The following is a 57,671-nucleotide window of genomic DNA, read 5'->3' on the forward strand; positions in this document are numbered from 1 at the left end:
CTGGAAAGCGGTCCCCAGATAGCGGCCATAATTCTGCAATGCCAACTCCTGCTCTTCACTGGCATTCGCTAGGACAGCGGCTGATTGGGATGCAGCTTCGAACAAACGGGCTGTTTTGCTGTAAATGACCTGCATGTAATTTTCTTCAGTGATATCAGGATTATTGCAGTTCATTAGCTGTAATACTTCACCTTCAGCAATGACATTTGTTGCTTCTGACATCAATGTAAGCACTCGCAGCGACTCCAGGCCTGTCATCATCTGGAATGAGCGGGTATAGATATAGTCGCCCACCAACACGCTGGCAGCATTACCAAATGCCGCATTTGCCGTCGCCTTACCACGGCGCATATCGGATTCATCAACCACATCATCATGCAGCAGTGTTGCGGTGTGGATAAATTCAATCAATGCCGCGACGGTGATATGCTTAGTACCTTGATAGTGCAGTGCTCGAGCGACCAAAACGGCGATCATGGGGCGAATTCGTTTCCCACCACCACTGATAATGTAATGGCCCAATTGATTGATAAGGACAACATCAGAGTTCAATTGCTCGAGGATTGTTGTGTTTACTGCCGCCATATCTGGCGCGGTTAACTCGATAATCTTTTCTAGGTTCATTGTTATATTCAGCTGTTTTTCTCTTTAACTGCGATGAGATTACCGCCCACATTATTACATGACGCTCCCTGAGACTATGATTGTACTTGAAAAAACCATCAAATAAACGAGATGTAAGAAACTGTGCTTTTTTTCTTCTCTTGTGCTGATTATATACTTGTCATTCACTACGTTTTTGCGTAGAATTCGCGCCCTATTGTGAATATTTATAGTGCGCTCTGGACTACAAAAGTGGAGTGTGCGGAAAGCGGAGTTTTATATGTACGCGGTTTTCCAAAGTGGTGGTAAACAACACCGAGTAAGCGAAGGTCAAACCATTCGCCTGGAAAAGCTGGACATCGCAACTGGTGAAACTGTTGAGTTTGACCAAGTTCTGATGATTGCTAACGGTGAAGAAATCAATATCGGCGCTCCTTTAGTCGATGGTGGCAAGATCAAAGCTGAAGTGGTAGCTCACGGTCGTGGCGAGAAGATTAAGATTGTTAAATTCCGTCGTCGTAAGCATTACCGTAAGCAGCAAGGTCATCGTCAGTGGTTCACTGATGTTAAAATCACCGGCATCAGCGCTTAAGATTTAGGAGAGCGGATAAATGGCACATAAAAAGGCTGGTGGCTCGACTCGTAACGGTCGTGACTCCGAAAGTAAACGTCTTGGCGTAAAACGTTTTGGCGGCGAAGCAGTATTGGCAGGCAGCATCATCGTTCGTCAGCGTGGAACTAAATTCCACCCAGGCACCAACGTAGGTTGCGGCAAAGACCATACTCTGTTTGCTTTATCTGACGGTAAAGTCAAGTTCGAAGTTAAAGGCCCGAAAAACCGTAAGTTTATCAGCATCGAAGCTGAATAAGTCTTTCGCGTCTTGTAATAGATATAAGCCCTGCAATTTTTTTGCGGGGCTTTTTACATTTCAGGTTCCCCACCCGGTAAAAAATGGATACGAAACAGCAGGCTGGTTTAGGTATTTTTTTGGCACTAACCACTGCCGTATTCTGGGGTGCGCTGCCAATAGCCATGAAGCAAGTACTCGAGGTAATGGAGCCTTTCACCATTGTCTGGTATCGCTTTACGATGGCGGCAATCGGCTTGGGGATTATTCTGGCTTCGCGTCGCCAATTGCCCTCCCTTAAACTTTTCCGCCAACGTCGCTGGCTGCTATTACTGATCGTCGCGACCTGTGGTCTGTTGGGGAACTTCATCTTTTTCAGCTCATCATTACAATACCTAAGTCCGACGACATCTCAGGTTATTGGGCAACTCTCACCGGTAGGGATGATGATTGCCAGCGTGCTAATTTTAAAAGAGCGGATGCGCGTCACTCAGGTTATTGGCGCGGGTATGCTGATTTGCGGTCTGTTGTTGTTTTTTAATACCAGTCTGCACGAAATTTTTACCCGCCTGACTGATTATACTCTTGGCGTGGTATTGGGCGTCTGTGCCGCTGTTGTCTGGGTCAGTTATGGCGTTGCCCAAAAGGTGTTGTTAAGGCGTATGGCGTCGCAACAAATATTACTGTTACTGTACGCGTTATGTGCACTTGCATTGTTCCCAATGGCGAAGCCAGCTGTTATTTTCCAGCTAAATGGGTGGCAGTTTGCCTGCTTGCTTTTTTGTGGGGTTAATACTCTGGTGGGTTATGGCGCTTTAGCGGAAGCTATGGCGCGCTGGCAGGCCGCGCAGGTGAGCGCGCTAGTTACATTAACACCGCTGTTTACCCTGTTTTTTTCAATTTTATTGGCGCTGATTTGGCCCGATAATTTTGTCGCCCCGTCTCTCAACCTCGTGGGATATGTCGGCGCATTTGTCGTGGTGGCAGGTGCCATGTTCTCTGCCATTGGGCACCGTTGGTGGCCACGTCGGGCAGAAATAAGTCTGGTTACGCCGCAAAAGTAGCCGCGAAACGTTCACCGGTTTGCCCTATCTGTTGATGTATCAATAGGTTGAGATCCGCCATCCAGCGAGAAAATGCTTTTTTCGGGTTTATTGTCTATTTTTAATACAGATGAAATTTCCTATAGAAGCGAGTATAATACGCGCCCTTGTTCGTGCCGGTTCTGGTGCGTTCGTGTTTTTTCGATATGCTGTGTACGCTTGGTGTATCACGAGAGCTAGAAAATACGCCGAAAAGAACCGATAAAGTTAATGTAAAACAAGTAGATAAAATCTATTGGTTTTTTACGGAGAGAGTCAATGAAGTTTGTAGATGAAGCTACAATTTTGGTTGTAGCCGGTGACGGTGGTAACGGTTGTGTTAGCTTCCGTCGTGAAAAATATATCCCAAATGGTGGCCCTGATGGTGGCGACGGTGGCGACGGTGGCGATATTTATCTGCTGGCCGATGAAAACCTCAATACACTGATCGATTACCATTTTGTGAAATCTTTCCGTGCTGAACGTGGGCAGAATGGCCAAAGCCGTGACTGTACCGGTAAACGAGGTAAAGATATCACCATTAAAGTCCCTGTCGGTACACGCATACTGGATCAGGGAACCGGTGAGATTGTGGGTGATATGACCCGCCATGGTCAGCGTCTGATGGTCGCAAAAGGGGGGTTCCACGGATTAGGTAATGCTCGTTTCAAATCCTCAGTTAACCGCGCCCCGCGCCAGAAAACGATGGGTACTGAAGGTGAGACCCGTGATCTGACGTTAGAGCTGTTGCTGCTGGCTGATGTCGGGATGTTGGGGCTACCTAATGCCGGTAAATCTACCTTTATCCGCGCTGTTTCTGCCGCTAAACCTAAAGTTGCTGACTATCCATTTACTACCCTGATTCCAAGTTTGGGTGTCGTTCGTATGGATTACGAGCAGAGCTTCGTGGTTGCCGATATTCCTGGTTTGATTGAAGGCGCTTCAGAGGGTGCTGGTCTGGGTATTCGCTTCCTGAAGCATTTGGAACGTTGCCGCGTACTGTTGCATTTAGTGGATTTGGCACCGATTGATGAATCTGATCCGGTCAAAAATGCCCAAGTCATTATCAATGAGTTGCAGCAATACAGTGAAAACCTCGCTAAGAAGCCACGCTGGCTCGTTTTCAATAAGATTGACCTGATAGACCCAGAAGAAGCTGAAACTCGCGCCAAAGCCATTGTAGAAGCACTGGGATGGGAAGATAAGTATTATATGATCTCTGCCGCGAATCGCGAAAATGTGAATGCGCTGTGCTGGGATGTAATGAACTTCATTAATTCGCAACCAAAAGAGATGGCGATTGCTGAAAGCGCGCCAGAAAAAGTTGAATTCATGTGGGATGATTATCACCGTGAACAACTTGCTGAAGTGGAAGCAGAAGCGAAAGCAGAAGAGGACGATGATGATTGGGATGAAGAAGATGATGACGGCGTAGAGTTCATCTACGAGCGTTAATTATGTTCCCCAGTATTATTCGGTAATACCACATGATTCGTACAAGGGCTGCCATTTGATGGTGGCCCTTTTGTTTGGCTGGTACTAACTGAACTGAGGCAACACGGTGTTATGCGTGGTTGCAGGTATCCAACATTGCGCTTTTAACCCGGAACGGTCGGTGCGGTTCTCCAGTGTCAGCCTGCCTTGGTGCAACTGAACCGTGCGGATCACGATATTTAGCCCTAAGCCGCTGCCTCCGTAGCGCTGATCCATGCGACGGAACGCTTGAGTCAACTCGCCAGCTTGTTCTTGCTTTATTCCTGGCCCTTCATCAATGACTTGTAACACAGCGCCTTGAGTTTCAGCTGCGAGTTTGACCAAAATTTGGCTGCCTACCGGACTATAACGATGCGCATTTTCCACCAAATTGCGCAACATCAAACGCAGCAAGGTGGCATCACCCTGTGTTTTGGCACTGGGAGGGAGCTCCCACACGATGGTTTGTTGGCGAAGCGCACACATCTCCTCCAGCTCCTCTTGCAGTGGTTGCACCACATTTTCAATCCAATCCAGAGTCTGGTACAGGCCGCTGGCAAAATTCTGCCCCGCTCTGGACAGCATCAGTAGTTGTTCAATGGTATGCATTAACAAGTCGATGCGGTTAATGAGCGACTGACTTTCTGTGATTCCCTGTTGTTCCATCAACTCAAGATGCAGGCGGATGCCCGCAAGCGGCGTACGTAGTTCATGTGCCGCATCTGCGGTGAACAGGCGCTCCTGCTGAATGGTATTGGCGAGGCGGGATAACAACTGATTCAGTGTCGATGTTACCGCGACAATTTCTTGCATATCACTGTTAACCACCACGGGGGTGAGATTATCAGCCGAACGTTCCGCCAATTTCTGCTGCAACTGATCGAGCGGGCGGATAATCCAACTGATTGCCCAAAAAGAGAGCAACAAAGTGATGGTCATCATGATAAGCGAGGGGGCAAGGAGTGAAGCAATGGCTTCCGCTATCTCGGTATCAACCCGCTCATTACGCACTTTGGCACTCAGGGTTTCATCTACCAGAAAACTTATTTGTTCCTGACTTTCATGCCATAGCCAGAATGCGCTGATCAACTGAGTCACCAGTAATATTAATGCCAGCATTAAGATCAACCGACGGCGCATACTGATCATGATTGCGCTTCCAAGCGATAGCCGATGCCACGGACTGTGCGGATACGATCTTTACCCAATTTACGGCGTAGATTATGGATATGCACTTCCAACGTATTGGAGCCGAGATCATCATTCCAAGTGTAGAGATCCTGCTGCAACAATTCACGATTGACAGTTTGACCGGCCCGCATGATTAAGCGTGAGAGGATCGCAAACTCTTTGGGTGTGATTTCGAGTGGCTGGTCCTGCAAACAGACTTGCTGGGTAGACAAGTTGAGGCTCAGGTCATCTTGTTGTACCAGATTGTCGCTCTGCCCTTGATAGCGGCGAATCAGTGCACGGACTCGGGCGAGTAACTCAGCGAGCGCGAATGGTTTGATCAGATAATCGTCCGCTCCGGCATCCAGCCCGTCAACTCTGTCTTCGAGAGCATCACGAGCGGTGAGTATCAGCACTGGCAGGGTGACATGCTGGCGACGCCATTGGCGTAGCAATACGGCACCATCTTGATCTGGCAAGCCGAGATCGAGGATGACCATACTGTACTGACTGCTTTGTAACAAACTCTGCGCTTCTGCTGCCGTGCCAGTACAGTCACAAGCGTAGCCCTCGTTGGTCAGTGCCATCGCGATGCCTCGTTGCAGCAGTTCATCATCTTCAACAATCAGTAGTTTCATGGTTCTCAGTTATTCTGATAAATGTCTTTATACAGGCGACTTTCGAAGCGAACCAATGGCGCCCGACGATTTTTTTGATCTTCTGGTGGGACCGCATAACCAGACAAGAATTGTACAAATGCCATGCGTTGCCCACTGGCAGTGGTGATAAATCCGGCTAGATTATACACGCCTTGTAGTGCACCTGTTTTTGCCGACACTTTGCCGTCAACGCCTGCTTCATGCAGTCCGCCACGATAGCGTAGTGTGCCGTCATAGCCAGACAGCGGCAGCATTGAAATAAAATTAAGCTCTTGATCATGCTGAGCAATATACTGTAACGCCTGCATCATGGTTGCCGGTGAAATCAGATTGTGGCGTGATAAGCCTGATCCATCCACGACAATACTGTTTCCCAGATCTACCCCCGCTTTCTGGCGTAAAACCTGCCGCACTGCATCGGCACCCGCACGCCATGTGCCTGGCACCCCAAAACGTTGATGACCAATTGTCCTGAAAACAGTATCGGCAATCATATTGTCTGATTTTTTTAGCATGATTTTTAGTAAATCATGCAGTGGCGCTGATTGCGTTTGTGCTAACACACTTCCAGCCGGACTCGGTGTTGTTTGACGGCGTAGACTGCCATCAATCTGGATATCGGCCTTCTTCAACTCGTCTTTCAAAATAGCACCGGCATAGCTGGCCCCATTTTGTACTGCGAAGGCCAGTGGCAGCGGTTCACTGCGCTGGGTTAGGCAGCCGGTCAGTGTGAAGCGGTTTAATTCGCCAGGAACGACGTCTAATTCGCAATATTGTGCATCAGGCGAGCCTTTGGCTAAGGTGCGGACTTCACTGAACATCTGTACCGGATAATAGGAGGCAACTCGAATAAATGCCATGTCGCCTGGAGTTGGCGCACTGTAAAGCGAAACTGAAAAGCAGTTACGATCGACGATAGCTGCGGCAGGTGGCGCACTAAAGCATTGCGTCATATCGTTCCAAGGCCAGCCCGGCGCTTTATCATGACTCGCAAAAACGGAGGTATCGATAATCAAATCACCAGCAACTTGCTTAATACCCGCTTTTCTTAGGGTAGCAACCATATTTCGCAACTGTTGGCGTGTTAATGTCGGATCGCCATCAAAACGGGCAATTAAATTACCCCGCAAGACACCATCAGTTATCGTGCCATGACTTTCCAACGTAGTAACAAAGCGAAAGTCTGGGCCGAGTTGTAATAACGCGGCCAAGGCCGTCAGTACTTTTTGTGTACTGGCAGGCAATGCCATCTGCTGGGCGTGATAGTCTATTGCCGGGCTGGTAGCCCCGATTTTTTGTACAATTAGTGCAAGATTTGCCCCATCAGGCAGGTACTGTGTGTAATTTTCGACCTGAGCCGCATTGGCGTTAGATATGCTGATATTGAGCGCAATAGCACAGGCCAATCCACTGACAATTCGTGAAAAATGCATGATTTCGGTATAACTGATGGATAATGTGTTGCCATACTACGGTGCAACGAGGGCGAAAGTAAACGATGACCCTAAAGGAACTCTACGTTAAAATGCATATCAAAATGCAAAATTGATCCTAACCTGGTTTTTTTGCTTCAGGGGTGATTGTTTTTGTTTGTCACCTAGAGGCGGGTAGGATATCAAGCTAACCGTATTTTCATTCGATGACGTTAGGATGACGGTTTTTGAACAGGATAGATTTAGAGGTATTTAAAAGATGAAACAGATTCCGATGACGGTACGTGGCGCAGATAAACTGCGCGAAGAACTGGATTTTTTAAAAGGCGTTCGTCGCCCTAAAATTATTTCTGATATTGCTACTGCCCGTGAGCATGGCGACTTGAAAGAAAATGCGGAATATCACGCAGCCCGCGAACAACAAGGGTTCTGTGAAGGTCGTATTCAAGAAATTGAAGCAAAGCTCTCTAATGCGCAGGTGATTGATATCACCAAAATGCCAAATAATGGCCGTGTTATTTTTGGTGCCACTGTACGTGTACTCAATGTGGATATCGAAGAAGAGCAGCAATACCGGATTGTGGGTGATGACGAAGCTGATTTTAAACAAAATCTTATTTCAGTTAATTCACCTATCGCTCGTGGCCTGATTGGTAAAGAAGTCGATGACGTCGTTGTTATTCGAACTCCAGGCGGCGAAGTGGAATATGAAATTCTTAGCGTGGATTATGTGTAATACTTGTTCATCTGAGCAGACATTACGCATTATTTCTCAAAAATGAAGTTGTAAAGAAAAGTAAAAGGCCGCATGCGGCCTTTTATCAGAACAAAGTGCATGGCACCTTTTCTCTAAAACAAGCGTCATTAACGCGGTAAAATAATTTTGCGCTCTTTCGCTGGGCGATAAAGCACTAAAATATTACCGATGATTTGGACGTTAACGGCACCGGTTTCACGCACGATGGCATCAGCAATTAGGGCTTTGGTTTCACGCTCTTCAGCAGTGATCTTCACCTTAATAAGTTCATGATGTTCCAGCGTTTGTTCGATTTCAGCCAGCACACCTTCGGTTAATCCGTTATTGCCCAGCATCACTACTGGTTTTAACGGATGGGCCAAGCTTTTCAGGTGCTGTTTTTGTTTGTTATTCAGATTCATCGTCTTTTTTGCTTAAGTTGGGATTGAAAACGGTTCATTCTACCGCCATCTCATGTGTATCACCAAATCGGTCTACGTCGATGGGGAGTTTACGCGAGCTAAGCAATAGATGCGCGGGCTCTTAATTAAGATAGTTGGAAAAATAGATGTCTAATAAAAAGCGTTCGGGTAGCTCCAGTCGCTGGTTGCAAGAACACTTTAGCGATAAATACGTCATTCAGGCACAGAAAAAGGGGCTACGCTCCCGCGCCTGGTTTAAACTTGATGAAATACAACAGAACGATAAACTTTTTAAGCCCGGTATGACAGTTGTCGATTTAGGCGCTGCACCCGGTGGTTGGTCCCAATATGCTGTAACTCAGATTGGTGCTAAAGGGCGGGTCATCGCATGTGATCTTCTACCAATGGATCCTATCGTTGGTGTCGATTTCCTTCAGGGCGACTTTCGTGATGAACTGGTCCTGAAAGCTTTACTTGAGCGTGTTGGGGATAAAAAAGTTCAGGTGGTCATGTGTGATATGGCCCCGAATATGAGTGGTACTCCGGCAGTCGATATACCTAAATCAATGTATCTGGTTGAATTAGCTTTAGAAATGTGTCGTGATGTACTTGCACCAGGTGGAAGTTTCCTGGTGAAGGTGTTCCAGGGAGATGGCTTTGATGAATACCTACGGGAAATTCGCTCCCTATTTACGAAAGTTAAGATTCGTAAGCCAGACGCTTCTCGTGCGCGATCGCGTGAAGTGTACATTGTAGCGACAGGGCGGAAACTGTAGTACCCTAACGCTGTTTGTTAACACAGTTGTAATATGAGGTTAATCCCTTGAGTGACATGGCGAAAAACCTAATTCTCTGGTTAGTTATTGCAGTCGTACTGATGTCTGTATTCCAGAGCTTTGGACCCAGCGAATCGAATGGCCGTAAAGTGGATTACTCTACTTTCATGTCCGACGTAACCCAAGAGCAGGTTCGTGAAGCACGTATCAACGGACGAGAAATCAACGTCAGTAAAAAAGATAACAGCAAATATACGACTTTCATTCCAGTCAACGATCCAAAGCTGTTAGATACCTTATTGACTAAAAATGTGAAAGTTGTTGGTGAGCCACCGGAAGAGCCGAGCTTGCTGGCCTCTATCTTTATTTCTTGGTTCCCAATGCTGTTGTTGATTGGGGTCTGGATCTTCTTTATGCGTCAAATGCAGGGCGGCGGTGGCAAAGGGGCAATGTCCTTTGGCAAGAGCAAAGCCCGAATGCTGACCGAAGATCAGATAAAAACGTCTTTTGCTGACGTGGCTGGTTGTGACGAAGCAAAAGAAGAAGTCAGTGAACTGGTTGAATATCTGCGTGAACCAAGCCGTTTCCAGAAATTGGGCGGTAAGATTCCGAAAGGCGTGTTGATGGTCGGTCCTCCAGGGACAGGTAAAACCTTGCTGGCGAAAGCTATTGCGGGCGAAGCTAAAGTGCCATTCTTCACCATTTCCGGTTCTGACTTTGTAGAGATGTTTGTTGGTGTGGGCGCATCCCGTGTCCGTGACATGTTTGAGCAGGCTAAGAAAGCCGCGCCTTGTATCATCTTTATCGATGAAATCGATGCGGTAGGCCGTCAACGTGGTGCGGGTCTGGGTGGTGGTCATGACGAACGTGAACAAACCCTGAACCAAATGCTGGTTGAGATGGATGGCTTTGAAGGTAACGAGGGCATCATCGTCATCGCGGCAACTAACCGTCCAGACGTTCTTGACCCAGCTTTGCTGCGTCCAGGCCGTTTCGACCGTCAGGTTGTGGTTGGTTTACCGGATGTCCGTGGTCGTGAACAGATTCTGAAAGTCCACATGCGCCGAGTGCCATTAGATACCGATATTGATGCTTCCGTTATCGCTCGTGGTACACCTGGTTTCTCTGGTGCTGATCTGGCGAACTTGGTCAACGAAGCTGCATTGTTTGCCGCTCGAGGGAACAAGCGCGTTGTTTCAATGGTTGAGTTTGAGAAAGCGAAAGACAAAATTATGATGGGTGCGGAACGTCGCTCCATGGTAATGACAGAAGCACAGAAAGAATCTACGGCATACCATGAAGCAGGACACGCGATCATTGGTCGTCTGGTTCCTGAACATGACCCAGTGCATAAAGTGACCATTATTCCGCGTGGTCGTGCGCTGGGTGTGACCTTCTTCTTACCAGAAGGTGATGCGATTAGTGCTAGCCGTCAGAAATTGGAAAGCCAGATTTCTACCTTGTATGGTGGCCGACTTGCTGAAGAGATCATTTATGGCCCGGAAAAAGTATCTACCGGTGCATCGAATGATATCAAGGTTGCGACGTCTATCGCGCGTAACATGGTGACACAGTGGGGCTTCTCCGAGAAGCTGGGGCCATTGCTGTATGCTGAAGAAGAGGGCGAAATATTCCTTGGCCGTTCTGTGGCAAAAGCCAAGCATATGTCCGATGAAACAGCGCGTATTATCGATCAGGAAGTTAAATTGCTCATCGAGCGTAACTACCAGCGCGCACGTAAGCTGCTGTTAGAAAACATGGATGTTCTGCATTCCATGAAAGATGCGCTGATGAAGTATGAAACGATTGATGCACCACAGATTGATGACTTGATGAATCGCAAAGACGTTCGCCCGCCAGCGGGTTGGGACGATGCAGCCAAAACTAAATCATCTGACAACGACACTACGCCAAAGGCACCTACGGCGGTTGAAGAACCTCGTACGCCAACGTCGGGCAATACGACGTCAGGCAATACAAATAGTATGCCAGAGCAGTTGGGCGATAAATAAGTCAACAGTTGGCATCTAAAAGCGTTGTGATTAATATAAACCTCGGGCTTGCCCGGGGTTTTTCTTTTTCTATCGGTTATTCTTTATTTTATCGATATACCACCAAAGTGAATTGCCACTTTTAAGGCGTGAACGCATGCATTTAACTGCCAGAGATCGAGTTTTGGATCTCTCTCACCCACAAGTTATGGGTATCTTGAATGTCACTCCAGATTCGTTTTCGGATGGCGGATATCACAACAATCTCGATAAAGCATTACAACATGCTCAACTGATGTTATCAGCAGGTGCTACGCTGATTGATATTGGTGGTGAGTCCACGCGCCCTGGTGCTGTGGAAGTCAGTGAGCAAGAAGAGCTTGAGCGAGTTGTGCCTGTAGTCGAAGCACTGGCGAACCGCTTTGATGTTTGGCTATCTGTCGATACATCGAAAGCTGCGGTAATAACAGAATCAGCTCGTGCTGGTGCTCACTTGATCAATGATATTCGTTCATTACAAGAACCCGGTGCACTTGAAGCGGCGGCCCAGAGTGGGTTACCGATATGCCTAATGCATATGCAAGGGCAACCGCAAAGTATGCAACAATCACCCTATTACGACGACTTACTGGCCGATATAAATCAGTTCTTTGAGCACCATATTGAACGTTGTGTTGCGGCCGGTATCGCAAAAAACAAATTGTTACTCGACCCAGGCTTCGGTTTCGGTAAAAATCTGGCGCATAATTACCAACTCTTGGCACGTTTAGCAGAACTTCATCATTTTGAATTGCCATTGTTGGTGGGAATGTCGCGAAAATCGATGGTGGGCCAACTACTCAATGTTCCGCCACAACAGCGGGTTATCGGGAGTGTCGCTTGCGCTGTCATTGCAGCAATGCAGGGCGCGCAAATTGTCAGAGTGCATGATGTCAAAGAAACCGTCGAGGCGATGCGTATCGTCGAGGCAACACTTTCAGCGAAGGGATAGAGATATATTATGAGCGACCGTAAATACTTTGGCACAGATGGCATTCGCGGCAAAGTGGGTGAGAGTCCAATTACGCCTGATTTTGTATTAAAGCTTGGCTGGGCTGCCGGCAAGGTTCTGGCTCGACATGGTTCTCGTAAGATTATTATCGGTAAAGATACGCGTATTTCAGGCTATATGCTGGAGTCAGCGCTTGAGGCTGGCTTGGCAGCAGCCGGGTTATCAGCATCATTCACCGGCCCGATGCCAACGCCTGCGGTTGCTTATCTAACCCGAACCTTCCGTGCTGAAGCGGGGATCGTCATTTCAGCTTCCCATAACCCTTTCTATGACAACGGCATCAAATTCTTTTCAATTGATGGCACTAAGCTGCCTGATGATGTTGAAGAGGCGATTGAAGCAGAAATGGAGAAACCATTAACCTGCGTAGAATCCGCTGAATTAGGTAAAGCAAACCGTATCGTTGATGCCGCTGGCCGTTACATCGAATTCTGTAAGGGAACATTCCCAAGCGAACTCAGTTTGAATGAGTTGAAGATCGTGGTCGATTGCGCTAATGGGGCAACTTATCACATCGCACCAAGTGTACTACGTGAACTCGGTGCGACAGTGATCACTATTGGTTGTGAGCCGGATGGCATGAACATCAATGAAGAGTGTGGTGCCACTGATGTCCGCTTGCTACAACAGCGTGTTCTTGCCGAAAGCGCGCATGTTGGTCTGGCATTTGACGGTGATGGTGATCGGCTGATGATGGTCGATCACTTAGGTAACAAAGTCGATGGCGACCAAATTCTCTATATTATTGCCCGTGAAGGTTTACGCCAAGGGCAGCTTAAAGGTGGTGCAGTTGGCACACTGATGAGCAATATGGGCCTGCAACTGGCGCTGAAAGAGCTAGGCATTCCATTTGTTCGTGCCAAAGTGGGCGACCGCTATGTACTTGAAGCGATGCAGGAAAAAGGCTGGCGCATTGGCGCTGAAAACTCAGGTCATGTGATCCTGTTGGATAAAACGACTACTGGCGACGGTATTGTTGCTGGTTTGCAAGTGCTTACCGCGATGGTACGCAACCATATGAGCCTGCATGATTTGTGCAGCGGCATGAAGTTATTGCCACAAATCTTGGTGAATGTGCGTTTCTCTGGTGAGCATAACCCACTAAAATCAGATAGCGTTGAAGAAGTTACTCGCCAAGTTGAAAAAGAACTGGGTGATCGTGGCCGAGTGTTACTGCGCAAATCAGGGACCGAGCCATTAATCCGAGTTATGGTTGAAGGCGATGCCGAAGAGTCACTGATTGCCGAAATGGCTAACCGAATTGCTGATGCTGTGAAAGCGGCAGGTTAATCAATTTTTTGGGGGAGGGGTTATTCTTCCCCCTGAAAAATAGGTCGAGGTTGAATAACTTGACGCTTTTTTCTGCAAATAGAACGGTGTAATGAAATTGCCCTTGCGTGTACTAGACGCTTTGGTTAGTATTCACACCCGCTTAAGTGGGTGAATAAGTCCCCCGCTGATGGGTGAGAAGCATTTAGCATGCGGTGAACCCGCAAGGATACAGGTACAACTATGTACGAAGCTCTTCTGGTATTTTTCTTGCTGATTTCGATTGGGCTAGTCGCTCTGATCATGTTGCAGCAAGGTAAAGGCGCGGATATGGGAGCCTCATTCGGAGCGGGTGCATCTGCAACTCTGTTCGGTTCGAATGGTTCCGGTAACTTTATGACCCGTATGACGGCTGTATTGGCGGCGTTATTCTTCGTCATTAGCTTGATTTTGGGCAATATGAGCACCAACCAGGGCCAAAAAGGCAGCGAGTGGGAAAACCTGGGTCAGCCAGCAAAAACTGAGCAGACTACAGCTCCGGCAGCACCAATCACGCCGAGTAGCGATATCCCGAAATAGTTTTTTAAAAGCAGTCAGTAGTAAAAGACAAAAAGAAAGTTTTAAGATGGTTGCAACGACTTAAATTGTAAAAACAACCATTTAAATCAGTGCCGGGGTGGTGGAATTGGTAGACACGCTACCTTGAGGTGGTAGTGCCCGATTGGGCTTACGGGTTCAAGTCCCGTCCTCGGTACCAAATAAGTCAGATAACTTGCTTTTTAGTCTTGATCAACGTAATATTTGCCACGTTTTCGGACGCGGGGTGGAGCAGCCTGGTAGCTCGTCGGGCTCATAACCCGAAGGTCGTCGGTTCAAATCCGGCCCCCGCAACCACTTTCCTAAAGTGTTTTTTTTCAAATGTTGTATTCGGTAGACCTCAGATACTTTCGATTTCAATTTGAAAAAAATACTTGTCAGAAAGTTGCACCGAAGCCGCTTTGCGGCAAACAGGGTCCAGTTGCATAAAGCCCCGAATTTCGGGGTTTTTTGTTATTTGACAGCAAAATCACTGGGCTATTAGGCCCTTTTTTTATGTCTTGGGGGTGGGCTTGTCCACATTAGAACAAAAGTTAACAGAGATAATTTCAGCACCGGTTGAGGCCTTAGGCTACGAATTAGTCGGCATCGAGTTCATCCGGGGGCGCCAATCGACGCTACGAATCTATATTGATAGTGACGACGGAATCACTGTTGATGCTTGTGCTGATGTCAGCCACCAGGTCAGCGCTGTCTTGGACGTAGAAGATCCCATTACAGTAGCTTACAACTTAGAAGTTTCCTCTCCGGGCCTTGATCGCCCCATGTTCACTGCTGAACACTATACTCGTTACCTCGGTGAAGAAGTCACTCTGGTTTTGCGTATGGCAATGCAGAACCGCCGTAAATGGCAGGGCATTATCAAAGCCGTTGATGGTGAAATGATCACGGTTACTGTGGATGGAAAAGATGAAGTGTTCGCGCTGAGCAACATCCAGAAAGCGAATCTGGTACCCCACTTTTAAAGTTTGGATGAGGCAACTAGGATGAACAAAGAGATTCTGGCTGTTGTAGAAGCAGTTTCCAATGAGAAATCCCTTCCGCGCGAGAAGATTTTTGAGGCGTTGGAAACCGCTCTAGCGACAGCGACCAAGAAAAAATACGAACAAGAAATTGAAGTTCGCGTCAGCATTGACCGTAAAACCGGTGATTTCGACACTTTCCGTCGTTGGGTCGCTGTTAACGAAGTCACGATGCCAACACGTGAAATTACGTTAGAAGCGGCTCAGTACGAAGACCCATCGCTCCAGTTGGGCGATTATGTCGAAGACCAGATTGAATCTGTGACTTTTGACCGCATTACCACTCAAACCGCCAAACAAGTTATCGTACAAAAAGTACGTGAAGCTGAACGGGCCATGGTTGTTGAGCAGTTCCGTCAGTACTTGGGCGAGATTGTCACGGGTATAGTGAAAAAAGTTAACCGTGACAGTATTGCGCTGGATCTGGGTAACAACGCTGAAGCCGTTATTGGCCGTGAAGACATGCTGCCGCGTGAAAACTTCCGTCCAGGTGACCGTATCCGTGGCGTTCTGTATGATGTACGTCCAGAAGCTCGCGGTGCTCAGTTATTTGTCAGCCGTTCACGTCCTGAAATGCTGATCGAACTGTTCCGTATTGAAGTGCCGGAAATCGGCGAAGAATTGATCGAAATTAAAGCGGCTGCCCGTGATCCGGGTTCGCGTGCTAAAATTGCGGTCAAAACCAACGACAAACGTATCGACCCTGTCGGTGCTTGCGTCGGGATGCGTGGTGCCCGTGTTCAGGCTGTTTCTAGCGAACTTGGCGGCGAGCGCATTGATATTGTATTGTGGGATGATAATCCAGCCCAGTTTGTTATTAACGCCATGGCGCCAGCTGATGTTGCGTCTATTGTTGTTGATGAAGACAGACACACGATGGATGTTGCCGTTGAAGCCAGTAACCTGGCACAGGCAATTGGCCGTAACGGCCAGAACGTACGTTTAGCAGCACAATTGAGTGGCTGGGAACTGAACGTAATGACGGCGGACGATCTTCAGGCGAAACATCAGGCCGAGGCTCATGCCGCTATTGATACCTTCACCAAATATCTTGATATCGATGAGGACTTTGCCACTGTGTTGGTAGAGGAAGGTTTCTCTTCTCTGGAAGAGTTGGCTTACGTGCCAATGAAAGAACTTCTGGAAATCGATGGTCTTGACGAAGATACGGTTGAAGCGCTGCGTGATCGCGCCAAAGCTGCATTGACCACGCTGGCCCTGGCACAAGAAGAAAGTCTTGGCGACCAAAAACCCGCTGATGATCTGCTGAACTTGGCGGGTCTGGAACGTAGCATGGCATTCAAATTGGCTGCGCGCGGTGTGTGTACGCTGGAAGATCTTGCCGAGCAGGGTATCGACGATCTAGCAGATATTGAAGGGCTTAGCGATGAGCAAGCCGGCGAGCTGATTATGGCCGCACGTAATATCTGTTGGTTTGGCGATAACGCGTAATAAACTGTAGCAGGAAGGAACAGCATGACAGATGTAACCGTAAAATCACTGGCCGCTGAGATTCAGACACCAGTTGATCGCCTGGTACAGCAATTTGCTGATGCAGGGATCAACAAATCTGAAGTAGACTCAGTTACCCAGCAAGAAAAAGAAACATTGCTGGCGCACTTAAACCGTGAACACGGCAGTGCGCCTAATAAACTCACGTTGCAACGCAAAACGCGTAGCACCTTGAATATTCCGAGCACCGGCGGAAAAAGTAAATCGGTGCAAATCGAGGTCCGCAAGAAACGCACTTATGTAAATACGCCGGAAGCTGAACAAGCGAAAGCGGAAGAGCAGGCACAGCGTGAAGCGGAAGAGCAGGCACAACGTGAAGCGGAAGCAGCAGCGCAGAAAATCGCTGAAGAAAAAGCTAAACGTGCGGCCGAAGAACAAGCCAAACGTGAGGCCGCTGAAAAAGCTAAACGCCAAGCAGCGGAAAAAGAAAAAGTGACGAATCAACAAACCGACGAAAAAACCAAGCCAGCTCAGACTGATAAAGCACGCCGTGAAGCTGAAGCTGCCGAGCTGAAACGCTCAGTAGAAGAAGAGACACGCCGTAAGGTCGAGGAAGACGCTAAACGCGTTGCTGAGGAAGCCCGTAAGATGGCAGCCGAAAACGAAGGTAAATGGCCAGAACCTGTGGCAGAACAAACCGAATCTGCTGACTACCATGTCACCACCTCACAACATGCACGCGCCGCAGAAGATGAAAACGACGCCAAAGTTGAAGGTGATCGCCGTAGCCGTACTCGTGGTGGAAAGGCAACCAAGCAGAAAAAAGGCAATAAACTCTCAGAGTCTAAAGCAGACCGCGAAGAAGCTCGTGCTGTTGGCCGTAAAGGCAAACGTAAACCAAGCACATTGCAGCAGAGCTTCAACAAGCCTGTTGTTGCGGTTAACCGCGATGTAGTCATTGGCGAGACTGTAACTGTCGCTGAATTGGCGAATAAAATGGCTGTAAAAGGCTCTCAGGTCATCAAAGCGATGATGAAACTGGGCGCAATGGCAACCATTAATCAGGTTATCGACCAAGAAACAGCACAGATGGTTGCTGAAGAAATGGGCCACAAAGTCATCCTGCGTCGTGAAAACGAGCTGGAAGAAGCACTGATGAGTGACCGTGATACTGGCATTGAAGCTACTGCCGAGCACCGCGCACCCGTCGTAACCATCATGGGCCACGTTGACCACGGTAAAACCTCTCTGCTGGACTACATCCGCTCCACGAAAGTGGCGTCAGGTGAAGCTGGCGGTATTACTCAGCACATCGGTGCTTATCACGTTGAAACTGAAAACGGCATGATCACCTTCCTGGATACCCCAGGACACGCCGCGTTTACTTCAATGCGTGCCCGTGGTGCCCAGGCAACGGACATCGTGGTACTGGTTGTTGCAGCTGACGATGGCGTGATGCCACAAACTATCGAAGCTATTCAGCATGCCAAAGCGGCGAAAGTGCCGGTTGTGGTTGCAGTGAACAAGATCGATAAACCAGAAGCTGATCCAGACCGCGTTAAAACCGAACTGTCTCAGTACGGTATCCAGCCAGAAGAGTGGGGCGGTGACTCTCAGTTCATCAACGTATCTGCGAAAGCCGGTATCGGTATTGATGAGTTGCTGAACGCGATCCTGTTGCAAGCTGAAGTTCTGGAGCTGAAAGCGGTTCGTACTGGCATGGCAAACGGTGTTGTTATCGAATCCTTCTTGGATAAAGGCCGTGGCCCTGTTGCTACCGTGCTGGTTCAACAAGGTACATTGAACAAAGGCGATATCGTACTGTGTGGCTTCGAGTATGGCCGTGTACGTGCGATGCGTGATGAGTTAGGCCGTGATATCACGTCTGCGGGTCCATCTATCCCCGTTGAGATTCTGGGCCTGTCCAGTGTTCCTGCTGCGGGTGATGAAGTGACTGTTGTTCGTGACGAGAAAAAAGCCCGTGAAGTTGCACTGTATCGTCAGGGCAAATTCCGTGAAGTTAAGCTGGCTCGTCAACAGAAATCCAAGCTGGAAAACATGTTTGCTAACATGACCGAAGGCGAAGTTTCTGAACTGAACATCGTAATCAAGTCTGACGTTCAGGGCTCTTGTGAGGCTATCTGCGACTCACTGGAAAAACTGTCTACCGATGAAGTGAAAGTCCGCATTGTCGGTTCAGGCGTGGGTGGTATCACAGAAACTGATGCAACACTGGCTGCTGCTTCTGGCGCGATTATCCTTGGCTTTAACGTTCGTGCTGATGCTTCAGCGCGCCGTGTGGTAGAAACCGAAGGTCTGGATCTGCGTTACTACTCAGTCATTTATAGCCTGATTGATGAAGTTAAACAGGCGATGAGCGGTATGCTGGCACCTGAGTACAAACAGCAAATCATTGGCTTGGCTGAAGTACGTGATGTGTTTAAATCACCGAAATTCGGTGCTATTGCAGGCTGTATGGTTACTGAAGGTGTGATTAAGCGTAATAATCCAATCCGTGTTCTGCGTGACAACGTAGTTATCTATGAAGGCGAGCTGGAATCTCTGCGCCGCTTCAAAGATGACGTTAACGAAGTGCGTAATGGCATGGAATGTGGTATCGGCGTTAAGAACTACAACGACGTCCGTACTGGTGATGTAATCGAAGTCTTCGAAATTATCGAAATCAAACGTACTATCGATTAATCGCCTCAGATCTGCTTATATCCATTTGGGGGGCCTTGGCCCCCCAACTTGTCTGGAGAATCCAAATGGCAAAAGAATTCAGCCGTTCTCAGCGTGTTTCGCAGGAAATGCAAAAAGAGATCGCACTCATCTTACAGCGTGAAATCAAAGACCCGCGTGTTGGCATGGCTACCGTATCAGGTATCGAGCTGTCGCGTGATTTGGCTTACGCTAAAGTTTTTGTGACCTTTTTGAACGTATTAACCGATAACGCAGATCCGGATACGGTAAAAAATGGCATTAAAGCACTGCAAGATGCCTCCGGTTATATCCGCACTTTGCTGGGTAAAGCGATGCGTCTGCGTATCGTGCCAGAACTGACCTTCGCTTATGACAACTCTCTGATTGAAGGGATGCGGATGTCTAACTTGGTGACGAACGTTATCAAAAATGATGTAGAACGTCAGGTTAATCCAGGTAGCGACGAGGAGAAGTAATGGGTCGTCCACGTCGTCGCGGCCGTGACATTAACGGCGTTCTGTTATTGGATAAGCCGCTGGGCCTCTCCTCTAATGACGTTTTACAGAAAGTAAAACGCCTCTTTAGCGCGAACCGCGCAGGGCATACAGGTGCGCTTGATCCACTGGCAACCGGTATGCTGCCTATCTGTCTGGGCGAAGCGACCAAATTTTCCCAATTTTTGCTGGATTCAGATAAACGCTACCGCGTAGTCGCTCGTTTAGGGCAACGTACTGATACTTCGGATGCCGAAGGTGCGTTAATCAGCGAGCGAGAGGTCAACGTGACTCAGGCTCAGATGGATGCTGCTCTGGAGAGTTTCCGTGGCGATAGTCAGCAAATTCCATCTATGTATTCTGCGCTCAAGCACCAAGGTAAACCGTTGTATGAATATGCCCGTCAGGGGATTGAAGTAGAGCGTGAAGCCCGCAGTATTACAGTGTACGAATTGCTCTTTATCCGCTGGGAAGGCAACGATCTTGAGCTGGAAATTCACTGTTCCAAAGGCACTTATATTCGCACCATCATTGATGATTTGGGTGAGTTGTTAGGTTGCGGCGCACATGTCAGTTATCTGCGTCGGTTGCAAGTGGCCACTTACCCGAGTGACCGCATGGTGACTTTAGAACAGCTAAAAGCCATGGTTGAAACGGCTCAGGCAGAGGAGCGTTCACCAAATCCAGAACTGGATATTCTGCTGCTCCCGATGGACAGTGCAGTATTAAACTTCCCTGAAGTCAATCTGTTACCCGCAGTAGCTGCCTATGTTAAACAGGGGCAACCGGTGCATGTATCTGGCGCTCCTGATGAAGGAATGGTCCGTATCACTGAAGGCGAAGAGCGCAATTTTATTGGTATTGGCACTATCGCAGAAGATGGTCGAGTTGCACCGAAACGTTTGGTTGTGGAATACACCGAGTAGGGTCTAGCGGCCTTTCTTGCGATCCCGTGGCTCAAAGAGTAGAATAGTGCGGCTTACATATTGGGTTGCTGAATTAGAGATCGGCGCCTGTCTTAATTTATCTATATATTTGGAGTTGTATCATGTCTCTAAGTGTTGAAGCGAAAGCTAAAATTGTTGCTGACTTCGGTCGCGGTGAAAATGACACCGGTTCAAGCGAAGTTCAGGTTGCTCTGTTGACTGCTCAAATTAACCATTTGCAAGGTCACTTCTCCGAGCACAAAAAAGATCACCATAGCCGTCGTGGTCTGCTGCGTATGGTATCCACGCGTCGTAAGCTGCTGGACTACCTGAAGCGTGAAGATGTAGCACGTTATGCTTCCCTGATCGAGCGTCTGGGTCTGCGTCGCTAAGTCTGCGAGTTTCGGGAAAAAGGGGCCAATAGGCCCCTTTTTTCTAAGAAGCAATGATAAAATACGTTAGTATATTGTTATTATTATATAAGATTTAAAAATAGGATCTTCCGGTGCAGAGGTTCGCGCGGCTAATGAGAGACTTTAACTCAATGAGGGTTAAGGATTGTCATTAGTCGCGAGGATGCAGTGTGAAGGTAATAGTGACAGGTGGATGAGATCGTCAATACGATCCGGCACCGCATAGTATAAGGATACTATTTTGCTGACTCCGATTATTCGTAAATTCCAGTACGGCCAACATACCGTCACCATCGAAACGGGCATGATGGCTCGTCAGGCAACTGCTGCTGTTATGGTAAGCATGGACGACACCGCAGTATTCGTGACTGTTGTTGGCCAAAAGAAAGCTAAACCAGGCCAGAGCTTCTTCCCGCTGACGGTTAACTATCAGGAGCGTACTTACGCTGCTGGCCGTATCCCAGGCAGCTTCTTCCGTCGTGAAGGCCGCCCAAGTGAAGGCGAAACACTGACTTCACGTCTGATTGACCGTCCAATTCGTCCACTGTTCCCAGACAGCTTCCTGAACGAAGTTCAGGTGATCGCGACTGTTGTTTCTGTTAACCCACAAGTTAACCCAGACATCGTGGCACTGATTGGTGCTTCAGCTGCATTGAGCCTGTCAGGTATTCCATTCAACGGCCCAATCGGTGCTGCTCGCGTTGGTTTCATCAACGACCAGTATGTGCTGAACCCAACGACCGACGAACTGAAAGAGAGCCGTCTGGACTTGGTTGTTGCTGGTACTGCGGGCGCAGTATTGATGGTTGAATCTGAAGCAGATATTCTGTCTGAAGATCAAATGTTGGGCGCGGTTGTCTTCGGCCATGAACAACAACAAGTTGTGATTGAAAATATCAACGCTCTGGTTGCCGAAGCCGGTAAACCTAAGTGGGATTGGCATGCTGAGCCAGTTAACGAAGCGCTGCACGCGCGTGTTGCTGAGCTGGCTGAAGCTCGTCTGGGTGATGCATACCGCATTACTGAGAAACAAGAGCGCTATACTCAAGTTGATGCGATCAAAGCTGATGTGACTGAAGCATTGCTGGCACAAGACGAATCTTTGAATGCTTCTGAAATTCAGGACATTCTGGGCGATGTTGAGAAAAATGTCGTTCGTAGCCGAGTATTGCGTGGCGAACCGCGTATCGATGGCCGCGAAAAAGATATGATCCGTGGTCTGGATGTGCGTACTGGCGTATTACCACGCACTCATGGTTCTGCATTGTTCACCCGTGGTGAAACTCAGGCACTGGTTACGGCCACACTGGGTACTGCACGTGATGCGCAAAATATTGATGAGCTGATGGGTGAGCGTACTGACTCATTCCTGCTACACTATAATTTCCCTCCATATTGTGTTGGTGAAACCGGTATGGTTGGCTCACCTAAGCGTCGTGAGATTGGCCATGGCCGTCTGGCGAAACGTGGTGTGTTGGCAGTCATGCCAAGCCCGAGCGAGTTCCCTTATACTGTTCGTGTGGTTTCTGAAATCACCGAGTCTAACGGTTCTTCCTCAATGGCTTCTGTTTGTGGTGCTTCTCTGGCCCTGATGGATGCAGGCGTGCCAATTAAAGCCGCTGTTGCGGGTATCGCGATGGGTCTGGTTAAAGAAAATGAAAACTTTGTGGTCCTGTCTGACATTCTGGGTGACGAAGATCACTTGGGCGACATGGACTTTAAAGTAGCCGGTAGCCGTGACGGTATCACCGCACTGCAGATGGACATTAAAATTGAAGGTATCACCCGCGAAATCATGCAGGTGGCTCTGAATCAGGCCAAGGGTGCGCGTCTGCACATTCTGGGTGTGATGGAACAGGCTATCAGCACACCTCGTGGTGATATCTCTGAGTTTGCTCCACGTATCTACACCATGAAAATCAATCCTGAGAAAATCAAGGATGTGATCGGCAAAGGTGGTTCTGTGATTCGTGCGCTGACTGATGAAACAGGCACCACGATTGAAATCGAAGATGATGGTACCATTAAGATTGCAGCAACCGACGGCGACAAAGCAAAACACGCTATTCGTCGCATTGAAGAAATTACCGCTGAAATCGAAGTGAACCGTATCTATGCGGGTAAAGTGACGCGTATCGTTGATTTCGGTGCATTTGTGGCAATCGGCGGCGGTAAAGAAGGTCTGGTTCATATTTCTCAAATCGCTGACAAGCGCGTCGAGAAAGTGACAGATTACCTGCAAATGGGCCAGGAAGTGCCAGTTAAAGTAATGGAAGTTGATCGCCAGGGTCGTATCCGCCTGAGCATCAAAGAAGCCACTACTCCTGACGCAGAAGCTCCGGCACCAGAAGCAGCAGAGTAATAAAGTATTCCATAGCCCCTGACTTATGAGTGAGGGGCTATGTTATCTCAAGGGCCGGATGCCCTTGTGTTAAACAAATGGATGAAAGGATATTTATCCAATGTTTGTCTTCGGGAGTAGGAAATGAAGCCTTTCTTGCGCTGGTGTTACGTTGCGACAGCACTCATGCTGGCAGGATGCAGCAACCATGATTGGCGTAAAGACGAGGTGTTGGCTATCCCGTTGCAACCGACGTTGCAGCAGGAAGTGATTCTGGCACGCATGGAACAAATCCTTGCAAGTCGGGCACTTACGGATGATGAGCGCGCACAGCTTTTATATGAGCGCGGAGTGCTGTATGATAGCCTCGGGCTACGGGCACTAGCGCGAAATGATTTTTCGCAAGCGTTAGCTATTCGTCCTGATATGCCAGAAGTTTTTAACTATCTGGGCATTTATTTAACGCAGGCAGGCAATTTTGATGCTGCCTATGAAGCGTTTGATTCTGTACTAGAGCTTGATCCAACTTACAATTACGCGCGTTTAAACCGGGGTATCGCTCTTTATTATGGCGGTCGACTCCCGTTGGCGCAGGATGATCTGCAGGCGTTTTATCAAGACGATCCAAATGATCCCTTCCGTTCGTTGTGGCTGTATCTGGTGGAAAGAGAAATCGATCCCAAGACAGCGGCAGTAGCGTTACAACAACGCTATGAAAAATCGGACAGAGGGCAATGGGGATGGAATATTGTCGAATTCTACTTGGGCACGATCAGCGAAAAAACGCTGATGGAAAGGCTCAAAGCAGATGCAATGGATAACACTTCGCTCGCTGAGCATCTCAGTGAAACTGACTTCTATTTAGGTAAACATTACCTAAGTCTGGGGGACAAGGACACCGCTTCGGCGCTGTTCAAACTGACGGTAGCTAACAACGTTCATAACTTTGTTGAGCACCGCTATGCATTGTTGGAATTGGCGCTTTTGGGCCAAGAACAAGACGACCTATCGGAATCGGACCAGCAATAGCTGACGAACAACTATCAGCCTGATATACCTTGGTTTTTACCAACGTTAATCACCCTAACAGGTGATGGCCTTTTTGTTCGTTTTATAATCTAATTTGAGCCGGTTCACACTTTTCAATGAAAATGACTGAAAATTTTCTCGACGAGTTATGTAGACTGGCTGCCATTATTAATGAGGCACGTGTACATGACTACTGAGCTTGAAACCTCTTTTGCTGATCTGGGGCTGTCCGCTCCTATTCTTTCCGCTCTAACTAGCCTTGGTTATGAAAAACCATCGCCAATCCAGTTAGAATGTATCCCACACCTGTTAAACGGCCGTGATGTTCTCGGCATGGCACAAACAGGCAGTGGCAAAACAGCCGCGTTTGGTCTGCCGCTGTTACACAATATTAAAGCTGAGCTGAAAGCCCCACAGGTTCTGGTATTAGCACCGACCCGTGAGTTGGCTATTCAGGTCGCCGAAGCACTCTCTAGCTTCTCTAAAGACATTAATGGCGTCAACGTAGTGGCCCTGTACGGTGGCCAGCGTTATGACGTTCAATTACGCGCTTTGCGCCAAGGTCCACAAATTGTTGTTGGCACCCCAGGTCGTCTGCTTGACCACCTGAAACGCGGCACCCTTAACTTGTCCAACCTGAGCGGTTTAGTGTTGGATGAAGCAGATGAAATGCTGCGCATGGGCTTTATCGAAGACGTTGAAACTATCATGGCGCAGATCCCGGCTGAACATCAGACCGCGCTGTTCTCTGCAACTATGCCAGAAGCGATTCGCCGTATTACCCGTCGCTTCATGAAAGATCCACAGGAAGTGCGCATTCAGTCCAGTGTCACTACCCGCCCGGACATCAGCCAGAGTTTCTGGAGAGTGGGTGGCGGTTATAACAAAAAAGAAGCGTTGGTTCGTTTCTTGGAATCTGAAGATTTCGACGCAGCCATCATCTTCGTGCGTACCAAAAACGCGACGCTGGAAGTTGCAGAAGCCTTGGAACGCAGCGGTTATAGCAGTGCCGCACTGAACGGCGACATGAACCAGTCTTTACGTGAGCAGACACTGGATCGCCTGAAAGATGGCCGTCTGGATATTCTGATCGCCACTGACGTTGCGGCTCGTGGTTTGGACGTAGAGCGCATCAGCTTGGTAGTAAACTATGATATCCCTATGGATTCAGAGTCTTATGTTCACCGTATCGGCCGTACCGGTCGTGCGGGCCGTGCGGGTCGTGCGTTGCTGTTCGTTGAGAACCGCGAACGTCGCCTGTTGCAGAACATTGAACGCACCATGAAACTGACTATCCCAGAAGTTCAGTTGCCGAATGCCGAACTGCTGGGCGAACGTCGCTTAGCGCAGTTTGCTGCTAAAGTTGGCCAACAGCTGGAAAGCAGTGATTTGGATCTGTACCGTGCATTGCTGGCTAAACTGCAACCAGAAGAAGAGTTTGATCTCGAAACGCTGGCTGCTGCGCTGCTGAAAATGGCACAGGGCGAACGTCCTCTGATTCTGCCACCAGAAGCACCTCGTCGTCCGCAACGTGAATTCAATTCTCGTGATGACCGTGGGAGCGATCGTGGTAATGATCGTGGCCGTGACCGTGGTGACAGCCGTCGTGAGCCTCGCGCTGATAGCCGTGATGGTGGCGAGCGTCCAGCACGTCGCGAACGCCGTGATGTTGGTGAGATGGAGCTGTACCGCATTGAAGTGGGCCGTGATGATGGTGTTGAAGTTCGTCATATCGTTGGCGCTATCGCTAACGAAGGTGATATCAGCAGCCGTTATATCGGTAACATCAAGCTGTTTGCTTCTCACTCAACTATCGAGCTGCCAAAAGGTATGCCGGGCGAAATGTTATCTCACTTCACCCGTACCCGTATCCTGAACAAGCCGCTGAACATGCAGCTGTTGGGTGATGCACAGCCACACGAACGTCGTGAGCGTCCAGCCGGCGGTAACGGTGGTGAGCGTCGTGGCGGTCCTCGTGCTGCAGGTGGTGAACGTCGTGATGGCGCAGGTGCTCCTCCTCGTCGTTCATTCGGCAGCGACCGTGCTCCAGCTGGTAATGGTGGTGGTGAACGTCGTGGTAGCCGTGATGGTCAGCGTTCAGCTGCACCACGTCGTGATGATGCTGCTGCACCTGCCGCAGCGCCAGCACGTCGTCGTTTCGGTGATGCATAACTCTTAGTCATCCCTGATGATTAAACGTAAAAACCAGCCCTCGGGCTGGTTTTTTTATGTCTGCAATTCCTTGCCAGAGAGTGGGTTACAAGCGGTCAACCGGCTGCAAGTCTTGCTGTAAACCTGCGACTATCTCGAAGGAGTGTAGCCGTGCTTGATGATCAAAAATTTGACCATTGATCATCAACTCATCGGCTTGAGTCTCCCGCAATAGGGACTGTAGCCCATGCCGTACTTTGCTTTTATCGCCAATGATGGATAAGCGCAGCGCCTGATCGACACCAAACAGTTCCGCTGGCGAGCAAATTTTCTCCATCTCTTCCACTGGCGGCGGTAACTGGCCCGGCGTACCACGGCGCAGGCTGACAAACTGCTGCTGCATTGAGGTAAACAGGAAGCGGGCATCACGCTCACTGTCTGCGGCCACCACGTTGACACACACAATGGCGTAAGGTTTTGAGCATTGTGCTGATGGCTTAAAGTTCTCCCGATAGAGGGAGAGTGCTTGAAATAGCATGTCGGGCGCGAAGTGGGAGGCGAAGGCAAACGGTAGGCCCATGGCGGCGGCGAGTTGCGCACTGTACAGGCTTGAACCCAGCAGCCACAACGGGACATGTAAACCTTGGCCCGGTACGGCTTGTACCCCTTGCCCTGGCTGCACTTCAGCAAAGTAATTTTGCAACTCGCGCACATCAGATGGGAAGTTATCCACCTCACCAGACAGATGACGGCGCAGTGCCATCATGGTGCGCTGATCACTGCCGGGCGCACGGCCCAGACCGAGGTCGATACGATCAGGGTAGAGGGAGGCGAGGGTGCCAAACTGCTCGGCAATCACCAGTGGCGAATGGTTAGGCAGCATAACACCACCAGAACCCACGCGGATGGTGTGAGTGCCACCGGCTATATAGCCAATCAGCACCGAGGTCGCCGCACTGGCAATGCCTGTCATATTGTGGTGTTCGGCGAGCCAGTAACGGTGATATCCCCATTTTTCAGCATGTTGTGCTAAATCTAACGAAGCATGGAAGGCATCCCGCGCAGTTTTACCCAGCGCTATCGGTGATAGGTCGAGCACCGACAGGGGGATTGTATTTTTATCAGTGATAGAAACAGTTTGATCAGTCATAGAATCGTCCATCTTAACCTTATGTCGAGTCGCTTGAAGGGCGAACGCATTATCCTCTTGGTACTTGAAGCCGCAGCGGTGCTAACTAACGAGCTGCAACTCCAACGACTTTGAGGATCTATTCAAGTGATAACCGCATTAATTTACCCACAAAAAATGGCAGAAAATGCAAGGCTATTACCCTTAGCAGCATAATCTAAATAACAGTTACTGAAGCGGTAATAAATGCGGCGATTAAAGGACTAGTGAACCTATGAAGAAGAAAACCTTATTTACCCTGTTATTAGTGGTGGTGGTTATTGCCATGGCGGTGCTGTTCCGTGCCCATAACCAAGACCTGTTATTGCAGGGTGAAGTGGATGCGCCGGAAGTGATTGTGTCGTCTAAAGCTAAAGGTCGGGTGATTGAACGCCATGTGGAACGTGGTGATGATGTCAAAGCCGGACAATTGTTGATGACATTGGAAAGCCCGGAGCTGATGGCTCAATTAGCCGGGCTGGAAGCGGCTCGCGATCAGGCACAGGCGCAGTTAGATGAATCGCTGCATGGCACGCGGGAAGAGAGTATACGCAATCTAAAAGCCACTCTGGCACAGGCTCAAGCAGAATATGAAAATGCGCTCCACACTTATAATCGCAATAATAGTGTGGCGGCTAAAGGGTTTATCTCAGCGTCGGAGTTGGAAAACTCACGCCGTGCCAAAGATACTGCCTATCAGCAAGTTCAGGCTGCTCAGGCTAATCTGGATCAAGGTTTTCATGGCGACCGTTTGGAGTTGCGTGATAAATATGCCGCAGCGGTTCGTCAGGCTGAACAAGATTTAGCACAGTTGAAAGCCCAAACGGATGATTTACAAGTGCGCGCCCCCGTTGCGGGTGAAGTGGGGCCGATCCCGGCAGAAGTCGGAGAATTACTTAATGCTTCCAGCCCCTTGCTGACTCTCATTCGCCTACCACAGGTCTATTTTGTGTTTAATCTGCGTGAAGACATTCTGGCCAGTGTACGCAAAGGGGACAAAATTACCCTGCGGGTCCCGGCGCTAAAAGAGCAAGAGATCATGGCTGAAGTGCGGTATATCGCCCCATTAGGTGATTATGCGACCAAACGAGCAACCCGCGCCACCGGGGATTTTGATCTAAAAACTTTCGAGGTTCGCCTCTATCCGATGCAGCCTGTCGATAACTTACGGCCGGGGATGAGTGCACTTTGGCAGTGGAAAGAGTAAATGAAAAAGATCAAAAGCAGGTTTTTTGACAGAACACGCACTGGCTGGCGCTGTTTTAGCCGCTATTTTGGTCGAGAAACACGCTCGGCGTTTCGCAGCCCAGTGTTCCATTGGCTAAGTTGGTGCTTCCCATTGTTGCTATTCATTTTAATCAGCAGCAACTTTTCTGAAGGAACCTTGCTGGATTTACCCGTTTCTGTGGTAGATAACGACCACTCGCCATTGTCCAAGTCATTAATTCGTAAGCTGGATGCGGGATCTCATGCGCACGTTGTGGCCTATGAAGGGGGAATAGATGAGGCATTGCGCCGTCTACGCAGCTCACAGGATTATGCCTTACTTTATATTCCAACTGACTTTGAAGCCGATGCTCTGGCGGGCCGGCAGCCAAGTATTCTTTTGTATTATAACGCATTGTTTTATGGAGCTGGTTTATACGCTACACAAGATTTCAGTGGATTGATAACAGAAACCAATAGCACTTTCCGCACTATTATTGCCGGTGAGATGGGGGAAACCTTGCCACGATTGGCAAATGTCACACTCTCTTATGGCAGCTTATTCAATGCCAGCGGCAGTTATATTTATTACCAGCAGTTTGCCGCGACTATCCATTTATTGCAGTTATTCGTTATCACTTGGATGATTTATGTATTAGCTCGTAGCAAGGCGTTGTTGACGGCGAAACCTTTCAGCCTGGCCCTATTGGGTAAACTCGCCCCCTATACCTTGTTTTTCACCACACTGCTGGTGGTAGAGATGGCGATGTTAGCGGGGTTCTTTGGCGCACGAGTTAGTGGCAATCCGCTATTTATACCGCTGATTGGTTTCTTTTACGTGATGGCGGCTCAAAGTATTGGTGTGTTGTTATTTACTTTTACCAGTAGTGCCATCACCGCTTACAGCCTGATTGGGATCATCGTGAGTATCGCATTAACCTTTTCCGGTATGGCAGTACCTGAGCTGTCGATGCCATTACCAGCGCGCATTATTTCCAATCTTGAACCCCTAACTCATGCCCTCTACGCCATGTTTGATGTCTTCCTGCGTCAAGTGCCCGTCAGTGCGATCTTCAGTGTCTGCGCCATTTTGCTGATCTATCCGCTGGTCACCTCTTTGCTGGTCCGCAATCGCCTGCTGATTCGGCTACACAAGCAGGAGACTATTTTATGAACAGTAGCTTAAAGAGTTATTGGCAGACATTCAGTCGGGTATTGATGGGGATGCTGGAAAAACCCATGTGGATGCTGCTGTTGGTCTCATTGTGTGTGATGAGTATGGTCTATGCCAATCACACGGTGTGGGATCTGCCCGTCGCGGTGGTGGACCAAGACCACAGCACCGCCAGCCGTCAGTTGATCCGTCAGTTAGATGCCACCTCAAAAATTGCCATTAAAACGTATGACAATTTACCCGATGCTCAGCGGGATCTGGCATGGCGAAAGCTGTTTGCCGTCATCATTATGCCGACGGATCTGGAAAAGAAGGTTCTCAATGGCGAGAACATTGTGATTCCGGTTTATGGCGATGCGACTAACCGCCTTGCCAACGGGCAGATACAGCAGGATGTGGTTGCCGCCTATCAACAACTGTTGGAGGAATATAACCGTGGTTTGTTATTGAGCAGCGGTTTTACCCCCCGTCAGGCCGAAGTGTTGTTGACCCCCATTCGTGGGCAGATACAGGATGTATTTAACCCCGGCATCAGTTTTGCCGCCATTATTTTTCCCGGCATGCTGGTGATGCTATTACAGCACTCACTATTGATTGCCTGTGTGCGAGTCAGTATTGCGATGAAGAGTGCCCCGTCAGGGAAACCCTCTATCCCGGTTTATCTGGGGGGGCTTTCTGCCCTGTTGCCGATCTGGCTGTTTTTATCCATCGTACTGTTCGTATTGTGGCCGTGGGTATTGGGCTATCGCCAAACGGCCTCGATCCCTGAAGTATTGCTACTGACTTTCCCATTCTTGCTGGCGGTGCTGGGGCTGGGCAAGCTGGTAACAGAGTGCTTACGCAGTGTGGAGATGATCTATCTGACACTCTCTTTTGTCACCATGCCGATTTTCTACATTTCTGGCACCATTTGGCCGCTACAAGCCATGCCAAGATGGGTGCGGGCCATCTCTTCAATGCTGCCATCAACTTGGGCCACTAAAGCTATCGCCGGGGTTAATCAGATGGGATTATCACTGCGAGATGTCGGAGGAGATGTACTGATGTTACTGCTGTTAGGGGCGCTTTATACCCTGATAGGCATCAGTGTTGGTGCATTGCGCAACCGTGTCGGGTTACGAGCACTATTCAAACGTATACGACACTCCATTTGATTTATCGCTATTTTGTTCAAGTTCTACCGGAAAAATGCCGCTGTAATTAAGAATTAATAAGCATGAATAACAGGGAGTGCTGCCATGCCCTCCCTGTTATTGTCTGACAAAGTAGAGCCGTTTACGACACCAACTCCAGCCCAGCCAGTCGCCGCCAATAGCCGTTGCAATCCGCTTTATCTGTCAGCGCCAGCGGCATCAACCCCTGTTCGTTCGCGCGGAATTGATCGATAACATCCAGTGTTTCGATGCTTTGCGGTGAAAGACGGATGATATCCACTAACCCCTGCATGGAGATCAGGTCATTCCCGAGGTTATAGCAGTAACCGCTTTGCGTCTGAATGCCGTTTAAGATGAAGACTTGTTGGCCCTCTTGCGATAACACTTTGCGCCCTTGTGGATACTTAATGCAGCAGGTTTCACACTCATCTTTGGCACGGTCCTCTGAGCGAGCAGTAAAGCAGCGGGCGGAGTAAGCCAGCGGCAGATGGCCATAACTCAGCACTTCCACCTCAAACTGATGACGAAAACCCAGCTCTTCGCACTGCTGCAAAACATTGCTCAGCCAGTCGCGGGAAAGCTCCACCGGCATACACCAACGCATCATGCCCTGACGGTGCAAAATCCGCAGTGTATAGGCGTTGTAACAGTTCAGCGCATGGCCCGCGACAAAAGGCAGACCGCGTTCAGCCGCCATATTCACCGCACCCAGATCATTGGCTTCCAGCAAAAACTCGCCGTTCTCCACATAGCGCTTCAATTCATTCAGTTCAGACGGTGCCTGCAACAGCGCCAGTGTGGAGATCACCACCTGCTTGCCGCTGGCGGCGACGGCTTTGGCTAAGGCCAGCCAGTCGCCGACTCTCATTTCACGGCGCTTGGTACACACATTCTCGCCGAGATAGATAATGTCGGCGCTGCTGTTGGCCGCTGCGTGATAGAAGGATTCAATATCCGTTTTTGGCCAGTAATAGAGCACTGCGCCTAAGGCGTATTTCATATTTCCTCCGGCTACTGCCACTTGCGATGATAAGCGCCCAGTGTCGTCTGGGTCCCTTCGGACATTGCGCCCAGTTGTTCCATCCACTCCGCTTTGGCGGCGAATTGCGCCGGATTGGCCTGATAGCGGTCAATCGCCTGTCGCCACACTTTGGCAACCTGACTGACATAAGCGGGGCTGCGCTGGCGGCCTTCAATTTTTACCGAGGCAATATTCGCGGCAAATAATTCCGGCAACAGCTCAAGGGTATTCAAGCTGGTCGGCTCCTCCAGCGCATGGTAGCGCTGACCCTCCACCAGATAGCGCCCTTTGCACAGTGTGGGATAACCGGCATTTTCATTGTCGTCATAACGGTCGATCAGCACCTCATTGAGGCGTGACTCCATCCCTTGCGGGGTCTGCTGCCAGCGGACAAAGCGCGCGGGTGAACAGGCTCCCACGGTATTGGGTGATTCACCCGTCAAATAGGAGGACAGGTAACAGCGGCCTTCCGCCATGATGCACAAGCTACCAAAGGCGAAAACTTCCAGCGGCACTGGGCTGGTCCGCGATAGCTGTTTCACCTGATGCATTGAGAGCACGCGCGGGAGAACCACCCGTGCCACATCGAAATGGCGCTGGTAAAAGCGGATGGCCTCATCGTTCGTCGCCGAGGCTTGCACCGAGACATGGCGCTCCACTTCAGGATAGCGTTCGGCGGCATACTCCAGCATAGCGAGATCCGCTAAAATCAGGGCGTCGGCCCCCAGTTGTGCCGCCATATCCACGGCCCGCTGCCAACGAGAATAGCCGTCGGGGTGGGCGAAGGTGTTGATGGCGATATGCAATTTGCGCTTACGGCTATGAACGTAATTAACGGCTTCCTGTAGCTTTTTATCGGTGAAATTAAGGCCAGCAAAATGGCGGGCGTTAGTATCATCTTTCAAGCCGATATACACCGCGTCGGCACCATTGTCGATTGCGGCTTTTAATGCGGGTAAATTGCCGGCAGGACAAAGCAGCTCCATAGAGTTTTCCCCATCCGAAGATGATGTTCATATTTTATACTCGTCATACTTCAAGCTGCATGTACGTTGGCTACGTTCAATCACCCGAATCACTTACTGATGTAAGCTCATCGGGATTCTTTCTCTTGCCGCCTTCCTGCAACTCGAATTATTTAGGGTATATCGAGTGGGGATTTTAGTTAACCTACTTTGAGCTGACCTTGATATAAGGCAGTTTCTTTCGCATTGGTGGTCCTCTTCTGCTATTTAGCCAAGTTCTGATGCAAATTTTATTGATTTAGTACGCTTTCATGTTTTACCAATGTGGCACTATATAGCTAATTATCGAGATCTAAACCCAAAGTCATTGGAGTTGCAGGTAGGCAGCCAGCAAATGCATCCCGATGAGCTTACATCAGTAAGTGATTCGGGTGCATGCGCGCAGCTAACACCCCTGCAGCTTCAAGGACGAGGGTATATCACCAAAAAGGAGTCTAGCCTGTGTTGGGAGAACTACGAGCACGCCTAGTGCGTCAAGGGCCAGCGCTGCTGCGAGGGCCGTTAAAGTTGGCACCCTTTGCCTTACAGCGTCAGGTATTAGAGCAAGTGCTGGGGTGGCAATTCCGTCAGGCATTGTTGGATGGCGATCTGGCATTTCTGGAGTCCCGCTGGTTAAAAATTGAAGTGCGCGATCTCGCGTTGCAATGGTTTATGACGGTGGAAAACGGTAGGCTGGTGGTGAGCCAACAGGCTGAAGCGGATGTTAGCTTTAGTGGTGATGCCAACGATCTGATTTTGATCGCTGCCCGTAAAGAAGATCCGGATACGCTGTTTTTCCAGCGCCGGTTACGAATTGAAGGGGATACCGAATTGGGTCTGTATGTGAAAAACCTGATGGATGCCATTGAGTTGGAGTCTATGCCAACCCTGCTGCGAGTGGGTCTGCAACAACTGGCAGAATTTATTGAGGCGGGTCAGCAAGAGGGTGCGGCCACTGCTTCCCGCACATTAGCATCATGCTGATCAGGGTAGAAATTCCGGTGGATGCACCGGGGATCGACGCACTATTACGCCAGTCATTCGAGAGCAATGACGAAGCTGATCTGGTGCAGCAACTGCGCGAAGATGGCTTACTGACACTGGGTATCGTGGCAACTGATGACGAAGGCGGTGTTGTCGGTTATGCGGCATTCAGCCCCGTAGAAGTCGGCGGTGAAGACCGTCAATGGGTCGCACTGGCACCACTGGCGGTGGAGGAGAGTCTGCGTCGGCAAGGTTTGGCGGAAAAATTGGTGTATGAGGGACTCGATTCGCTCAATGAGTTTGGCTATGCCGCTGTCGTAGTACTGGGAGATCCGGCCTATTATCAGCGCTTCGGTTTTGTTCCGGCAGCCCGCCACCAACTGAGTTGCCGCTGGCCTGGCACCGAAGAAGCTTTTCAGGTCTATGCCTTGGCGGAAGATGCCCTGAATGATGCTGATGGCGAAGTGGTGTTTTCTGCCCCGTTCAATCGGTTTTAACCGCTAGCGCCTTATCGGCCGCGTGCTGATCACCCAGCATGGCTACCAGTGAAGAAGGCTGGCTAATCACCAGCTTCTCTTTTTGCAGCTTACTGAGCTGCTTTACCCGATATTCCAGCTTCAATGCCGTCGAACGACTGCCTGCTTCACAATGAAAGACCAGTGTTAACTCGCCTTTTCCTCGCAGTGCTTTTGCCCCTTTACCGCCCTGATGCTGTGCCAACCGCCGGACAACATCAGTGGTAATACCGGTATAGAGCATACCGGAGGCGGTGCGCAGCAGATAGAGATACCAAAGGCCATCCGTCATCATCTTATTCCAGTCCGGGGGTAGCGGTTTGGAACATTATTACCGGAATTGCGGGCCGTATCCTGACTTTTTTATCTGCTGGCACCTGATCTTGCTAAATCAACGCGTCTGACTGATTACTTTGTCTTTGCTGCAAATTCAAAGCGCGGCGAAACCAAACCGTACAGAGTCCAGCCGAGGAAGGTCACAATCGCCCCCCACGTCATGGCTTCTTGGCCTGAGCTATAGAGTGCATAGAAGCTGTACATCGCGCCGATAAAGGCAATGATGTTCGCTTTACGGGCCTTAGCCGGGGCGACATTAGCGGTTTTCTGAATAATCACCAGTGCCGCCATCGACAGAATATAAGGGATGATATTGGTCACCACGGCCAGATTCACCAGCACATTGAACTGCTTGTTCAGTGATGGGCTAATGGTCATCAGCGACAGCACACTCTGGATGACAACAATAGTCAGCATCCCTTTAATGGGCGCATCGGCTTTACTGACTTTAGAGAAGATTTTCGGGAAGAAGCCCTCATCGGCAGAGGATTTGAACACCTGAGCGATGGTGAACTGCCAGCCGAGCAGAGAGCCGACACAAGACATAATCATCAATGCCATGATGATTTTGCCTACTGCTGGGGTGAACATATAAGCGAACGCCAGACCGAATGGCGCGGTAGAGTTCGCCAAATCCATATTGGGTACAATACCGGCAATCACGTTGGTTGAGATGATATAGATAACCGCTGCACCTAAAGTCCCACCCAATACGGCGATCGGAACATTACGTTCAGGGTTTTCTACGGCATCGGTATTCGCGCAGGCAGATTCCAAACCCAAGAAAGCCCACAGTGTCATCGAGATAGAAGAACCGATAGCTTCGAAGGTCGGCACGCCATGTGGGTTCCACGCCGCCATATAGGCTGAGCCGCTAAACCAGAACCAGCCAACAATAGAGATGCCGACTACCGGGATAATTACCCCCCAGATGGTGACACTACTGATTTGGCCGGTAATCCGTGCGCCACCAAAGTTAGCCACTGTGGCCAGCCACAGAACACCGATGGTCGCGATACAGATACCCAGTGGTGTCAGGGTCGCACCCAGTAATTCGGTGCCGTAACCCACGGCTGAAATAGCAATGGCGATATTGGCAATCAGCAGCGAAGCACCATAGGTATAGTTAGCCATGAAGTTACCGGACTTACCGAAAGCATACTCGGCATAACCGCCCATCCCGCCAGATTTACGGCTGAACATGCCGCATTGGGCGAAGGCATAGGCCAGTGCCATAGAACCGACAGCGGTCACTAACCATGAGACAATAGATATCGTCCCCACTTCGGCGAGTTTGGTTGGCAGCATAATTATGCCAGACCCCATCATATTGACGGCGGTCAGAATAGTCAGCTGTACGACTCCCATCTTATTATTTGTTTTACTCATTTTTTATTATCTCTTTTTTAATTTCAGAGACTGCGGGAATAGTTAACCCCCGCAGATTGAGCGAATATTGGTGTTGTGAAAGTAAAAAGTGCTATTTTATTTTATTGATTGCTTCATCATGTAGCCGTAGGCACGGTTCCATCCATCTTCATCGACTTGCAAATAGACGCCTTGTAATTCAGGGGCGAAGCCTGGCAGTAAATTAATACTCTCTTCTAATGCCAGGAAATAACGTTGAGCTGCGCCGCCCCAAACTTCACCAGGGACCACACACAATACTCCCGGTGGGTAAGGCAGGGCACCTTCAGCGGCAATTCGACCTTCGGCTTTACACAATGGTACTAATTCAGCATGACCCCGGACGAATTCAATATTGGCATCTTGCGGATTCATCATCACTTTAGGGAAATACTGTTTACGGAACATCTCTTTTTGCAGTTGCTTAACATCGTAGCTGACATAAAGATCATGCATTTCCTGGCATAATTTACCGATGGTATAACCTTTGTAACGAGTTTCATTATTGCGATAAACGGTCGGCAATACATCGCTTAACATGGCATCTTCTTCAATGAAACGCTCAAAACGGGCAATTTGTGCGACCAAATGCTGCATTTTCGCCAAGTCTTCTGCTGGCGTTAATAAAAACAGAATTGAATTCAAATCGCATTTTTCTGGCACGATCCCATTTTCGCGCAAGAAGTTAGCCAAAATAGTGGCAGGAATCCCAGATGCGGTATATTCGCCCGTATTGGTATCAATCCCCGGTGTGGTTAATAGCAGTTTACATGGGTCAACAAAGTATTGTGACGCTTCATAGCCTTCAAATGCATGCCACTTTTCGCCGGGAATAAAATTAAAGAAACGCAAATCTTGAGCCATGGCATCGGTGTCATATTGCTGCCAAGGTTTACCGTCAACTTCTACCGGAACAAAAGGCTTAATCATGCTACAGGTATTTAAAATCATTTTACGCGCTTCAATACCGGTCTTAACGCAATCCAGCCACATACGTTGACCACTCTTTCCTTCATGCATTTTTGCGTTGACATCTAATGCCGCAAATAATGGATAGAATGGGCTGGTGGATGCATGCAACATAAAGGCATTATTAAAACGCTTATGGTTGCAGTAGCGATCTTGGCCTTTAATATGTTTGTCTTTCTTATGAATTTGCGAGGTTTGTGAGAAGCCCGCTTGTTGTTTATGGACTGATTGGGTAACGATAATACCGGGATCGTTTTCATTCAGGTCAAGTAATAATGGTGAGCAATCCTTCATCATTGGAATAAATTGCTCGTAGCCCACCCACGCGGAGTCAAACAGAATATAGTCGCAAAGATGACCAATTTTATCCACCACCTGACGGGCGTTATAAATGGTACCGTCATAGGTACCCAGTTGGATAATCGCCAGACGGAATGGACGTGCTTCGTTAGCGCGCTCAGGTGCGACGCTACGTATCTGTTCACGCAGGTATTTTTCTTCAAAACAGTGGGCGTCAATACCGCCGATAAAGCCAAACGGGTTGCGGGCAGTTTCTAGGTAGACCGGAGTTGCCCCTGCTTGAATCAGTGCGCCATGGTGGTTGGATTTATGGTTATTACGGTCAAACAGCACCAGATCACCCCGGGCCAGCAGCGCATTGGTTGCCACTTTATTCGAGGCTGAAGTCCCGTTTAGAACGAAATAGGTTTTGTCGGCATTAAAGACTTTGGCTGCATGTTTTTGTGCATCACAAGGTGCGCCTTCATGAATAAGCAAGTCACCTAATTTGACGTCAGCATTACACATATCAGAGCGGAAAATAGTTTCGCCGTAGAAGTCGAAGAATTGGCGACCCGCAGGATGTTTACGGAAGAATTGTCCCCCCTGATGCCCTGGGCAGGCAAAGGTAGAATTCCCCATTTCGACATATTTTTTTAATGTGCTGAAGAACGGCGGCAGCAGATCTTTTTCATATTTTTCTGCCGCTGATTCCAGTTGTTTTCCATAAAAATCAGTGTTGTCACCGCAGAGTTCAAATACCCCATTTAATGAGGGTAATACGTCAGTATTAAGCTCTTCTTCACAGCAAACCGCCGCAAAAATTGGGATCTCTAGTCCCAATGCATGAATGCTATCAATGACACCATTATTAATGTCCTGAACCGAAAGTACGACAGCGGCAATATCGGTAAAGTCGGTATGTAAAACATCCACGATTTCGCGCTGTGATTCAAAGCAGGGGATCGCTGAAACGCTGGAAGCAATATTTAACTTCTTCATTTATTTTTCTCTCTTATTTTATTTAGGGTATATAAACCCGTCCAACATTTTTGCAAGTTGGATTTAGTTTCTTAATAAATTCTGTGTATAGCAGCCCGTATCAATGAATTAATATTCATTAATAAATCGTCTGCTTTTCTGCGCAACACTTTGCCATTATGTAAAACAATAACTAAATTTCAGGCGCAGTGATCCTCATGTCATTTAGCATTTATGACAGAGGTGACATTAATTTTTTACGGGATAGCTATGTTTCTGCTGAAAGACTTAAAACACCAGCCAATAGAGATTGAGTCATAATTAGCAACAATCTGTTAGGCGTAGAAATATTACTGAGTGTTAGTCTTTTCGGAGAACGCAGACAATAGTTAACATCACGCAAAGTTCAAAAATCACTTTTCGTTTTTGTCACCTATTGCGCATAGACAATGACTATCCAATAAAAACGGATGCCATCGCAAGAGGGGTATTATCTAAAATGAAAATAGGAAAAGCTAAAATAACTACGGTGTGCTGGCATCATTAAATGCGTTGTCCGCCTTATATGCGCCATTTTCTTGTTGTTATTTTCCATTTGCGTAAGATCTCTGTTTTTTTAAACAAATTTTGGTTTTAAACAAGGTTTTCGTTTTAAGCAAGATTGCCAAAAAACGAGCTGATGGCGGCTATTCTAGTCATAACACTTATTCATTCTGTGACTCAGGTCATGTTTTTATTCTATTTTAAAATACACTTTGACTAAAAAATGAATAAATAATCGATTTTATTCGTTTTAAACGGTTTTTATTCAAAACTGTACTGTAAGTTATGCAAAACAGTCGGGTTATATTTAACACCAAGGATACATTGGCCGGCTTATTATTATCCAACATGAGCAATGAGAGCGGGTTCTTAATATATTTTGTATTTTATTTGTTAATCCATAATTATTTGTTACATCCTCAGTTATACGTAAAATTTGCATATAAATTCATAATTATCTTATGCAGTAAATGTTAGCTAAATCACGTTATTAGGCACTTTATCGCCATAGACCCTATTATCAGGGAGGATATGCTGAGAAAGATCCCCTGATCAGCGATAAGTGCGGGAAAAACGCGGCAAGGGCTGCCCCGACATGAATAAGGTTAACTGAATAGTGGTGGGCATCGCCGCAGACCTGCGCGTGGAGGCGAAGTTGGGGTACACTCAAGGCAGTTTTTATGCTGGAAGGTGTTGTGAATAATGCGTGCCGTGAATTCGCCTGATGATTTATCAATAATTATCCGTTTCTTACGCCAGCAGCATGTGCTGACGCTGTGCGCTGGCAGCGGTATAGATATGTGGTGCGCCAACTGCTTTTACGTCTTCGATGATGTGCAGATGGCGCTTTATCTCATGACCGAAAAGCACACCCGCCACGGCGAACTGATGCAGATTAATCCGCAGGTGGTCGGCACTATTGCTACTCAGCCGCGCACTGTTGCCCTCATCAAAGGCATCCAATATCGCGGTGAAATCGCCGTGTTAAGTGGCGATGCTGAGCAAGCTGCCCGTCAGCGCTACTGCCGCCGTTTCCCGGTGGCAAAAGTCGCCTCCGCCCCTCTCTGGCAGCTCAATCTGCTGGAGGTCAAAATGACCAATAATACGCTGGGTTTTGGCAAGAAGCTCTTTTGGAACGCATCTCCTTCGTCCTTGAAATAAGAGGGGTGTTAGCTTCGTTCACTCACCCGAATCACTTAGCTATCTAAGCTCATCGGGATGAATTCACTTGCTGCCTACCTATCACTTCAATGACTTCGGGCAGGGTGACTGTTTTTCTTTCGGTGCTATGTCATAGTGTTTCTGGTATGTATTATTAATAACAATTTATTGGGTGATTGCTTCCGCGAGTTGGGAGGCGTTAGCGTTCTATTGGGAGGTCAGATGGCGAAGGTACTATTACTGGGCGCAAGTGGCCTGGTGGGCGGCGAATTACTGCGCCTGTTACGTTTGGATGCCCGAGTGACATCCATCATTGCACCTACCCGCAAGCCATTGCCCGCCATGAATAAACTGACCAATCCGCAGGGTGAGAATATCGGCGAAGTGCTGAAAACACTGCATGATCCGGTGGATTTGGTGTTCTGTTGTCTGGGCACCACCCGTAAACAAGCGGGCAGTCAGGCGGCATTTCGTCAGGTGGATTATCGGCTGGTGCTGGCGACGGGCGAAACGGGTCTGCGCTTGGGTGCACGGCATTTTCTGCTGGTGAGCGCGATGGGGGCTAACCCACACTCTTGGCTGTTTTATAACCGCACCAAAGGCGAAGCCGAGCGGGATTTACAGGCTCAGGGCTGGCCGCAACTCACCATTGCTCGCCCCTCGATGCTGGCAGGTCAGCGGGCCAAGCCCCGATTAATGGAGAGTCTCAGCGCGCCGCTGTTTGCGCTACTGCCCGATAAGTGGCGGTTGATTAAAGCCAAACATGTGGCGCAAGCCCTATTGGATCAGGCTTTTGCACCACCGAAGGCCGGGGTGACGATTTTGTCGTCAGCCGAGATGCAGCGCTAATTAGGGCAAGGCGATGGTCTGATTATCGTGGGCGATGGTTACTCCTGCGGGGAGTGAGTTGTCGAGTAGCCACCTATCAAGTTGGTGACTGATGTGGGTCAACAGCAGGGCGGTTGGCATCAATAGATCACCAATAGCCAGTGCCATTGTAATGTCATTGTGATTGCGGGGCGGCGGAATTTGAGGTGGATGGCTGCAATCCATCACCAGTAAATCAATGTTTTTGCTGGCAAGAAACAGGGCGCTGTCGGCGGGTAGCCCGATAGTGTCGGTCAGGTAGGCAAGAGTCCGGTTGTGGCTTTGTAGCAAGTAGCCGAAGGTGATTTTGGAGTGATTTAGCGGCACCGGAGTCACCTGTAGCTGACCAAATCGAACCGAATGAAATGCCCGCAATGGCGGCTGAAATGCCAGTATTCCGGGGTGTTTATAGAGATCATCGCAGCCGTCGGGATCGGGCGGCCCGTAGACCGGGATCGAATTTCCGCACCCCCAACGCAACGGAAATAGCCCCTGAACGTGATCCATGTGGTAATGTGTAAGCAAAAAACGCTGAATTTCCCCCGCAGCAAACTGCTGATCCAGTGTCGGCAATCCGGCATCAATTAAGGTCGTTTCCTCCCGATAGCGCAACATGGCACTGCACGGTTTTCGCCTCAATGCGGGCTGCGCTCTGGCGTTGACACAAATCACACAGTCGCAACCAAATACCGGTATCTGTTGGGCGCATCCCGTACCTAACAATGTTAGCTCCATTTTTGCCCCCCAATGCCATCGCCTGAGGCGGGATGAGTGGCCAGTAAATGCTGCAACTGCTCCAGCGTCTGCTGTAACTCACCATCATTGCAGAGTTGCAAACAGTTCACCGGCAATTGCTGCTGGTAGTGCTGTGCCCGTTGTAAGCGCTCACTGATTTGCTCACTGTTTTCCCGTCCGCGCTGCTGCAATCGCAGTGCCAGAATGGGGGGGGAGACGGTCAGGCACAGGGGCAGTAATTGGCCGGGATAGCGCCGCTCGACCTCCGGTAAGTAGGCTCTGGAGCCATTCACCATCACATCCAGCCCGTGCTGTAACCAGAAATCGATCTCAATACCCACCCCATAGTGGTGCTGATGCGCCTGCCAATACAGGGCGAACAATCCTTGTTCTACTCGCAGGAGAAACTCTTGCTCACTCAGCGCGATATGATTTTCCGCTCCGGCATGGGCCTCGCGGGTGATATAGCGGTGAGCCACGATGATATTCGTCGGTTTTCCCGCCCGCAACGCTGACAATAGGCAATCCTTGCCTGCGCCAGAGGCTCCCATCAGATAGATTAATCGCGCCATCAGAACACCTGTACTCCCTGACGCCAGACGTTTTGCACGTAAATATGCTTGCTCTGTACACCCTGATGCTCACGCGCCAGAATCACATCTGCCCGTTTACCTTCCGCAATAACCCCGCGATCTCCCAGCCCTAGGGCATTCGCGGGATTACGCGTCACCAGACTGATGGCTTGCGGCAAGGTGAAGTGGTTTGTTTCGTCATCCGCGATACGGAATGCGGCATCCAGCAAGCTGGCGGGGTAATAATCAGACGATAAGATATCCAATACGCCCAGTGATGCCAGTTGGTGCGCGGCGACATTGCCTGAATGGGAGCCGCCGCGGACAATGTTCGGCGCACCCATCAAGACGTGCAACCCCTGTTGGTGGGAGGCGCTGGCCGCTGCCTCGGTGGTCGGAAACTCGGCGATCACACTGCCCAGCGCTTGGGACTCCGCCACATGCTCGGCGGTTGCATCATCATGGCTGGCGAGCGGGATGCCCAACTGACGACATTGCGCGGCAATGGCGGCTCGATTCGGTGCTGACCAACGGGCTGACAGAGTGACTTGCTCCTCCTCAAATTCCGCCATTTTCTGGTCGTTAAGGTGATATTTACCCTGATAATACTCTCGATATTTGGCCCGAGAGGCGAACTGGCGCTGGCCCGGCGAGTGATCCATCAGCGACACCAGTGACAGCTCCGGCTGCATCATCAACTCTTCAAACAGTGGCAGAGTGCTTTCATGAGGTAATTCACAGCGCAAATGAATCCGGTGTTCAGCGCGGTTAAGCCCCGCCCGCTGGCTCTCCACCACCGCATTAATCATTTTTTGCAGGTTATCCAGCCGATGGCCTCCATCGCGTACATCACCGACCGCAACTGCATCCAGCACGGTAGTGATTCCGCAGGAGATCATCAGTGCATCGTGACTGCTCATCGCCGAATGGGCGGGCCAATCGACATTGGGACGTGGGGTGAAGAATTTGTCCAAATTATCGGTATGCAGCTCGATCAACCCCGGCAACAGCCAGCCATTTTGTCCATCTATCGCCGCTGAAAGTTGGGTTGGGCGATCACTATAGCTGCGGATCACACCACTCTTGATTTCCAGTGATCCATTGACCACCTGATCTTCCAGAATAAGATTGACGTTGTTGAGGATCATGCTGAGATCTCCGTGCTGACATAAGAGGGCGGCGGTGTCATCACTAGCAAGCGGTCACTGACATGGTTGCGCACGCCTTCATCGTGGAATATCCCAACAATGGCGGCACCGCGCTGCTTGGCTTCATCAATCAGGCTCATAACCGCCGCGCTGTTGCTGCTATCCAGTGATGCGGTGGGTTCATCCAGCAGCAAAATGGGGTAATCCACAATAAAACCACGGGCAATATTGACCCGTTGCTGCTCGCCGCCGGAGAAGGTGGAGGGGGCCAGATCCCACAACCGTGGCGGGACATTCAGGCGCGTCAACAGATCCTGCGCCCGTTGCTGGCAAACTTGGCGATCGACACCTAACTCCAGCAGCGGTTGCATCACCACATTCAAGGCGCTGATCCGTGGGATCACCCGCAAGAACTGACTGACCCAACCCACAGTATGACGGCGCACGGCCATGATTTGCCGCGCTTCAGCGGCCACCATATCCAGCCACTCTCCCTGATGTTTGACCCAGATATGGCCGCTGTCAGGCAGATAGTTGGCATATAAAGAGCGTAGCAGAGTGGACTTACCGCTGCCGGAATGGCCGTGCAACACCACACATTCGCCGCCGCTCACCTCAAGGGAGGTTTGGTGCAGGACTGGCAGGCGAATGCCGTGCTGGTGGTGCAGCACGAAGGTTTTACTGAGATTTTCAACTCTAAGTTGTAGGGGGGTCATAGTAAGCTCTCACTCAGTTTTGTAAGACCGATGAAACCAGTAGCTGGGTATAGGGGTGGTGAGGATCGTCCAGCACGCGGTCGGTGAGGCCGCTTTCGATCACTTGGCCCTCTTTCATCACCAGCAGACGGTGGGCCAGTAGGCGAGCGACGCCGAGGTCGTGGGTGACAATCACCACGGCGAGCTGCATCTCCACCACCAGACTGCGCAGTAAATCCAGCAGCCGTGCTTGTACCGAGACATCCAGCCCGCCAGTGGGTTCGTCCATAAACACCAGCTTCGGGTGGGTTACCAAATTGCGGGCAATTTGCAGCCGCTGTTGCATGCCGCCGGAGAAGGTGGTGGGGAGGTCATCCAGACGGGAGAGCGGGATCTCGACATCTTCCAGCCAGCGGCCGGCTTGTTGGCGAATCTCGCCGTAATGGCGCTGGCCGACAGCCATTAAGCGCTCGCCGATATTACCGCCCGCCGAGACGTGCGGCCGCAAGCCGTCCAAGGGATGTTGATGCACCACACCCCATTCGGTGCGCAGTAAACGGCGACGCTGACTCTCGGTCATCTGATATAAATCAAGGGATTGCTGCGGGTCAGGGCAGTAAATAATCTGCCCCTGTTGCGGGGCGAGCCGCGCCGAAATGGACTTCAGCAGGGTGGTTTTCCCCGAGCCAGACTCACCGACAATCCCCAAAACTTCGCCAGGATAGAGCTGGAACGAGACATCACTGAACCCCTTGCCTGGTGCATACAGATGGGTGAGATTCTCCACCGACAACAGCGGATGGGCGGCGGGGGCTGAAACAGCACGTGCTGAGATCATCGGATATTTACCTCATGTGGCGGGCTATCTTGGGCGGCTATCTGCGCCAGTTGTTGCTGGCAGAAATCGGTATCTGAGCAAACAAACATCCGGCTGCCCTGATCATCCATCACCACCTCATCAAGATAGCTGTGACGCGATCCACACAGGGCGCAGGGGTGATCCCACTGCTGCACGGTGAAGGGGTGATCGTCGAAATCCAGACTCTCCACTTTGGTAAAGGGCGGCAGGGCATACAGGCGCTTCTCGCGACCCGCCCCAAACAGTTGCAGGGCGGGCATCATGTGCATTTTGGGATTATCAAATTTCGGGATGGGTGAGGGGTCCATGACGTAGCGATCATTCACTTTGACCGGATAGGCATAGGTGGTGGCGATATGGCCATAGCGGGCGATATCTTCGTACAGCTTCACCTGCATCACGCCGTACTCCTCGAGCGCGTGCATTTTCCGTGTTTCGGTTTCCCGTGGCTCGATAAAGCGCAGCGGTTCAGGGATCGGCACTTGGTAGATCAGAATCTGATCTTCGGCCAGCGGCGTTTCAGGAATGCGGTGTCGGGTTTGGATCAGGGTGGCATCGGTGGTTTTTTCCGTGGTGGCCACGCCGCTAACCCGCTGGAAGAAGCGGCGGATCGACACCGTATTGGTGGTGTCATCAGCCCCTTGATCAATCACTTTCAGCACGTCCGAACGGCCAATCAAGCAGGCGGTGAGCTGAATGCCGCCAGTGCCCCAACCATAAGGCATCGGCATCTCACGCCCCGCAAATGGCACCTGATAACCGGGGATTGCCACCGCTTTCAGCAGGGCGCGGCGCAAGGTGCGCTTGGTCTGCTCATCCAGATAGCCCAGATTGTAACCGGCGAGAACCTCAGTCATGGTGCGGCTCCTCTGCTTGGGCGGAAGATGGCTCTGCGCAGGAGAAGTGCTCACGGCGCAGGCGTTTCAGCAGCTCCAACTCCGCCTGAAAATCGACGTAATGGGGCAGTTTGAGGTGCGAGACAAATCCGGCGGCTTCGACATTATCCGCGTGGGCCAGCACAAACTCCTCATCTTGCGCCGGACTGGTGACGCTCTCGTCATATTCGCGGCTTTGCAGGGCGCGGTCCATCAGTGCCATCGACATGGCTTTGCGCTCGCCACGACCAAACACCAAACCGTAACCTCGGGTAAAGTGCGGCGGTTCGGCGGCGGGATCGACAAAACCATTCACCATTTCGCATTCGGTCAGCAGGATCTCGCCAATGTCGATAGCAAATCCCAGCTCTTCCGGCTGGATGGAGATGGTCAGGTCACCGCTACGAATTTCGGCGGCAAAGGGGTGGGTGCGGCCATAACCGCGCTGGGTGGAGTAACCCAGCGCCAGCAGAAAACCTTCGTCACCGCGCACCAGTTGTTGCAGCCGCGCCGAGCGGTTGCAGGGGTAAACGGGCGGATGGCGGGTGATATCTTCCGGCGGCGCGCCGTCATCTTGCTCAGCGTGCGCGAGCTGCTCTTGCGCCAGTAAATCAAATACATGGGCGCAATTATTGCGCAATAAATCATCCGACTGTGCTGCGCCAGCGCGCGGGGCCAGCGGTGCATCACCGGAGGCCAGCAGGGTGAAATCCAGCAGCCGATGGGTGTAATCGTAGGTCGGGCCGAGCACCTGACCACCGGGCAAATCTTTGTAAATCGCCGAGATACGCCGCTCCAGCCGCATGTTTTCTGTCGCCAGCGGCAGGCTGACCGCGAGGCGCGGCAAGGTGGTGCGGTAGGCACGCAGTAAGAAAATGGCTTCGACCAGATCACCGCTGGCCTGCTTAATGGCTAATGCGGCCAGTTCACGATCGTAGATGCCCCCTTCGGTCATCACCCGATCCACTGCCAGCCCTAACTGTTGCTCGATTTGCTCGCAATCGATCGCCGGGATCTGGCTATCACCGCGCCGCTGGTGTTCCAGCAATTGATGGGCGGCCGCAATGGCTTTTTCGCCCCCTTTGACTGCAACGTACATCAGCACACCTCCACATGGGTGGTTCGTGGGATCGCCATCAGGGTCTCACCACAGGTCAACAGAAAATCGAGGCCCGCAGGGAATATGGCGGGGCGGTTAAGCAGGTACTCCAGCACGACGGCAGGCAGTTGCGGCGCAATCGAGCGGCTGTGTTCAATGCCCGGCCCGCGCAGCCGTAAAGGCGTACCGTGATGCAGACTGTCAGTTTGAATCAACACCGTGGTGGCGTGTTCTGGTGAGAATTCGTCACCGACTGGGCAGGCGGCCAGTTGCGCTGCGGTGACCGCCTCACTAAATAGTGCAAAGCTGACTGTGGCACTGCTAGCCGCCAGTGGTGCTCCGGTATGAAAGCGCAGATTGTGTTGCACTGCGTCACTGCTCAGTGCGCCATCCAGATAGAGTGGCGTCTCTTGATCCGCCAGTGTCAGCAGAATCGCGGTGGTGGCGGGATTCAGCGGCTGCCAGCCAGTGACAGAGGGCAGCGCGACCAGCACACCGGGTTCGCTCAGCGCCTTGAGAATGCGGCGAAAAGTGTGCTGGGCATCGTCAACGGGGTGGGCAAAATGGGGAAATAAGTTCATCAGTCTTCACCTCGCACCAAGGTGAAAAAATCGACTTTGCTAGAGGCGATAGCGCGAGCGCGGAGCTGTCGCCGCTCCTGCTGGACCGCCGCCAGTGGATAAACCACCGTTTTTAGCAGCAGTTCGCTTAGGCCCGCCGGTTTATTATTCAGGGTGGACATTTGCAGTAAAGCATCCAGCAGTGCGCAGAGTTCCGCGTGGGGCTTATTGCGCCCGGCAATGTAACTGTAGCCATAAATATCGGCGCTGTTATTCAGCTTGATGACTGCGCGGGTAATGGTCATATCGCCGAGAATAAATCGGCGGCCAGTGGCCCCCATTCTGGCCTGTAATTGATTCAAGCCAATCTCCGGGGCGCGAATGACTTGATACGCCGGGGATAGGTTTAGTTGCTGCCAGTGGGCGAGAAGTTCAGCCGGTTGGCTGTGCGCCAACACTGACATCCAGCCCTGCCGAGTGGTTGAGGTGCTTTCCATTCAGTGCTCCATGGTCAGTTCAATCATGTCAGCACGGGTCAGGCTGACGGAGTATTCCGCCACCTGTTGGCTATCGACACCGATATTTAAGGTGCGCACACACAGCAGCGGCGCATGGGTGGCAATTTCCAGCAAGCGGCTCTCTTTGGCCTGCGCACGGCGTGCACTGATGCGGGTCTGGCTGCGGCTTAGCGGGTGTTGCAGATGCTGCGTGATGAATTGATGTAGCGAGCCAGAGTTGAACTGCTGTAGCGCGGGCCACCAACTCAAGTCTGGCAGATAGTGATCGATCACGCAGACTGGCACGCCATTCACTCGTCGTAGGGTGCGTAAATGGATAACCGGGGTGCCCTCTTCCAGCGAGAGTGCTTTAGCGACATGCTCGACACAAGGGCGCAAGACGGCTAGTAAGCGCTCACTGGTGGGGTCGCTGCCCTGATCAAGTAAGTTTTGGCTAAAGCGCGCATTGGCATGAAGTGGATAGTCATAGGGGCGCATCAACACCAAAATGCCGATGCCCTGACGGCGTTGCAGCCAACCGCGCTCAACTAACTCATCAACGGCACGACGCAAAGTATGGCGGTTAACCTGATAACGATCAGCCAGTTGCTGCTCAGGAGGTAGGTAATCACCACAGCGGTAGGTGCCACGCAGCTCTTGCTCTAGCTGGGCCGCAATTTGTTGATAGCGGGTGGGGAAACTGGTCGGTGGTCTAGATAAGTTCATGGCAGATATATCCTCTCTCAGCACCATCACCCCTGACGACCCGATGAGATGAAGCAGTAGAGAGCGTCCAACGGGCGAGCAGTGAGGTGATTGTCATGGCGATAACCAGTAAGTGATCTCACCGTTATGCTGGCTTTGCTTCATGACAGTAGGGTTAAGCGGAGATGGCGCTACGATGAATTTTTAGGGCGACACAGCAGTTTTCGTGGGCGCAAAAGTGAGCTGATTGCAAGAAAAATATTTATCACATTATCAATCTGATAGATGTCCATTCGGCAATTAATTGCATTAAACATAAAATAAACATTAATGCAACTTGAGGGAAACATAAGTATCTCTTACAATTAAGTGACGCCACCGTGGCGTTCTCTCTGAGGGTTTATACTATGCGCCCTAATAATATTAGCCATCTGAGCAAGATAAGTCTGGCCATATTGCTTGCTTGCTCTCTTGCAGCTTGTAGCGGAAGTGGCGGCGGCTCCCACAATGCGGCGAAGACGAATTCAGGCCAGACAACGGGTGACTCAGGGACGGGCGGCGGAACTGGCGGAGGTACTGGTGGAGGCACGGGAGGCGGCACTGGAGGCGGTTCTGGCGGAGGTACGACAACCAGTAACTCTCCGGTCGGCAATGTTGTCAGTGGCGTCGGTAATGCGGTGGATGGTGTCGGTAATACCGTCAGCGGTGTGGTCACTCAAACACCAGTGGGCAGCTTGCCTGTGGTCGGCACGGGTCTGGTCACCGTGGTTGATAGCGCGGGTAATGCCGTCAGTGATGTCGGGACCGGATTACAGACCGGTGTCGGTCAATTGGGAAATAATCCTAATGCATTAGGGACGACCGCAGCCGGAGTACCGAAAGCGGTGGCTGATGTCGGCACCGGGGTTTCAGGATTAGGCGGCACAGTTTCAGGTATCGGCACCAATACGCCATTGGCGGGTGTGACCGGAACTGCGGGCGGCTTGGTGGATAAGACCGGAGGCGCAGTCAACGCCATTGGCAATGGACTGGCGCAAGATCTGCAAACTGGGACCACCAGCAAGTTGACCACGGCAGCAACCGGGATCGTGACGCCAGTAGTGGGTCAGGTACAGGGCATTACACAATCTGTCGGTGCCACCACCGGGGTGGGTACACCTGTGAATAACTTGCTGACCACTGTGGGCGGGAGTGTGACCGCCACTGGGACTCAAGTGGGTAGCAGCTCACCGGCTTTAGCGGGGGTAGGCCAAGTGTTGCAAGGCACGGGTCAGGCGGTGTCGAGTACTGGCGGTCTGGTCTCTTCACCCACCTCAACAGGTGGCTCTAATGGCCTGTTGTCTGGGGTTAATAACACGGTTGGCGGTGTCACTGGCGGATTAACCGCAGGGGCTTCAGCTTCGGCCAGCGCGAGTGCCAGTGGTGGATTGGGCGGGTTATTGAAACCGAAAACCTACTAAGCCATCGCGAGATTAGCTCCCCTGCTTATTCTCAGGGGAGCGTCTCATTTAAAGATAATAAAAATAGACTATTAAAATTATAATATTGTGTGCGCCTAAGGAAATATTCTATGAATAATAGAGCGTGGCTATTATTGTTCTTGGGGTGGCAATACAGTGCATGGGCGAATACCGTGCCGATGTTAATCGATCCCAATAACCCCTCAAAAATATCTCGTGATATCACGAAACCACAACTCACCCGACCCGCTCGACCCGCACCACCGGTTATTTCCCCCCCGGCACCCGGCCCTAAATTAACACTCGATACACTGATTGATGTGAAAAATATTGAGTTTATCGGTGGCACCCAATATGACATTCAACAGCTTCGTGAGCCATTTAATGCTTATATTGGCAAAAAAGTGCCATTAAAGAGTTTGCTGGTGGCAACGCAGTCTATTACTCAGCGCTATCAGAAAGACGGTTTTGTGCTCTCCTATGCTTATTTGCCCTCCGACAATTTCGCCAATGGCACATTAAAAGTCGGATTGGTTGAAGGTTATATCGCGAACACCCGTATTCAAAGTGATAATACGATGATAGGCCGCTGGCTGACCAAGCTGTCCCAGCGCATTATGGCAGAGAAGCCGCTGACGCTGGATACCTTCGAGCGCTACAATATTTTGATGACTCGTACACCGGATACTAAAGTGATCGCCACAGCGAAAAATCCAGATAATATTTATGGTGCGACATTATTGGATATTAAAGCTGACCATCCGCGTTATTGGAATGTGACTACCGCACTGGATAGCCGCAAAGGGGTATACAGTGGGGTGCTTAATGCGACCTTAAGTGGTTTTACCCCCTATGCTGAGCAATTGGGTATCGCCACACTATTACCGCTTAATAATAAAAATAGAGATCAATATCTAGGGATAAACTACCAACAATATTTAGGCAGTGATGGCTTATTGCTGCAAACCCGTGGCAGTTATTATAAGCAGGCCCCGAAAGATTATACGGATTTACTGACTATCTACCCCGAGAATATCACCTTAGCCGCTCGCACTGAGCAGGTGCAATATACCGGCGGCGTAGTATTAAGTTATCCATTGGTATTAACCCGTAAACGGCAATGGACAGTAAGTGGTGGGCTGGATTATCTGGAAAAAAGTTTTACCCTGAAGCAACGCGCCAGACTGAATAGCCAAAATAATTTATTGGTCGATTTGGAAGACAATAATCAGCGAATGCATTATCCAGCCGCCGAATTGGCATTGACTGGGTATCGTGAATATACGAAAGCCTATTGGAGCACCCGCGCCAGTGTGCGCCAAGGGGTCAATGGTGCGCTGGCGGGCAGCTCTGTTCCTTGGGGGGACTTAGGTTTTACCCGCTGGAAACTCACTGGCGATGGGGCTTATCTGATGGATGAAAAATGGCGCTTAAGTGCGGCGGTGGAAGGCGATTGGTCGGATAATGATTTGCCGGAACCTGAGCAGGTGACGTTCGGCGGGATCAGGTTTGGCCGGGGTTATCCAGACAGCGAAGCGATGGGCGATTACGGCTATGGTGGGCAGGTAGAAATGCGCTATATACACAATCGTGAAAAGGGAAATTGGTTGAAAACCGTCCAGCCTTACGTGGTCGTGGATACCGCCCACACGGGGTACAACTCGGCTATCTTCCCGTCTAAGAAGCTGGCTTCCTATGCCGTGGGGGTGACGTTTAGTGATAACAAACACTATTCGCTATCACTGGAAGGGGCAAGGCCGATTGGCGACCTGCCCAGTGACAGTAGCCGCCGAGATTGGCGGTTTAATGCCACATTAACCTATAACTTTGCCAATTGATTTAAGGCTATCTGACTTGCTAGCGAAATGACTTGTTAACGCAAATAGTGAATCATCTGATTGCCGCTGCCGCGCCAGATAAGGGAGGGATCTTTTAGATCCTGCACGAATTTGCCATCGACAAGCACGTTAATGAGATCAACTATTTGTTGTTGCTCGTCAGTCAGTTCATCGAGTGTATAGCCCGTCCAGACCCAGATATCTTTGCCATCACACTCATCACGCACGCGTTTGACCAGTTGCAAGATAGCGGACACATTTTGCGGGTGTAGTGGATCGCCGCCGGAGAGGGATAGCCCCTGACGCGGGATACGGGAGTCATTCAGATCAGCGATGATCCGATCCTCCACTTCTGGGGTAAACGGCTTACCGGAATTCAATCGCCAAGTACTTTTGTTATAACAGCCCACACACTCGTGCACACAGCCGGAGACGAACAGGGTGCAGCGAGTGCCGGGGCCGTTGATGACGTCGACCGGGTAGTATTGATGAAAATTCATATAATTTGGGTAATTCCGTGTTACAGGGAGCAATTTCACACCGAGAATCAGCCCAGTTGCCCGCTTGCCAAATGTTTCACTCGGCGTTTGACCTCTTCTTGCTTACCAGCATTGAATGGTCGTGCATCGGGGCTGCCCAGATAACCACACACCCGGCGGGTGACTGACACTTTCGACGGCTCGTGGTTACCGCATTTCGGGCAGGTGAAGCCTTTGCTGGTGCAGGAGAACTCGCCAGTAAAGCCGCATTCGTAGCACTCATCAATCGGCGTGTTGGTGCCGTAATAGGGGACTCGGCTGTAGCTGTAGTCCCAGACATCTTCCAGCGCCCGCAAGTTATGCTGCAAGTTAGGGTACTCGCCGTAACAGATGAAACCGCCGTTAGCCAATGGCGGATAGGGCGCTTCGAAATCCAGTTTGTCGTAGGGATTCACTTTCTTCTCGACATCCAGATGGAAGCTATTGGTGTAGTAACCTTTGTCTGTCACGCCCTCGACCACGCCAAACTCAGCGGTATCAAGGCGGCAGAAGCGATCACACAGATTTTCACTTGGCGTGCTGTACAGGCTGAAGGCGTAGCCGGTTTCCTCTTTCCAGCTATCGGTGGCTTGTCTCATACGCTCAACGATCGCCACGGCTTTTTCACGTAACTTTTCATCATCAAAGACATGGGCCTGATGACCAAACAGCGCATTAACGGTTTCATGAATACCGATAAAGCCCAGTGAGATGGATGCGCGGCCGTTTTTAAAGATTTCAGAAATATTGTCGTCCGCCTGTAAGCGCACACCGCAAGCCCCCTCCATATACAAAATAGGTGCGACCCGCGCTTTGATCCCTTCCAGACGGGCAATGCGGGTCATCAGGGCTTTTTTGGCTAACAGCAGGCGCTCATCCAGCATATGCCAGAATTTATCTTCATCGCCTTTGGCTTCCAGCGCGATACGCGGCAGGTTAAGGCTGATTACCCCCAGATTGTTACGGCCATCATGGATCTGTTTACCCTCCTCTTCGTAAACCCCGAGGAAGCTGCGGCAGCCCATCGGCGTTTTAAAGGAGCCAGTGACTTTCACTACTTGGTCATAATTCAGAATGTCGGGATACATGCGCTTGGTGGCGCACTCCAGCGCTAACTGTTTGATATCGTAGTTAGGATCGCCAAATTTGTGATTGAGGCCATCGCGGATAGCAAACACCAGTTTCGGGAAGACGGCCGTTTTACGGTTTTTGCCTAGACCCGCAATGCGGTTACGCAAAATAGCCTGCTGGATCATGCGCGACTGCCAACTGGTGCCCAGCCCGAAACCGAAGGTGACAAAGGGCGTCTGGCCATTAGCGGTGTGCAGGGTATTGACTTCATACTCCAGTGACTGGAAGGCGTCGTAACACTCTTTCTCGGTGCGCGACATGGCATAACCGGCGGCATCCGGGATCTGCCACTCTTGCGCCACAGATTTATGCTTATTGAAACTTTCTGTGACGAACGGAGCCAGAATTTCATCGATACGGTTGATGGTTGTGCCGCCATAGATATGGCTGGCAACCTGCGCGATAATTTGTGCCGTGACAGCGGTGGCCGTCGAGATGGATTTCGGTGGCTCGATCTCCGCGTTGCCCATTTTAAAGCCCTGCGTCAACATGCCATCGAGGTCAATCAACATGCAGTTGAACATCGGGAAGAAGGGCGCGTAATCCAGATCGTGATAGTGGATCTCACCGCGTTCATGGGCCAGTACTACATCGCGCGGCAAGATATGCTGTTTGGCGTAGTGTTTGGCGACAATACCGGCCAGCAGGTCGCGCTGTGTCGGGATCACTTTACTGTCTTTATTCGCATTTTCGTTCAGCAGCGCTTTGTTGCTTTGCTCCACTAAACCCCGGATTTCCTGATTCAGGCGACCCCGCAGTTCCCGCGAGATATCTCGGTCATGGCGATACTCGATATAGGCTCGGGCTAGCTGCTTGTATTGACCGGCCATCAATTGGTTTTCGACCGCATTTTGGATATCGCGGATATCAACCTTCGGCTGGTTCTCCATCGTCTGAGCGACCACCCGGGCAACAGTTGCACAATAATCTGCGTCCACAACGCCAACAGCTAAAGCTGCGCGCTCGACGGCTTCCTTGATCCGCACCTCATCAAAAGGCACCTGACAACCGTCCCGTTTAATCACTACTGTTTTCACGATATCGCTCCTGTATCCTGCCGCGTAGGGTTATCCACAAGGCCATCTCACAAGCCGACCCGCAGTACATAAGGGTTGCGAGGGGGTGTGGATGGTTTTGTGGATAACTACTACATATAGGTATCTTTTCTCTCACAAGCACTATATATGGGTGGTGATAAACAAAATTGACGTAGAGCAAGGAAAATGGCGTTAGGGTTATTTGCTGTTCAGTTGAGGAGATTTGCATTTTTTATAGGGGCGGGTGAAAGGTTGATTGTGTCTGAGGTTGATGGCGTCTGATTTCGGTTGATAAATCTTTGTCGGCAATATCTCTATTGCGCTCAAGGTCAAAAAAGAAGATCAAAATCCGATCTGGGGTTTTGACTTTGATGTTAAAAGCACATTTGAGCTGCCGAGAGAAGAGTGAAGGCAAGGAAAACGGGCAGGACGCCCGTTTTAGGCGTCATGAGCAGGGATGCGAATAAAGCCGTCCGTCAGCCGAAACGATGAGTGGAGGGCACCCACGAAGTGGGCAAGCGATACGTGCGCAAGCGCGGGGATTCCACAAGGGGTCACGCGCTTGTGACCTCTTTGGCGGTTGAGGCATTGAAGGTCAAGTGAGCACCAATCTCATGTCAACCGAACCGAACACTGAACCGAAACAATGATCCGATCTTCCCTCTCCTAACACCGAAGCCTAATCCCCCTTTACCCCATAAAATGTTCCGCCAACTCCAAATCCCGCCGCGAGAACTCCCTCACTATCTTGCCACTCTCCATCATGGCTGCGCGCTCAGACATATGGGCCACCACGTCACTGTCGTGGCTCACCAGCAAATAGGTCATGCCGTGTTCGCGTTTCAAATGGTTGAGCAGATTGAGGATCTCAGCCTGAACCGACATATCTAGCGCCGAGGTGGGTTCATCGAGCAGCAGCAGTTTTGGCCGCAATAGCAGGGCGCGGGCGATGGCAATGCGCTGGCGCTGACCGCCGGAGAACTGATGGGGATAACGCAGCGCCGCAGAGGCGGGCAGGCCCACTTGCGCCAAGGCTTGATCAATCCGCTGCTGAATATGTTTCTCGCCGTGAATTTTTAACGGCTCACCCAGTGTGCGCTGAATATTATGCTGGGGGTGGAGTGAGGCATAGGGGTCTTGAAACACCATCTGCACCTCTTTGCGCAGTAGTCCGGTGAAGCGCTGCCCCGGCTGCAACGGCTTACCCAGCAAGGTAATCTCGCCTTGCCACTCCCGCTGCAACCCCGCCAGTGTGCGTAGCACGGTGGATTTGCCACAGCCGGATGCGCCGATCAGGCTGAAAGTCTCGCCCTCTTCAACCGCAAAGCTGACCGATTCAACGGCAGTTTTCACCTGATTCTTCTGGGCAAAACTGACCCGTAGGTTATTGACTTCAATCAGTGCCACGGGAGCCTCCAGAAAAATCCGCGCTGCGATCCAATACCGGCAGGTCAGTGCCATAGGTGCTGGCATTCGGGCGGCAAGCCCACAGGGTATGGGTATAGGGGTGGGCCGAGTGCGGCAGCTCGGCGGCCAGCCCTTGATCCACCAATTTCCCCTGATACATCACTAACACGCGGTGGCAATGCTCTGAGACCAATGGCAGGTCATGGCTGATCAGCAGCAAACTCATATTGCGCTGCTCGGTCTGCTCGACGATCAACTCAAGGATTTGGTTACGGAGCTTGGCATCCAAGGCCGATGTTGGCTCGTCAGCAATCAATACGCGGGGGTTATTCACCAACGCAATGGCTAACATCGCCCGCTGCCCCATGCCACCAGAGAGTTGGCCGGGGTATTGGTCGTAGGCGCTCTCATTTAATCCGACGGAGGCCAGCGCATTTAAGACCCGCTCACGGGTGTCAGCACCGGAAAGTGAATTGTGCAGCAGCAGGGACTCTTCGATCTGTTTGCCCACCGTGCGTACCGGATTCAAGGCATAGCGGGGATCTTGCAGCACCATCGCGATCTCTTTACCGCGCAGTGCGCCCCACTGTTTCGGCTTCAACTGTAATAAATCGTGCTCGATAACCTGACCGGGTTCTCCCTGATCATCGGTATTATCGGCGAAATAGCTCAGTTTTTTGGCGCTGACTCTCCCCGGAGAGCGGACTAACCCCATTAGCGCTCTGGCGGTAATGGATTTGCCGGAGCCTGATTCGCCCACTAACGCCACCCGCTCGTGGCCGAGGTGGAAGGAGATATTATCCACCACCCGCTGTTGCTGAAAATCGACACACAAATTCTCTACGGCAAAAATTTTATCAGTCATGGTGAGGGTCCAAAATATCGCGCAGGCCATCGCCTAACAGATTAAATGCCATGCTGCTGAGCAAGATAGCACAGCCCGGAATGGCGGCGATCCACCATTGGTCGAAGATAACCTGCATACCGTCAGCAACCATCGAACCCCATTCGGACATGGGCGGCCGAGCACCCAAACCGAGGAAACCTAACCCCGCCGCAGCCAAGATAATCCCGGCCAGATCCAATGCTAGCCGTACCACTGCTGAGGGGAGGCACAGGGGTAAA

56 protein-coding genes and 2 tRNA genes (2 of these 58 cut by a window edge) are annotated in these 57,671 nt (G+C 50.4%); 31 read left to right on the forward strand and 27 right to left on the reverse strand.

Going from position 1 to position 57,671, the window contains the following annotated elements:
* A protein-coding gene (ispB, locus tag HRD69_RS07950) for an octaprenyl diphosphate synthase (protein WP_004875428.1) crosses the window boundary here: on the reverse strand, positions 1-624 show its 5' portion. It extends 348 nt beyond the left edge of the window; 624 of the gene's 972 nt are visible here — the first part of the coding sequence; the start codon lies at positions 622-624; its stop codon lies off the left edge, out of view.
* A gap of 259 nt (positions 625-883) precedes the next feature.
* On the opposite strand from ispB, the gene rplU reads away from it, so the two are divergent.
* The 4 genes from rplU to cgtA all read left to right on the forward strand — a co-directional run bounded on the left by rplU (position 884) and on the right by cgtA (position 3,988).
* Positions 884-1,195: a 50S ribosomal protein L21 gene (gene rplU, locus HRD69_RS07955; RefSeq protein ID WP_004707048.1), complete on the forward strand. Its 312-nt coding sequence runs from the start codon at positions 884-886 to the stop codon at positions 1,193-1,195.
* A gap of 19 nt (positions 1,196-1,214) precedes the next feature.
* Complete coding sequence (rpmA, locus tag HRD69_RS07960) at positions 1,215-1,472, forward strand: 50S ribosomal protein L27 (protein WP_004875427.1); 258 nt, start codon at positions 1,215-1,217, stop codon at positions 1,470-1,472.
* Positions 1,473-1,555: 83 nt separating this feature from the next.
* A complete protein-coding gene (locus HRD69_RS07965) occupies positions 1,556-2,515 on the forward strand; it encodes a DMT family transporter (RefSeq protein ID WP_049608828.1) in 960 nt (319 codons plus the stop codon).
* Between the two features lie 297 nt (positions 2,516-2,812).
* Positions 2,813-3,988 (forward strand): Obg family GTPase CgtA, encoded by a 1,176-nt coding sequence (gene cgtA, locus HRD69_RS07970; RefSeq protein WP_004875424.1) that lies wholly within the window; start codon positions 2,813-2,815, stop codon positions 3,986-3,988.
* Between the two features lie 84 nt (positions 3,989-4,072).
* On the opposite strand, the gene pmrB is transcribed toward cgtA, so the two are convergent.
* From pmrB to dacB, 3 genes are read right to left on the reverse strand one after another with little or no spacing between them, the layout of a single operon-like run.
* Positions 4,073-5,155: a two-component system sensor histidine kinase PmrB gene (gene pmrB, locus HRD69_RS07975; RefSeq protein ID WP_032814623.1), complete on the reverse strand. Its 1,083-nt coding sequence runs from the start codon at positions 5,153-5,155 to the stop codon at positions 4,073-4,075.
* The gene (gene pmrA, locus HRD69_RS07980; protein WP_004875422.1) at positions 5,152-5,814 is read right to left on the reverse strand and encodes a two-component system response regulator PmrA; all 663 of its coding nucleotides are present in this window, start codon (positions 5,812-5,814) and stop codon (positions 5,152-5,154) included. Before pmrA ends, pmrB begins: the two co-directional genes overlap by 4 nt.
* Before the next feature lie 5 nt (positions 5,815-5,819).
* A complete protein-coding gene (gene dacB / locus HRD69_RS07985) occupies positions 5,820-7,268 on the reverse strand; it encodes a serine-type D-Ala-D-Ala carboxypeptidase (RefSeq protein ID WP_004875421.1) in 1,449 nt (482 codons plus the stop codon).
* 259 nt (positions 7,269-7,527) lie between these two features.
* Between dacB and greA the strand changes: the two genes are divergently transcribed.
* Entirely contained in the window at positions 7,528-8,004 is a 477-nt protein-coding gene (gene greA / locus HRD69_RS07990; RefSeq protein WP_004875420.1) for a transcription elongation factor GreA, read from the forward strand.
* A 128-nt stretch (positions 8,005-8,132) separates the two neighbouring features.
* Here greA and yhbY read toward each other — a convergent pair whose 3' ends face one another.
* On the reverse strand, positions 8,133-8,426 hold the full coding sequence (gene yhbY / locus HRD69_RS07995; protein ID WP_004389225.1) for a ribosome assembly RNA-binding protein YhbY: 294 nt from the start codon (positions 8,424-8,426) through the stop codon (positions 8,133-8,135).
* 146 nt (positions 8,427-8,572) lie between these two features.
* Here yhbY and rlmE point away from each other — a divergent pair, with 146 nt between their 5' ends.
* From rlmE to HRD69_RS08080, 17 genes are all read left to right on the forward strand, one after another.
* Entirely contained in the window at positions 8,573-9,202 is a 630-nt protein-coding gene (gene rlmE / locus HRD69_RS08000) for a 23S rRNA (uridine(2552)-2'-O)-methyltransferase RlmE (protein WP_004875419.1), read from the forward strand.
* A 56-nt stretch (positions 9,203-9,258) separates the two neighbouring features.
* Positions 9,259-11,214 (forward strand): ATP-dependent zinc metalloprotease FtsH, encoded by a 1,956-nt coding sequence (gene ftsH / locus HRD69_RS08005; RefSeq protein ID WP_004875418.1) that lies wholly within the window; start codon positions 9,259-9,261, stop codon positions 11,212-11,214.
* 136 nt (positions 11,215-11,350) lie between these two features.
* Positions 11,351-12,184: a dihydropteroate synthase gene (gene folP / locus HRD69_RS08010; RefSeq protein WP_004875417.1), complete on the forward strand. Its 834-nt coding sequence runs from the start codon at positions 11,351-11,353 to the stop codon at positions 12,182-12,184.
* A 9-nt stretch (positions 12,185-12,193) separates the two neighbouring features.
* Entirely contained in the window at positions 12,194-13,534 is a 1,341-nt protein-coding gene (gene glmM / locus HRD69_RS08015; RefSeq protein WP_004875416.1) for a phosphoglucosamine mutase, read from the forward strand.
* A gap of 222 nt (positions 13,535-13,756) precedes the next feature.
* On the forward strand, positions 13,757-14,092 hold the full coding sequence (gene secG, locus HRD69_RS08020) for a preprotein translocase subunit SecG (protein WP_032814619.1): 336 nt from the start codon (positions 13,757-13,759) through the stop codon (positions 14,090-14,092).
* Positions 14,093-14,183: 91 nt separating this feature from the next.
* Positions 14,184-14,270, forward strand: a tRNA-Leu gene (locus tag HRD69_RS08025).
* A 60-nt stretch (positions 14,271-14,330) separates the two neighbouring features.
* Positions 14,331-14,407 (forward strand) — tRNA-Met (locus tag HRD69_RS08030).
* Positions 14,408-14,622: 215 nt separating this feature from the next.
* On the forward strand, positions 14,623-15,075 hold the full coding sequence (gene rimP / locus HRD69_RS08035) for a ribosome maturation factor RimP (RefSeq protein ID WP_002222054.1): 453 nt from the start codon (positions 14,623-14,625) through the stop codon (positions 15,073-15,075).
* Positions 15,076-15,096: 21 nt separating this feature from the next.
* Positions 15,097-16,584, forward strand: coding sequence for a transcription termination factor NusA (gene nusA, locus HRD69_RS08040; protein ID WP_004875413.1), 1,488 nt, complete (start codon positions 15,097-15,099; stop codon positions 16,582-16,584).
* Between the two features lie 24 nt (positions 16,585-16,608).
* Entirely contained in the window at positions 16,609-19,287 is a 2,679-nt protein-coding gene (infB, locus tag HRD69_RS08045) for a translation initiation factor IF-2 (RefSeq protein ID WP_004875412.1), read from the forward strand.
* Positions 19,288-19,352: 65 nt separating this feature from the next.
* Positions 19,353-19,763: a 30S ribosome-binding factor RbfA gene (rbfA, locus tag HRD69_RS08050; RefSeq protein ID WP_005175393.1), complete on the forward strand. Its 411-nt coding sequence runs from the start codon at positions 19,353-19,355 to the stop codon at positions 19,761-19,763.
* Positions 19,763-20,707: a tRNA pseudouridine(55) synthase TruB gene (gene truB, locus HRD69_RS08055; RefSeq protein ID WP_004875411.1), complete on the forward strand. Its 945-nt coding sequence runs from the start codon at positions 19,763-19,765 to the stop codon at positions 20,705-20,707. The genes rbfA and truB overlap by 1 nt, the downstream gene beginning before the upstream one ends.
* 122 nt (positions 20,708-20,829) lie before the next feature.
* Positions 20,830-21,099: a 30S ribosomal protein S15 gene (gene rpsO, locus HRD69_RS08060; protein ID WP_004875409.1), complete on the forward strand. Its 270-nt coding sequence runs from the start codon at positions 20,830-20,832 to the stop codon at positions 21,097-21,099.
* A 262-nt stretch (positions 21,100-21,361) separates the two neighbouring features.
* A complete protein-coding gene (gene pnp, locus HRD69_RS08065; RefSeq protein WP_004875408.1) occupies positions 21,362-23,482 on the forward strand; it encodes a polyribonucleotide nucleotidyltransferase in 2,121 nt (706 codons plus the stop codon).
* Between the two features lie 123 nt (positions 23,483-23,605).
* Positions 23,606-24,490 (forward strand): lipoprotein NlpI, encoded by an 885-nt coding sequence (nlpI, locus tag HRD69_RS08070; RefSeq protein ID WP_032814615.1) that lies wholly within the window; start codon positions 23,606-23,608, stop codon positions 24,488-24,490.
* 122 nt (positions 24,491-24,612) lie between these two features.
* Complete coding sequence (yrbN, locus tag HRD69_RS20830; protein WP_223499600.1) at positions 24,613-24,687, forward strand: protein YrbN; 75 nt, start codon at positions 24,613-24,615, stop codon at positions 24,685-24,687.
* Positions 24,677-26,662, forward strand: a complete 1,986-nt coding sequence (locus tag HRD69_RS08080; protein WP_032814612.1) for a DEAD/DEAH family ATP-dependent RNA helicase — start codon at positions 24,677-24,679, stop codon at positions 26,660-26,662. The genes yrbN and HRD69_RS08080 overlap by 11 nt, the downstream gene beginning before the upstream one ends.
* 85 nt (positions 26,663-26,747) lie before the next feature.
* Here HRD69_RS08080 and HRD69_RS08085 read toward each other — a convergent pair whose 3' ends face one another.
* Positions 26,748-27,803: a luciferase-like monooxygenase gene (locus HRD69_RS08085; RefSeq protein WP_032814611.1), complete on the reverse strand. Its 1,056-nt coding sequence runs from the start codon at positions 27,801-27,803 to the stop codon at positions 26,748-26,750.
* A 241-nt stretch (positions 27,804-28,044) separates the two neighbouring features.
* Here HRD69_RS08085 and HRD69_RS08090 point away from each other — a divergent pair, with 241 nt between their 5' ends.
* Genes HRD69_RS08090 through HRD69_RS08100 form a run of 3 tightly spaced genes read left to right on the forward strand, consistent with a single transcriptional unit; the run spans position 28,045 to position 31,343 of the window.
* Entirely contained in the window at positions 28,045-29,016 is a 972-nt protein-coding gene (locus tag HRD69_RS08090; protein ID WP_004875404.1) for an HlyD family secretion protein, read from the forward strand.
* A complete protein-coding gene (locus HRD69_RS08095; protein ID WP_004875403.1) occupies positions 29,017-30,189 on the forward strand; it encodes an ABC transporter permease in 1,173 nt (390 codons plus the stop codon).
* Entirely contained in the window at positions 30,186-31,343 is a 1,158-nt protein-coding gene (locus HRD69_RS08100; RefSeq protein WP_032814610.1) for an ABC transporter permease, read from the forward strand. Before HRD69_RS08095 ends, HRD69_RS08100 begins: the two co-directional genes overlap by 4 nt.
* 121 nt (positions 31,344-31,464) lie before the next feature.
* On the opposite strand, the gene HRD69_RS08105 is transcribed toward HRD69_RS08100, so the two are convergent.
* Together HRD69_RS08105 and ubiU are read right to left on the reverse strand one after the other, a co-directional pair.
* A complete protein-coding gene (locus tag HRD69_RS08105) occupies positions 31,465-32,343 on the reverse strand; it encodes a U32 family peptidase (RefSeq protein ID WP_004875401.1) in 879 nt (292 codons plus the stop codon).
* An 11-nt stretch (positions 32,344-32,354) separates the two neighbouring features.
* Positions 32,355-33,350: a ubiquinone anaerobic biosynthesis protein UbiU gene (gene ubiU, locus HRD69_RS08110; protein ID WP_004875400.1), complete on the reverse strand. Its 996-nt coding sequence runs from the start codon at positions 33,348-33,350 to the stop codon at positions 32,355-32,357.
* 480 nt (positions 33,351-33,830) lie between these two features.
* Here ubiU and ubiT point away from each other — a divergent pair, with 480 nt between their 5' ends.
* Entirely contained in the window at positions 33,831-34,352 is a 522-nt protein-coding gene (ubiT, locus tag HRD69_RS08115) for a ubiquinone anaerobic biosynthesis accessory factor UbiT (protein WP_032815629.1), read from the forward strand.
* Positions 34,346-34,849: a GNAT family N-acetyltransferase gene (locus tag HRD69_RS08120; RefSeq protein WP_032815628.1), complete on the forward strand. Its 504-nt coding sequence runs from the start codon at positions 34,346-34,348 to the stop codon at positions 34,847-34,849. The genes ubiT and HRD69_RS08120 overlap by 7 nt, the downstream gene beginning before the upstream one ends.
* Here the strand turns inward: HRD69_RS08120 and HRD69_RS08125 are convergent.
* The 4 genes from HRD69_RS08125 to speFL all read right to left on the reverse strand — a co-directional run bounded on the left by HRD69_RS08125 (position 34,836) and on the right by speFL (position 39,434).
* On the reverse strand, positions 34,836-35,159 hold the full coding sequence (locus HRD69_RS08125; RefSeq protein ID WP_032815627.1) for a GIY-YIG nuclease family protein: 324 nt from the start codon (positions 35,157-35,159) through the stop codon (positions 34,836-34,838). The two genes, HRD69_RS08120 and HRD69_RS08125, sit on opposite strands and share 14 nt — an antisense overlap.
* 116 nt (positions 35,160-35,275) lie before the next feature.
* On the reverse strand, positions 35,276-36,592 hold the full coding sequence (gene potE / locus HRD69_RS08130; RefSeq protein ID WP_004878153.1) for a putrescine-ornithine antiporter: 1,317 nt from the start codon (positions 36,590-36,592) through the stop codon (positions 35,276-35,278).
* Positions 36,593-36,688: 96 nt separating this feature from the next.
* Positions 36,689-38,860 (reverse strand): ornithine decarboxylase SpeF, encoded by a 2,172-nt coding sequence (gene speF / locus HRD69_RS08135; protein ID WP_004878151.1) that lies wholly within the window; start codon positions 38,858-38,860, stop codon positions 36,689-36,691.
* A gap of 469 nt (positions 38,861-39,329) precedes the next feature.
* Positions 39,330-39,434, reverse strand: a complete 105-nt coding sequence (gene speFL / locus HRD69_RS08140; protein WP_108088099.1) for a leader peptide SpeFL — start codon at positions 39,432-39,434, stop codon at positions 39,330-39,332.
* A gap of 650 nt (positions 39,435-40,084) precedes the next feature.
* On the opposite strand from speFL, the gene HRD69_RS08145 reads away from it, so the two are divergent.
* Entirely contained in the window at positions 40,085-40,543 is a 459-nt protein-coding gene (locus HRD69_RS08145) for a YhbP family protein (protein ID WP_004878147.1), read from the forward strand.
* Between the two features lie 222 nt (positions 40,544-40,765).
* Complete coding sequence (locus HRD69_RS08150) at positions 40,766-41,392, forward strand: Rossmann-fold NAD(P)-binding domain-containing protein (protein ID WP_050538438.1); 627 nt, start codon at positions 40,766-40,768, stop codon at positions 41,390-41,392.
* Here the strand turns inward: HRD69_RS08150 and phnP are convergent, their stop codons facing one another.
* Genes phnP through phnF form a run of 10 tightly spaced genes read right to left on the reverse strand, consistent with a single transcriptional unit; the run spans position 41,393 to position 49,176 of the window.
* Positions 41,393-42,145, reverse strand: a complete 753-nt coding sequence (phnP, locus tag HRD69_RS08155) for a phosphonate metabolism protein PhnP (RefSeq protein ID WP_032815558.1) — start codon at positions 42,143-42,145, stop codon at positions 41,393-41,395.
* On the reverse strand, positions 42,136-42,717 hold the full coding sequence (gene phnN, locus HRD69_RS08160) for a ribose 1,5-bisphosphokinase (protein WP_032815557.1): 582 nt from the start codon (positions 42,715-42,717) through the stop codon (positions 42,136-42,138). The genes phnP and phnN overlap by 10 nt, the downstream gene beginning before the upstream one ends.
* The gene (phnM, locus tag HRD69_RS08165; RefSeq protein WP_032815556.1) at positions 42,717-43,865 is read right to left on the reverse strand and encodes an alpha-D-ribose 1-methylphosphonate 5-triphosphate diphosphatase; all 1,149 of its coding nucleotides are present in this window, start codon (positions 43,863-43,865) and stop codon (positions 42,717-42,719) included. Before phnM ends, phnN begins: the two co-directional genes overlap by 1 nt.
* The gene (phnL, locus tag HRD69_RS08170) at positions 43,862-44,581 is read right to left on the reverse strand and encodes a phosphonate C-P lyase system protein PhnL (RefSeq protein ID WP_004877874.1); all 720 of its coding nucleotides are present in this window, start codon (positions 44,579-44,581) and stop codon (positions 43,862-43,864) included. The genes phnM and phnL overlap by 4 nt, the downstream gene beginning before the upstream one ends.
* Positions 44,582-44,594: 13 nt before the next feature.
* On the reverse strand, positions 44,595-45,398 hold the full coding sequence (gene phnK / locus HRD69_RS08175) for a phosphonate C-P lyase system protein PhnK (RefSeq protein WP_032815553.1): 804 nt from the start codon (positions 45,396-45,398) through the stop codon (positions 44,595-44,597).
* A complete protein-coding gene (locus HRD69_RS08180; protein ID WP_032815551.1) occupies positions 45,395-46,276 on the reverse strand; it encodes an alpha-D-ribose 1-methylphosphonate 5-phosphate C-P-lyase PhnJ in 882 nt (293 codons plus the stop codon). Before HRD69_RS08180 ends, phnK begins: the two co-directional genes overlap by 4 nt.
* A complete protein-coding gene (locus tag HRD69_RS08185; protein ID WP_004877869.1) occupies positions 46,269-47,393 on the reverse strand; it encodes a carbon-phosphorus lyase complex subunit in 1,125 nt (374 codons plus the stop codon). Before HRD69_RS08185 ends, HRD69_RS08180 begins: the two co-directional genes overlap by 8 nt.
* Complete coding sequence (gene phnH, locus HRD69_RS08190) at positions 47,393-47,974, reverse strand: phosphonate C-P lyase system protein PhnH (RefSeq protein WP_032815550.1); 582 nt, start codon at positions 47,972-47,974, stop codon at positions 47,393-47,395. The genes HRD69_RS08185 and phnH overlap by 1 nt, the downstream gene beginning before the upstream one ends.
* Positions 47,974-48,450 (reverse strand): phosphonate C-P lyase system protein PhnG, encoded by a 477-nt coding sequence (phnG, locus tag HRD69_RS08195; protein WP_032815548.1) that lies wholly within the window; start codon positions 48,448-48,450, stop codon positions 47,974-47,976. Before phnG ends, phnH begins: the two co-directional genes overlap by 1 nt.
* Positions 48,451-49,176: a phosphonate metabolism transcriptional regulator PhnF gene (gene phnF, locus HRD69_RS08200; RefSeq protein ID WP_032815547.1), complete on the reverse strand. Its 726-nt coding sequence runs from the start codon at positions 49,174-49,176 to the stop codon at positions 48,451-48,453. It abuts the gene before it with no gap.
* A 386-nt stretch (positions 49,177-49,562) separates the two neighbouring features.
* On the opposite strand from phnF, the gene HRD69_RS08205 reads away from it, so the two are divergent.
* Complete coding sequence (locus HRD69_RS08205) at positions 49,563-50,615, forward strand: collagen-like triple helix repeat-containing protein (protein ID WP_004877864.1); 1,053 nt, start codon at positions 49,563-49,565, stop codon at positions 50,613-50,615.
* Positions 50,616-50,725: 110 nt separating this feature from the next.
* Positions 50,726-52,453, forward strand: a complete 1,728-nt coding sequence (locus tag HRD69_RS08210; RefSeq protein ID WP_172984610.1) for a ShlB/FhaC/HecB family hemolysin secretion/activation protein — start codon at positions 50,726-50,728, stop codon at positions 52,451-52,453.
* Between the two features lie 35 nt (positions 52,454-52,488).
* On the opposite strand, the gene nrdG is transcribed toward HRD69_RS08210, so the two are convergent.
* The 5 genes from nrdG to HRD69_RS08235 all read right to left on the reverse strand — a co-directional run.
* Positions 52,489-52,953 carry an anaerobic ribonucleoside-triphosphate reductase-activating protein gene (gene nrdG, locus HRD69_RS08215; RefSeq protein WP_004877862.1) on the reverse strand — a complete coding sequence of 155 codons (465 nt, stop codon included), beginning with the start codon at positions 52,951-52,953 and terminating at the stop codon, positions 52,489-52,491.
* Between the two features lie 47 nt (positions 52,954-53,000).
* Positions 53,001-55,139 carry an anaerobic ribonucleoside-triphosphate reductase gene (gene nrdD / locus HRD69_RS08220; protein WP_004877861.1) on the reverse strand — a complete coding sequence of 713 codons (2,139 nt, stop codon included), beginning with the start codon at positions 55,137-55,139 and terminating at the stop codon, positions 53,001-53,003.
* Between the two features lie 690 nt (positions 55,140-55,829).
* Complete coding sequence (locus HRD69_RS08225) at positions 55,830-56,546, reverse strand: ABC transporter ATP-binding protein (RefSeq protein ID WP_032815614.1); 717 nt, start codon at positions 56,544-56,546, stop codon at positions 55,830-55,832.
* Positions 56,533-57,411, reverse strand: a complete 879-nt coding sequence (locus HRD69_RS08230) for an ABC transporter ATP-binding protein (RefSeq protein WP_032815612.1) — start codon at positions 57,409-57,411, stop codon at positions 56,533-56,535. Before HRD69_RS08230 ends, HRD69_RS08225 begins: the two co-directional genes overlap by 14 nt.
* A protein-coding gene (locus HRD69_RS08235) for an ABC transporter permease (protein ID WP_004878098.1) crosses the window boundary here: on the reverse strand, positions 57,404-57,671 show its 3' portion. The gene runs 569 nt beyond the window's last position; the window shows 268 of its 837 coding nt (coding positions 570-837); its start codon lies off the right edge, out of view; it ends in the stop codon at positions 57,404-57,406. Before HRD69_RS08235 ends, HRD69_RS08230 begins: the two co-directional genes overlap by 8 nt.

It is taken from the genome of Yersinia mollaretii ATCC 43969, assembly GCF_013282725.1.
Classification (GTDB): Bacteria; Pseudomonadota; Gammaproteobacteria; order Enterobacterales; family Enterobacteriaceae; genus Yersinia; species Yersinia mollaretii.

Bases quoted from the DNA above. Each gene is read 5' to 3' on its own strand.
- rplU (WP_004707048.1), top strand. From the start codon at position 884: ATGTACGCGGTTTTCCAAAGTGGTGGTAAACAACACCGAGTAAGCGAA.
- rpmA (WP_004875427.1), top strand. From the start codon at position 1,215: ATGGCACATAAAAAGGCTGGTGGCTCGACTCGTAACGGTCGTGACTCC.
- HRD69_RS07965 (WP_049608828.1), top strand. From the start codon at position 1,556: ATGGATACGAAACAGCAGGCTGGTTTAGGTATTTTTTTGGCACTAACC.
- cgtA (WP_004875424.1), top strand. From the start codon at position 2,813: ATGAAGTTTGTAGATGAAGCTACAATTTTGGTTGTAGCCGGTGACGGT.
- pmrB (WP_032814623.1), bottom strand. From the start codon at position 5,155: ATGATCAGTATGCGCCGTCGGTTGATCTTAATGCTGGCATTAATATTA.
- pmrA (WP_004875422.1), bottom strand. From the start codon at position 5,814: ATGAAACTACTGATTGTTGAAGATGATGAACTGCTGCAACGAGGCATC.
- dacB (WP_004875421.1), bottom strand. From the start codon at position 7,268: ATGCATTTTTCACGAATTGTCAGTGGATTGGCCTGTGCTATTGCGCTC.
- greA (WP_004875420.1), top strand. From the start codon at position 7,528: ATGAAACAGATTCCGATGACGGTACGTGGCGCAGATAAACTGCGCGAA.
- yhbY (WP_004389225.1), bottom strand. From the start codon at position 8,426: ATGAATCTGAATAACAAACAAAAACAGCACCTGAAAAGCTTGGCCCAT.
- rlmE (WP_004875419.1), top strand. From the start codon at position 8,573: ATGTCTAATAAAAAGCGTTCGGGTAGCTCCAGTCGCTGGTTGCAAGAA.
- ftsH (WP_004875418.1), top strand. From the start codon at position 9,259: ATGGCGAAAAACCTAATTCTCTGGTTAGTTATTGCAGTCGTACTGATG.
- folP (WP_004875417.1), top strand. From the start codon at position 11,351: ATGCATTTAACTGCCAGAGATCGAGTTTTGGATCTCTCTCACCCACAA.
- glmM (WP_004875416.1), top strand. From the start codon at position 12,194: ATGAGCGACCGTAAATACTTTGGCACAGATGGCATTCGCGGCAAAGTG.
- secG (WP_032814619.1), top strand. From the start codon at position 13,757: ATGTACGAAGCTCTTCTGGTATTTTTCTTGCTGATTTCGATTGGGCTA.
- nusA (WP_004875413.1), top strand. From the start codon at position 15,097: ATGAACAAAGAGATTCTGGCTGTTGTAGAAGCAGTTTCCAATGAGAAA.
- infB (WP_004875412.1), top strand. From the start codon at position 16,609: ATGACAGATGTAACCGTAAAATCACTGGCCGCTGAGATTCAGACACCA.
- rbfA (WP_005175393.1), top strand. From the start codon at position 19,353: ATGGCAAAAGAATTCAGCCGTTCTCAGCGTGTTTCGCAGGAAATGCAA.
- truB (WP_004875411.1), top strand. From the start codon at position 19,763: ATGGGTCGTCCACGTCGTCGCGGCCGTGACATTAACGGCGTTCTGTTA.
- rpsO (WP_004875409.1), top strand. From the start codon at position 20,830: ATGTCTCTAAGTGTTGAAGCGAAAGCTAAAATTGTTGCTGACTTCGGT.
- nlpI (WP_032814615.1), top strand. From the start codon at position 23,606: ATGAAGCCTTTCTTGCGCTGGTGTTACGTTGCGACAGCACTCATGCTG.
- HRD69_RS08080 (WP_032814612.1), top strand. From the start codon at position 24,677: ATGACTACTGAGCTTGAAACCTCTTTTGCTGATCTGGGGCTGTCCGCT.
- HRD69_RS08085 (WP_032814611.1), bottom strand. From the start codon at position 27,803: ATGGACGATTCTATGACTGATCAAACTGTTTCTATCACTGATAAAAAT.
- HRD69_RS08090 (WP_004875404.1), top strand. From the start codon at position 28,045: ATGAAGAAGAAAACCTTATTTACCCTGTTATTAGTGGTGGTGGTTATT.
- HRD69_RS08095 (WP_004875403.1), top strand. From the start codon at position 29,017: ATGAAAAAGATCAAAAGCAGGTTTTTTGACAGAACACGCACTGGCTGG.
- HRD69_RS08100 (WP_032814610.1), top strand. From the start codon at position 30,186: ATGAACAGTAGCTTAAAGAGTTATTGGCAGACATTCAGTCGGGTATTG.
- HRD69_RS08105 (WP_004875401.1), bottom strand. From the start codon at position 32,343: ATGAAATACGCCTTAGGCGCAGTGCTCTATTACTGGCCAAAAACGGAT.
- ubiU (WP_004875400.1), bottom strand. From the start codon at position 33,350: ATGGAGCTGCTTTGTCCTGCCGGCAATTTACCCGCATTAAAAGCCGCA.
- HRD69_RS08120 (WP_032815628.1), top strand. From the start codon at position 34,346: ATGCTGATCAGGGTAGAAATTCCGGTGGATGCACCGGGGATCGACGCA.
- HRD69_RS08125 (WP_032815627.1), bottom strand. From the start codon at position 35,159: ATGACGGATGGCCTTTGGTATCTCTATCTGCTGCGCACCGCCTCCGGT.
- potE (WP_004878153.1), bottom strand. From the start codon at position 36,592: ATGAGTAAAACAAATAATAAGATGGGAGTCGTACAGCTGACTATTCTG.
- speF (WP_004878151.1), bottom strand. From the start codon at position 38,860: ATGAAGAAGTTAAATATTGCTTCCAGCGTTTCAGCGATCCCCTGCTTT.
- speFL (WP_108088099.1), bottom strand. From the start codon at position 39,434: ATGGAAAATAACAACAAGAAAATGGCGCATATAAGGCGGACAACGCAT.
- HRD69_RS08145 (WP_004878147.1), top strand. From the start codon at position 40,085: ATGCGTGCCGTGAATTCGCCTGATGATTTATCAATAATTATCCGTTTC.
- HRD69_RS08150 (WP_050538438.1), top strand. From the start codon at position 40,766: ATGGCGAAGGTACTATTACTGGGCGCAAGTGGCCTGGTGGGCGGCGAA.
- phnP (WP_032815558.1), bottom strand. From the start codon at position 42,145: ATGGAGCTAACATTGTTAGGTACGGGATGCGCCCAACAGATACCGGTA.
- phnN (WP_032815557.1), bottom strand. From the start codon at position 42,717: ATGGCGCGATTAATCTATCTGATGGGAGCCTCTGGCGCAGGCAAGGAT.
- phnM (WP_032815556.1), bottom strand. From the start codon at position 43,865: ATGATCCTCAACAACGTCAATCTTATTCTGGAAGATCAGGTGGTCAAT.
- phnL (WP_004877874.1), bottom strand. From the start codon at position 44,581: ATGACCCCCCTACAACTTAGAGTTGAAAATCTCAGTAAAACCTTCGTG.
- phnK (WP_032815553.1), bottom strand. From the start codon at position 45,398: ATGATCTCAGCACGTGCTGTTTCAGCCCCCGCCGCCCATCCGCTGTTG.
- HRD69_RS08180 (WP_032815551.1), bottom strand. From the start codon at position 46,276: ATGACTGAGGTTCTCGCCGGTTACAATCTGGGCTATCTGGATGAGCAG.
- HRD69_RS08185 (WP_004877869.1), bottom strand. From the start codon at position 47,393: ATGTACGTTGCAGTCAAAGGGGGCGAAAAAGCCATTGCGGCCGCCCAT.
- phnH (WP_032815550.1), bottom strand. From the start codon at position 47,974: ATGAACTTATTTCCCCATTTTGCCCACCCCGTTGACGATGCCCAGCAC.
- phnG (WP_032815548.1), bottom strand. From the start codon at position 48,450: ATGGAAAGCACCTCAACCACTCGGCAGGGCTGGATGTCAGTGTTGGCG.
- phnF (WP_032815547.1), bottom strand. From the start codon at position 49,176: ATGAACTTATCTAGACCACCGACCAGTTTCCCCACCCGCTATCAACAA.
- HRD69_RS08205 (WP_004877864.1), top strand. From the start codon at position 49,563: ATGCGCCCTAATAATATTAGCCATCTGAGCAAGATAAGTCTGGCCATA.
- HRD69_RS08210 (WP_172984610.1), top strand. From the start codon at position 50,726: ATGAATAATAGAGCGTGGCTATTATTGTTCTTGGGGTGGCAATACAGT.
- nrdG (WP_004877862.1), bottom strand. From the start codon at position 52,953: ATGAATTTTCATCAATACTACCCGGTCGACGTCATCAACGGCCCCGGC.
- HRD69_RS08230 (WP_032815612.1), bottom strand. From the start codon at position 57,411: ATGACTGATAAAATTTTTGCCGTAGAGAATTTGTGTGTCGATTTTCAG.